The 57,671-nt window shown below is 56.4% G+C and carries 47 protein-coding genes and 1 pseudogene (1 of these 48 cut by a window edge); 33 read left to right on the top strand and 15 right to left on the bottom strand.

All coding sequences use genetic code 11. From position 1 onward, the window contains the following. Nucleotides 1-924: the 3' portion of a GIY-YIG nuclease family protein gene (locus HYPGJ_RS04335; protein WP_046846703.1), read on the top strand. The gene continues 234 nt to the left of window position 1, outside the view; 924 of the gene's 1,158 nt are visible here — the last part of the coding sequence; its start codon lies beyond the left edge, outside the window; it ends in the stop codon at nt 922-924. 185 nt (nt 925-1,109) lie between these two features. Here HYPGJ_RS04335 and HYPGJ_RS18710 read toward each other — a convergent pair whose 3' ends face one another. After that, nucleotides 1,110-1,553, bottom strand: a complete 444-nt coding sequence (locus HYPGJ_RS18710; RefSeq protein WP_083984031.1) for a recombinase family protein — start codon at nt 1,551-1,553, stop codon at nt 1,110-1,112. 242 nt (nt 1,554-1,795) lie between these two features. Between HYPGJ_RS18710 and HYPGJ_RS19060 the strand changes: the two genes are divergently transcribed. Together HYPGJ_RS19060 and HYPGJ_RS19055 are read left to right on the top strand one after the other, a co-directional pair. Continuing rightward, nucleotides 1,796-2,878, top strand: coding sequence for a hypothetical protein (locus tag HYPGJ_RS19060; protein ID WP_143440493.1), 1,083 nt, complete (start codon nt 1,796-1,798; stop codon nt 2,876-2,878). Nucleotides 2,879-3,585: 707 nt separating this feature from the next. Beyond that, entirely contained in the window at nt 3,586-4,149 is a 564-nt protein-coding gene (locus tag HYPGJ_RS19055) for a hypothetical protein (protein ID WP_143440492.1), read from the top strand. Here the strand turns inward: HYPGJ_RS19055 and HYPGJ_RS04315 are convergent. After that, a complete protein-coding gene (locus tag HYPGJ_RS04315) occupies nt 4,054-9,492 on the bottom strand; it encodes a DUF4011 domain-containing protein (RefSeq protein WP_083984030.1) in 5,439 nt (1,812 codons plus the stop codon). The genes HYPGJ_RS19055 and HYPGJ_RS04315 overlap by 96 nt on opposite strands. 780 nt (nt 9,493-10,272) lie before the next feature. On the opposite strand from HYPGJ_RS04315, the gene HYPGJ_RS18380 reads away from it, so the two are divergent. Both HYPGJ_RS18380 and HYPGJ_RS04300 read left to right on the top strand, forming a co-directional pair. Next, on the top strand, nt 10,273-12,207 hold the full coding sequence (locus tag HYPGJ_RS18380; protein ID WP_083984028.1) for an agmatine deiminase family protein: 1,935 nt from the start codon (nt 10,273-10,275) through the stop codon (nt 12,205-12,207). Between the two features lie 410 nt (nt 12,208-12,617). After that, nucleotides 12,618-12,869: a hypothetical protein gene (locus HYPGJ_RS04300; RefSeq protein WP_143440490.1), complete on the top strand. Its 252-nt coding sequence runs from the start codon at nt 12,618-12,620 to the stop codon at nt 12,867-12,869. A gap of 303 nt (nt 12,870-13,172) precedes the next feature. On the opposite strand, the gene HYPGJ_RS04295 is transcribed toward HYPGJ_RS04300, so the two are convergent. The 4 genes and pseudogenes from HYPGJ_RS04295 to HYPGJ_RS04285 form a co-directional block, all read right to left on the bottom strand. After that, the gene (locus HYPGJ_RS04295; protein WP_046846055.1) at nt 13,173-14,690 is read right to left on the bottom strand and encodes an HNH endonuclease domain-containing protein; all 1,518 of its coding nucleotides are present in this window, start codon (nt 14,688-14,690) and stop codon (nt 13,173-13,175) included. Between the two features lie 757 nt (nt 14,691-15,447). Beyond that, nucleotides 15,448-15,675: pseudogene (locus HYPGJ_RS18700) on the bottom strand (hypothetical protein); the annotation flags it as partial. Between the two features lie 16 nt (nt 15,676-15,691). Further along, nucleotides 15,692-16,318 carry a hypothetical protein gene (locus tag HYPGJ_RS04290; protein WP_046846054.1) on the bottom strand — a complete coding sequence of 209 codons (627 nt, stop codon included), beginning with the start codon at nt 16,316-16,318 and terminating at the stop codon, nt 15,692-15,694. Nucleotides 16,319-16,322: 4 nt separating this feature from the next. Continuing rightward, the gene (locus HYPGJ_RS04285; protein ID WP_052750796.1) at nt 16,323-16,796 is read right to left on the bottom strand and encodes a phage major capsid protein; all 474 of its coding nucleotides are present in this window, start codon (nt 16,794-16,796) and stop codon (nt 16,323-16,325) included. A 906-nt stretch (nt 16,797-17,702) separates the two neighbouring features. On the opposite strand from HYPGJ_RS04285, the gene HYPGJ_RS18695 reads away from it, so the two are divergent. The 3 genes from HYPGJ_RS18695 (at nt 17,703) to HYPGJ_RS04265 (ending at nt 20,474) form a co-directional block, all read left to right on the top strand. Continuing rightward, a complete protein-coding gene (locus HYPGJ_RS18695) occupies nt 17,703-18,518 on the top strand; it encodes a hypothetical protein (RefSeq protein WP_052750795.1) in 816 nt (271 codons plus the stop codon). After that, entirely contained in the window at nt 18,496-19,326 is an 831-nt protein-coding gene (locus tag HYPGJ_RS19440) for a M15 family metallopeptidase (protein ID WP_083984027.1), read from the top strand. Before HYPGJ_RS18695 ends, HYPGJ_RS19440 begins: the two co-directional genes overlap by 23 nt. A 740-nt stretch (nt 19,327-20,066) precedes the next feature. Then, nucleotides 20,067-20,474, top strand: a complete 408-nt coding sequence (locus HYPGJ_RS04265; protein WP_210166502.1) for a trypsin-like serine protease — start codon at nt 20,067-20,069, stop codon at nt 20,472-20,474. Nucleotides 20,475-20,503: 29 nt separating this feature from the next. Here the strand turns inward: HYPGJ_RS04265 and HYPGJ_RS04260 are convergent, their stop codons facing one another. Continuing rightward, nucleotides 20,504-21,604, bottom strand: coding sequence for a LuxR C-terminal-related transcriptional regulator (locus HYPGJ_RS04260; protein ID WP_083984026.1), 1,101 nt, complete (start codon nt 21,602-21,604; stop codon nt 20,504-20,506). A gap of 363 nt (nt 21,605-21,967) precedes the next feature. Here HYPGJ_RS04260 and HYPGJ_RS04255 point away from each other — a divergent pair, with 363 nt between their 5' ends. From HYPGJ_RS04255 to hypB, 22 genes are all read left to right on the top strand, one after another. Further along, nucleotides 21,968-23,902, top strand: a complete 1,935-nt coding sequence (locus tag HYPGJ_RS04255; protein WP_046846051.1) for a tetratricopeptide repeat protein — start codon at nt 21,968-21,970, stop codon at nt 23,900-23,902. Between the two features lie 521 nt (nt 23,903-24,423). Further along, nucleotides 24,424-25,878 carry a sigma-54 dependent transcriptional regulator gene (locus HYPGJ_RS04250; RefSeq protein WP_046846050.1) on the top strand — a complete coding sequence of 485 codons (1,455 nt, stop codon included), beginning with the start codon at nt 24,424-24,426 and terminating at the stop codon, nt 25,876-25,878. Then, entirely contained in the window at nt 25,875-26,117 is a 243-nt protein-coding gene (locus HYPGJ_RS04245; RefSeq protein ID WP_046846049.1) for a hypothetical protein, read from the top strand. Before HYPGJ_RS04250 ends, HYPGJ_RS04245 begins: the two co-directional genes overlap by 4 nt. Before the next feature lie 220 nt (nt 26,118-26,337). Continuing rightward, on the top strand, nt 26,338-27,300 hold the full coding sequence (locus HYPGJ_RS04240; RefSeq protein ID WP_046846048.1) for a hydrogenase: 963 nt from the start codon (nt 26,338-26,340) through the stop codon (nt 27,298-27,300). A gap of 61 nt (nt 27,301-27,361) precedes the next feature. Further along, nucleotides 27,362-28,960 carry a nickel-dependent hydrogenase large subunit gene (locus tag HYPGJ_RS04235; RefSeq protein ID WP_046846047.1) on the top strand — a complete coding sequence of 533 codons (1,599 nt, stop codon included), beginning with the start codon at nt 27,362-27,364 and terminating at the stop codon, nt 28,958-28,960. Nucleotides 28,961-29,048: 88 nt separating this feature from the next. After that, nucleotides 29,049-29,366, top strand: a complete 318-nt coding sequence (locus tag HYPGJ_RS04230; protein WP_046846046.1) for a hypothetical protein — start codon at nt 29,049-29,051, stop codon at nt 29,364-29,366. 31 nt (nt 29,367-29,397) lie between these two features. Then, nucleotides 29,398-29,727, top strand: a complete 330-nt coding sequence (locus HYPGJ_RS04225; RefSeq protein ID WP_244466009.1) for a hypothetical protein — start codon at nt 29,398-29,400, stop codon at nt 29,725-29,727. A 19-nt stretch (nt 29,728-29,746) separates the two neighbouring features. Next, the gene (locus HYPGJ_RS04220) at nt 29,747-30,241 is read left to right on the top strand and encodes a hydrogenase maturation protease (RefSeq protein ID WP_046846045.1); all 495 of its coding nucleotides are present in this window, start codon (nt 29,747-29,749) and stop codon (nt 30,239-30,241) included. Between the two features lie 7 nt (nt 30,242-30,248). Further along, on the top strand, nt 30,249-30,560 hold the full coding sequence (locus HYPGJ_RS04215) for a hypothetical protein (protein ID WP_046846044.1): 312 nt from the start codon (nt 30,249-30,251) through the stop codon (nt 30,558-30,560). A 111-nt stretch (nt 30,561-30,671) separates the two neighbouring features. Then, a complete protein-coding gene (locus HYPGJ_RS04210; protein WP_244466008.1) occupies nt 30,672-31,682 on the top strand; it encodes a hypothetical protein in 1,011 nt (336 codons plus the stop codon). A gap of 36 nt (nt 31,683-31,718) precedes the next feature. Beyond that, nucleotides 31,719-31,928 carry a hypothetical protein gene (locus tag HYPGJ_RS04205; protein WP_046846042.1) on the top strand — a complete coding sequence of 70 codons (210 nt, stop codon included), beginning with the start codon at nt 31,719-31,721 and terminating at the stop codon, nt 31,926-31,928. Between the two features lie 8 nt (nt 31,929-31,936). Further along, nucleotides 31,937-32,164 (top strand): hypothetical protein, encoded by a 228-nt coding sequence (locus tag HYPGJ_RS04200; RefSeq protein ID WP_046846041.1) that lies wholly within the window; start codon nt 31,937-31,939, stop codon nt 32,162-32,164. Nucleotides 32,165-32,168: 4 nt separating this feature from the next. Continuing rightward, nucleotides 32,169-33,044 (top strand): NifU family protein, encoded by an 876-nt coding sequence (locus HYPGJ_RS04195; RefSeq protein ID WP_046846040.1) that lies wholly within the window; start codon nt 32,169-32,171, stop codon nt 33,042-33,044. 2 nt (nt 33,045-33,046) lie between these two features. Then, complete coding sequence (locus HYPGJ_RS04190) at nt 33,047-34,240, top strand: NHL repeat-containing protein (RefSeq protein WP_052750793.1); 1,194 nt, start codon at nt 33,047-33,049, stop codon at nt 34,238-34,240. Next, nucleotides 34,237-36,693 (top strand): carbamoyltransferase HypF, encoded by a 2,457-nt coding sequence (gene hypF / locus HYPGJ_RS04185; protein ID WP_052750838.1) that lies wholly within the window; start codon nt 34,237-34,239, stop codon nt 36,691-36,693. Before HYPGJ_RS04190 ends, hypF begins: the two co-directional genes overlap by 4 nt. Next, nucleotides 36,663-36,944 (top strand): HypC/HybG/HupF family hydrogenase formation chaperone, encoded by a 282-nt coding sequence (locus tag HYPGJ_RS04180; RefSeq protein WP_046846039.1) that lies wholly within the window; start codon nt 36,663-36,665, stop codon nt 36,942-36,944. The genes hypF and HYPGJ_RS04180 overlap by 31 nt, the downstream gene beginning before the upstream one ends. 11 nt (nt 36,945-36,955) lie before the next feature. After that, nucleotides 36,956-37,648 carry an SIS domain-containing protein gene (locus HYPGJ_RS04175; RefSeq protein WP_046846038.1) on the top strand — a complete coding sequence of 231 codons (693 nt, stop codon included), beginning with the start codon at nt 36,956-36,958 and terminating at the stop codon, nt 37,646-37,648. Then, nucleotides 37,645-38,775, top strand: a complete 1,131-nt coding sequence (hypD, locus tag HYPGJ_RS04170; RefSeq protein WP_046846037.1) for a hydrogenase formation protein HypD — start codon at nt 37,645-37,647, stop codon at nt 38,773-38,775. Before HYPGJ_RS04175 ends, hypD begins: the two co-directional genes overlap by 4 nt. Beyond that, nucleotides 38,772-39,842 (top strand): hydrogenase expression/formation protein HypE, encoded by a 1,071-nt coding sequence (gene hypE, locus HYPGJ_RS04165; protein WP_046846036.1) that lies wholly within the window; start codon nt 38,772-38,774, stop codon nt 39,840-39,842. Before hypD ends, hypE begins: the two co-directional genes overlap by 4 nt. A 40-nt stretch (nt 39,843-39,882) precedes the next feature. Next, complete coding sequence (locus HYPGJ_RS04160) at nt 39,883-40,488, top strand: HupE/UreJ family protein (protein WP_046846035.1); 606 nt, start codon at nt 39,883-39,885, stop codon at nt 40,486-40,488. A gap of 62 nt (nt 40,489-40,550) precedes the next feature. Then, nucleotides 40,551-40,889, top strand: coding sequence for a hydrogenase maturation nickel metallochaperone HypA (locus HYPGJ_RS04155; protein ID WP_046846693.1), 339 nt, complete (start codon nt 40,551-40,553; stop codon nt 40,887-40,889). Continuing rightward, nucleotides 40,889-41,863, top strand: coding sequence for a hydrogenase nickel incorporation protein HypB (hypB, locus tag HYPGJ_RS04150; RefSeq protein ID WP_046846034.1), 975 nt, complete (start codon nt 40,889-40,891; stop codon nt 41,861-41,863). The genes HYPGJ_RS04155 and hypB overlap by 1 nt, the downstream gene beginning before the upstream one ends. A gap of 75 nt (nt 41,864-41,938) precedes the next feature. On the opposite strand, the gene HYPGJ_RS04145 is transcribed toward hypB, so the two are convergent. After that, nucleotides 41,939-42,439 (bottom strand): CBS domain-containing protein, encoded by a 501-nt coding sequence (locus HYPGJ_RS04145; protein ID WP_244466007.1) that lies wholly within the window; start codon nt 42,437-42,439, stop codon nt 41,939-41,941. 596 nt (nt 42,440-43,035) lie between these two features. Here HYPGJ_RS04145 and HYPGJ_RS04140 point away from each other — a divergent pair. After that, nucleotides 43,036-43,983, top strand: a complete 948-nt coding sequence (locus HYPGJ_RS04140; RefSeq protein WP_046846032.1) for a helix-turn-helix domain-containing protein — start codon at nt 43,036-43,038, stop codon at nt 43,981-43,983. A 334-nt stretch (nt 43,984-44,317) separates the two neighbouring features. Here the strand turns inward: HYPGJ_RS04140 and HYPGJ_RS04135 are convergent, their stop codons facing one another. From HYPGJ_RS04135 to HYPGJ_RS04110, 6 genes are all read right to left on the bottom strand, one after another. Next, entirely contained in the window at nt 44,318-45,001 is a 684-nt protein-coding gene (locus HYPGJ_RS04135; RefSeq protein ID WP_348270893.1) for a DJ-1/PfpI family protein, read from the bottom strand. 26 nt (nt 45,002-45,027) lie between these two features. Next, on the bottom strand, nt 45,028-45,510 hold the full coding sequence (locus HYPGJ_RS04130; protein WP_046846030.1) for an SgcJ/EcaC family oxidoreductase: 483 nt from the start codon (nt 45,508-45,510) through the stop codon (nt 45,028-45,030). Nucleotides 45,511-45,604: 94 nt separating this feature from the next. Further along, nucleotides 45,605-46,381, bottom strand: coding sequence for a DJ-1/PfpI family protein (locus HYPGJ_RS04125; RefSeq protein WP_200185665.1), 777 nt, complete (start codon nt 46,379-46,381; stop codon nt 45,605-45,607). Between the two features lie 168 nt (nt 46,382-46,549). Continuing rightward, the gene (locus HYPGJ_RS04120) at nt 46,550-47,296 is read right to left on the bottom strand and encodes an SDR family oxidoreductase (RefSeq protein ID WP_046846692.1); all 747 of its coding nucleotides are present in this window, start codon (nt 47,294-47,296) and stop codon (nt 46,550-46,552) included. A 421-nt stretch (nt 47,297-47,717) separates the two neighbouring features. Further along, complete coding sequence (locus HYPGJ_RS04115; RefSeq protein ID WP_046846028.1) at nt 47,718-48,350, bottom strand: hydrolase; 633 nt, start codon at nt 48,348-48,350, stop codon at nt 47,718-47,720. Between the two features lie 88 nt (nt 48,351-48,438). Beyond that, a complete protein-coding gene (locus tag HYPGJ_RS04110; RefSeq protein WP_046846027.1) occupies nt 48,439-49,317 on the bottom strand; it encodes a pirin family protein in 879 nt (292 codons plus the stop codon). Between the two features lie 121 nt (nt 49,318-49,438). Between HYPGJ_RS04110 and HYPGJ_RS04105 the strand changes: the two genes are divergently transcribed. Next, complete coding sequence (locus tag HYPGJ_RS04105; protein WP_046846026.1) at nt 49,439-50,359, top strand: LysR substrate-binding domain-containing protein; 921 nt, start codon at nt 49,439-49,441, stop codon at nt 50,357-50,359. A 138-nt stretch (nt 50,360-50,497) separates the two neighbouring features. Here HYPGJ_RS04105 and HYPGJ_RS04100 read toward each other — a convergent pair whose 3' ends face one another. Further along, a complete protein-coding gene (locus tag HYPGJ_RS04100; RefSeq protein WP_083984024.1) occupies nt 50,498-55,216 on the bottom strand; it encodes an IPT/TIG domain-containing protein in 4,719 nt (1,572 codons plus the stop codon). Nucleotides 55,217-55,678: 462 nt separating this feature from the next. Here HYPGJ_RS04100 and HYPGJ_RS04095 point away from each other — a divergent pair, with 462 nt between their 5' ends. Then, on the top strand, nt 55,679-56,518 hold the full coding sequence (locus HYPGJ_RS04095; RefSeq protein WP_143440489.1) for a hypothetical protein: 840 nt from the start codon (nt 55,679-55,681) through the stop codon (nt 56,516-56,518). Nucleotides 56,519-57,671 lie beyond the last annotated feature (1,153 nt).

Here is a 57,671-nt window from a genome sequence, read left to right as displayed (position 1 = left end):
GAGCTGCTCCTGCCCCATGACCGGCACAGCCTGTTTCCGGTAGAAAAGGTCAAGGCCCCTCAGACTCTAGATGAAATTTTCGAGGACGAGCTTCTTGCTACGCCCCAGGACGACATCTTCGATCTCGTCCACGTCAAGCCGGGCGTCGCCAAACCCGACGAGATCGCCGCGCGACAACCTTGTGCCGATTTCGAGACGTTCAAACCGCTCTTCGAGCAGTGCGCTGCGGAGATGGCCGAGGGTAAGCGTAAAGCTATTCCCTTTGCCAATGAGCAAGAGATCAGGGCCGGAGAGTTCTTCATCCTCAACGGCGTGCTGGTCTACGTGGCAGAGGTCGGAGAGACGCATCTCCGCAGCGGCAAAAAGAATGCCCGCTTGCGCGTCATCTTCGACAACGGGACGGAAGGCAACAATCTGCTCCGTTCGCTGGCGAGGGAGCTTTACAAGGATCCGAATGGCCGCCGCGTGACGACAACCGACATGGGGCCGCTCTTCGAATCCGAGCCTCAGCCCGGCGATACCGCGACGGGGATGATCTACGTCGTGAAAAGCCTCTCCAGCGATCCCAAGATTCGCAAACTCGACGGACTGCTGCACAAGATCGGCTTCACATCGGGGAAGATGGAGGTTCGCATCCAGAATGCGAAGGATGATCCGACTTTCCTGATGGCCGCTGTGCACCCGGTTGCTACCTACACTTTATACAATATCGACCGCGTCAAGCTCGAGCACCTGCTGCACGACTTCTTCGCCGGGGCGCGCCTCAACATCGAGATTCCCGACCGTTTCGGCAAAAAGATCAAGCCGCGGGAATGGTTCCTGCTGTCGCCGGACATCATCTCTGAAGCGATTTCCCGCCTAAAGGACGGCTCGATCACCAAATGCCGGTTTGATAACACGCATGGCAGAATAGTCGATATTTAGTGCGCGGAAAAAACATTGGACATCGCTGCCACTATGCGATGTCATTAGCAGGGGGTATCATCGACACTCCATGGAATGGACTATGTCAGCTTGTGGGACGTCTCGGCCATGTGCGGCGCACTCTGCCCTAACTCGTCCTCGGCAGCTTCCTCTGCCTTACAGTCTTTGTCTTCTAATGGTTGATACTAGGCAGTTGCTCTCTTCATCGGGCGCCCAAGGCGAACGCCACGTATACGAGCGGCGGCCATTCCGGCTTTCGTCCGCTCGCTGATAAGGGAACGCTCGAATTCCGCCAGCGCCCCCAACATATGAAACTGCAGGCGGCCACTAGAGGTGCTGGTGTCGATTGTGTCTGATAAGGATTTGAAAGCGATCCCACGTTTCTCGAGATCCCCGACCAGCATGATCAAATGCGACAGACTTCTTCCAAGCCGATCGAGGCGCCAAGTCACCAACGTGTCTCCCGCTTGAACACAAGCAAGGGCATCATCGAGGGCGGGGCGGGATCGTAGGACGCCTGAAAAGCCGCTGTCTGTGAAAATGCGGCTGCACCCTGCACGCTCAAGCGCATCAATTTGCAGAGCAACGCTTTGCTCATCGGTAGATACTCGGGCGTACCCGATCAGCATTCTTCCACACCCCAACCGTCGCCGACGTTGACTTCATGCCGGCATCGCCGCGTCAGAAGGCGTGGAAAACGTATCAAAAAGGGGTCCCTTTCGCTCGCCGGTTCGAGAATCGCGTCGACTGCGACGTCTGCCCTGTAACTCCGAGCTTATTCGACACTAACCATCCTGCAATAACGCTGCACAAAAAAGGACCCTTTTTCTTGCGCCGCTGAAGGGCGGCGCCCCTTCTCATCGGGGATCGCATGAACGATCCGGACAAAGGCGCGACAATAACGATTACCCGTGAGGAGTTGCACAGACGTGCCTGGGAAACCCCGCCGCATGAACTGGCGCAAGAGTTTGGAATAACGCGCCGACGCTTGATCGAAATCTTTATTAAGCTCGCTGTGCCCTATCCAAGACGGCTTTATTGGAGACGCAAAACGGCGGGCAAACCGGTTATCGCACTCAACCTGACAAGTCCACCGCAAGATACGCCTCAGTACATCGTCATCGAGCCAACTCTACCCCGGCGTAGTCCTCACGAGGGTTCTGTCCCCTGGCATCCCCTCATCGCGTCCTGGCATAAAGAACGCGCCCGTCTTCGAGCCCTACCGCCTCCCTATGGCACCGCGCTTGATTGGACACCCCTTCAGCTTCGCCAACATAAAATTCTCGATATGATCTTCAAGGCTGTCCAGAAGGACGGTTTGGTACCCCGGGATGCTCGTCGGGAAAAAGGTTTCATATTTCAGTATCAGTCGATCGAAATTCTCTGCAGCCTCACGGAAAAGAAACGTCGAATCCAAGAGCCAAGAGTTCGGACGAGTGAGTTCGTCTTCGTTCTTAAGCCGACAGGAAATCTTGTTTTCAAGATCGAAAGGTGCTTCGCCAATAACGGTCGGCGCGAATGGTTGGAAGAGGGCGGCCGTCGCCTCGAGGCCATGGTGCCTGAGATTATTTCTTCGATCCGGGAAGCTGCTCTGGCTTCGCTTCGCCTATGGCAAATACAGCAGGAGCAGACCCGAAAGAGCGCTGAGGTAAGGGAGCGCAGAGAAGTTGAAGCCAAACGGCGACAGATTGATCGCAATCGGTGGGAGGCCTTCATCGAATACGGACATCGTTTGACGGTGGCCGATCAGCTTGAAAAATTCATCAGACACCTTGAGTGCACCACAAGCGATTTCTCGGTGATCATAGATGGCCGGCCAATTTCAGATTGGCTGCGATGGGCGAGGTCGCATTTGGAAAAGTTTGATCCACGTTTGCTTAGCACCGAAGCAATTTTCGCCGAGATAGCGGAACGCCGCGATAGTCCAAGGCCAGAGAAGAGCGCTGGCCTTTGACGCCACCGGCGACACGGTACAAGCGCTCTAAGTGACTCGCCCCCTCGAATTCGCCTATCCCCGAGTGCTGACTATCGTCGCTCATTCCTTCGCGAGAGGGAGCGGCAGATCCACATCCGCAAAGTCTCCCTCAAGAGCATCGATCCATCGGGGTCGAAGCAATTGACGACATGCCAACTGCTCGATGTCGCCGGGCCCCACAATATCCCTGGCGTCAGCGAGAAAGATACGACGCGAGCGGGCGTTGTTCGCAGTTTTCAGTCTCAAAAATCCGCGAATTGAATTTTTGCGTTCCAAAAGTGGTTTTTGACTTGGATCCCGGGTAATAAATTGGGATATGAATTTTTTTGAACATCGACAATATTTCTATATATATCAAGTAGTTATTGTGTCGGTCGTTTTGCGGCTGAGTTCCCTACGGGGCGCCAATTTAAGCCAAGCCATTGGTTTTATAGAAGCCATTGAGAAACAAGGGCTTTCTTTACTCGACTGCTACCTTTCGCTGCTACTCTGCGAGGTATGGTCGACGTGGCAAAATACCCTTTGTCTGACCCACCGGTCCGGTTCCGAAAACCTCTACTACAAGCGTTCGGTGCCGACCGAATTGCGCGCGCCTGGACGACCGAAACAAGTCTGGAAATCGCTGGGAACTCCTGACCGTAACAAGGCACAGCGGGCATACGCCGCCAAACACGCTGAGATAGAGCTTGTCTTTAAGGATTGGCGCGCCACGGACAATCGGCCGGTCACACGCGAGCGAGCAGAAGCCTCCTGCGCAACCAGCAGAACTCGCATCTGTACTCGTCGAAAAGTATATCGAAATAACGTCGCTCGAACGAGAATGGCCGCCAAAGACAGAGCTGCGCAAACGTTCTGAGCTGCGCGAATTTCTGGAAATTTGCGGCGACAAACCGATCAATGCCTACGGTCAAGGGGATGGCGTAAAATTCAAAGACATCGAGTCCACGCTTCCCCTCTATCGCCAGCAAGCGTCGTTCAAAGGGCTTTCGCTAATAGACGCTGCAAAGAAAGCGGCGGAACTTCGCAACAAGGGGCAGGATGTTGAGTTTCTGAGCCCACTTACAATCAACGATAAGATTATCCCGATTTTTGTTACTAGAAAAAGCCGGCATCGAGGTCAAGATGACCCACTCATAGACAGCGCTCGACCAATTCTAAGTCGCCTTCCGAAATACTTTCTCGATAATAGCTTTGCGAATGTAGCTACCGACGAGCACTTCAATTTCCTCACCTTCCTGACCACCCAGTAGCGCGCGAGCTAGCGGTTGATCGATGCAAATCAATCCGCGGGCGGGTGATGACTCACTACTTGTAATCGTGACCTCAATCGTGTTCGCCGAACCCGTTAGATATTTTACTCTGACGCGATCGCCTACTTTAATTCCCCTGTCGTATGTCACGGATCTTATCGATTTTGGTGCAGCCACATCATCTGACTTCGCATCGGTGTCGGCAGACTGTTCGACTCCCGTTTGCTCGGCCTCAGGTTCATGGGGCACATCGGATTCGCGTTTGAGTATTTCCAAGCGCCTCAAAATAGCCTGCCGCAGTCTTTCCTTCTCCGCCGCCGGGTCGTTAAACCAGTCGGTCGACCAGATGCGATGGAAGTGCCAGCCCAGCCCCTCTAATACTTGCTGCCGCAACCTATCGCGATCACGTGCCGACTTGGTCGAGTGGTAAGATGCGCCGTCGCATTCCACTGCCAATATATATCCGTGCGGCCAATCTTGATGTCGGACCCCTATATCAATGAAATACCCTGCTGCCCCGACTTGAGGTATCGGAATACAACCCATGGATCTGATCTGATCCATGATAAAAATTTCAAGATCCGAGTCAGGTTCCCGGTGCGTGGTGTGCCCGGCGTGAGTCATCCCGGTAGCTGAGTATTCGAGCCAGCACTTGAGCATGTAAGCACCAGGATTGCCCGTTTCCTGCGCCTGAATGTCCGAAGCCGTCATCGATGAGAACGTGACTATGCGGTGCTTTGCGCGCGAGAATAAAACGTTCAACCGTCGTCTTCCAGCGAGACCATTGATGGGGCCGAACCGCTGCATTACAGGGCCACCAACTTTTTCCGGCCCATAAACCGTTCCGATGAATATTACGTCGCGCTCGTCGCCCTGCACGTTTTCGAGGTTCTTAATAAAAAACTCCTCGAGCCCGTCATTTTTCTCCTTCCACATCTCTATGTATTTGGACGCTGCAGGCTCGCTTTTTAGCGCATGGTCCATTTCTTCCCGTAGCAATTCGCTTTGTTTTTGGTTTAACACAACGACTCCCAACGAGCGGTCGGGACTGTCCTTCATGAACTTGATGATTGCATCAATCATGGTCCGCGCTTCCTCCACATTCGTGCCAGAGGAGTAGCGGCCGGAAACCTGTTTGAGAGATACTGCACGACCTACCCGCGCTTCTTCCGCAGATGGGAAGACGATGAGATCGTTTCGGTAAATGTGATGGTTCGAGAATGCGATCAGCGCAGAGTTGCGAGACCTATAGTGCCACCGCAGGCGCCGAACTGGTCGGAACGCAGAATTCGCGATGTCAAGAATAGACTCTTCCAAAACGGCCTCGTCATAGTCCGCTTCATCGTCGTCGAGCAATTTCTTAAAGAACGTCGTAGGGCCTAATTGGTTTGTATCGCCGACGATCATTGCCTGATGCGCGCGCACCAATGCGCCGAGCGCGTCTTCGGGAGGCATTTGGGATGCCTCATCGATGATGACCAGATCGAAATCCAGTGTGCCTTTCGCAATGTACTGGGCGACCGCAAGCGGCGACATCATCCAACAGGGCTTGAGCTCCTGAAGGGCGCGACCTGCGCGGCGGGTAATGTCACGTACCGGAATAAAACGTTTTGTCTTGCTAACTTCATTCTCCAAAAGCGATGATTCAGTCCAGGTCGATTTTCGTCCGTAACCGTTACCTCGCGGAGGAGAGGCACTCGCAATTATTTTTGCCCTCAGTTGTCGTCGCGAAAGCTGAATGATCTCCTGATCAAGCTTGGCAATTCGGCTTCGGAGTGCATCTAATTTGCCCTGCGGAAACTTTGATAAAGTTGAGCGATGCCGAGTAAAGACCGCTCGAGCCAAATTTCGGATACATACCGCTTCTGCTAAGCGTGGTAGGTCACTTATTGCCGCTGGAATCAACGAAACGGCATCGATTATCCAATTGCCGCCCAGATCCCTAAGTTCTTTAGAAGCTCGGTAGCAGGTGGCATGCAAATGCAGCCCGCGGGAATCGGCGGCGGCCGCTTGCAACATCCTCACTAACTCTTCTCGAGTGCGGGATGAAGTGAACTTGCTTGTCTCTATACCCGTGCGTTCTGACAGCCTTGTCAAAAAGTCGTTGGCCGCAAAATCGAGCTGCAATGCTTTGGCGATGGCCGTGTCGGCATCGGAAAGTTTTCCGGCTTCTATGATGCACAGACCAATTTCGAAGTCTGTACCGAGATTTCGGATTTGGTCAGAAGCCTCGAGCAATCCCTCTAACTCAACGATTGAGATCTTAGAACCGAGCCCCCGCTGGCCGAGAAGGTCTAGAAGCTGATCGTTAGATTGCAGTTCTGCAAATTTTCTTTGATAGGCATCACAACGATTTGCGACCTTCAGCAACTCAGCTACGCGTATCGACTTTGGATTTTTAAGAACGCTCTCCAAGGACTCCAGCAGTGTAACCGCCCTATCAAGCTTTTCCAGTTTATCTTGTAGCTCCGAAACTGCAGCTTCGATCTCGGAAAAAGTGGCTTCCTCATAACCGTTCTGAAGTTGCGGAATTGATTGAAGCAGATCGATTTCAGCGTTCGCAAGAAATTGGCGGATGTCACGATGGGCAATACCTGAAAGTTGCGTCTCGATGTTACGGTAAAATGTCAGCAAACCGCTAAATGCGTGAAAATCTGTATCTATGCCCGCGAACTTATCGCCAAAAAGGTTGGATAGCTGAGCGTCGGTGGCAAATTCCCTTTCTTGCTTCTTCCATTGGGCGAGCCCCTCCAAAACCGTCCATGCGTCTGCTTTATTAAAATTTTTCCGCCCAGTAATTCTGTGATACGTCGCCTTCGCATTTCTATAGTCAGAGGAGAACACCGACATAGCGCCCGCGGACTTCAAGATCCTGGCGGTTGACTGAATTTCTTCCAACTGAATTTCTTCGGCCGATAGTCCTCCTAGCCGATCGCGGCGTTCCTTGAGGTTATTCGCCCTGCTCCGTGCTCGCTCCACAGCTAACGCCGCCGTCGGATCGGCTAAAGCCTGACGGCGACCGGTCAGCAAATTTGCGGACGTCGATTGAACAATATCAAAGGCCCTTTGAAGAGCCGATATTGGCCAATTCGTTGCGATAGGAACCTCGGCCACAAACGGCGCCAGGCGCCTCTTTAGTTCGAGCAACCCTGCACGCGATCGCGCGGCCTCGTCGCGCAGTTGAACAAACGATTTAGTGTCCAAGACCATTGAGGTTTGATCGCAACAGCATTGATGTAATTCACGGAGCTGATCTCCAATGCTGTCATTCTGAGGCTCCGAGATCATCTCGGAGAGTGCGTCGAATTCAACTTGGTGTGCTTTTTTCGCGTTCAAAAATGCGCGAACTTTTTCCCCGATTTGTTGATGACAAATTCGGTTCAGGATCGCTGGATCCAAGAATTGAGAGTCATTGACCAGCGACCGACACAGCCGCCCCAACGCCTCTAAACGGCGGTTGTCTATATCCGATGGCATCCCGTATTGAGTCAGAAGCGATCGTTGCTCAGCGGATGCGCTGTAGGCGTATGAAGCTAGCCTAGCAAGCTCGATAATTTCATCCGCAACAAAGCGATCCATCGTAGAGAGCTTTAGACCAATCCAGTGTTCGCCCGCGGCCGATGCTTCTATCATAGCGCTCCGCCAGTTGGCGGCCGCTTCTTTAAGTTGTCCGATGCGATCTCGGGTACAGGTGCTCACCTCTTGGACACGAAGATCTCTTAATCCGGCCCATTCACCATCGAACATCGCGTCATTCGTAACGCTCTTTCCAAAGATCTCGTAAACCGTGAACCCGGTCTTCTCAAACGGGCCAGAGAGGATTTCGATATACTCTTGTATTGCGGCTCGAACCTCGCGGAACGCCGCGATTTTCTTGTCGTAATCAGAAACCGCCGCTTCACGATTGATTTCCAATCTTGCGCGAACAGATTCTATCACTCGTTCACGCGTCGCTCGGTCAGCCTGCAGCGGAAGAATGAATTCGCCAAGGCCGATCGCCTCCAATCGTGCCTTCACCACATTCAAGGCCGCGGTCTTTTCGGCTACGAAAAGTACCTTTTTTCTCGCCTCCAGCGCGGCAGCGATCGCATTGACAATCGTCTGAGATTTTCCGGTTCCAGGCGGCCCTTCGACTGCTAAATTGATGCCGCTCATAACATCTGCGATCGCACTAAATTGCGATGAGTCCGCATCCATGACGAGGCACGGCACTTTCCGCTCAACTTCAATCGCGTCGTTGTCGTAGACTTCCGCAAACGGTGGAGCATCCGCCATAGGCGCGTGTCCGAGCAATCGATCAATGACCCGATGGCCATCAAATGCCCCTGTGGTAACGTCGAGGTCATTATACATGGCCATACGAGCCGATGGAAAAACGCCGAGAGCTATTTGGCGCCGAACACGCCAGTTCAGCGACTTAGCGGATACGTTCGATAAGTCCTCGAAATAAGTTTCGATCGAGCCACCCTGAAAGGTGGGAAGTTCAACACCGAAATCTAAACGCAGCTTTTCCGCCAAAACAGCGTTGTATTCGGCTTCCTCCCCCGAAGTTGCTATCGAGAATTCTAAACCGTCTCGCGTTTTTCTCTTCTCAATTTCAACAGGCAACAAGACCAGCGGCGCAAACGCGGATTGCGTACCTTCGTGTTCTGTCCACTCGAGAAATCCAAATGCGGCGTGAAGCACATTGATGCCTGTTTCTTGCAACCAAGTTCGGCACTTGGTTGTGAGGGCATTCATCTTGCGCTCAAGATCATCGGGCAAAAGCAGAGTCTGGATATCTGTATCGGAGTGCCTGCCATCCTCATTCTCTTCGTCGGGCTGCGGTAGATCGTAAGAGGGCGAGATCTGATTGTTTTTGGCGTGCTGAACTAAAGATATTTGCTCTATCGTTTGCCTCGGCTTCATTCCGAGCACCATTCTCAGTCGATCGCGTAGAGCTCGTTCTGCTTTTCTACTTAACTCGACCGCTTGCTCGCTCGACTGGTCGATTTGCTGTACTGCTTCGAGATACTGCTCCTCAGTCAGACGCGCATTTGACAACGCATTTTGGAATTCCCGGGTACGCTCGTCACGCGGCTCGTCGTCGAGGGCCGGAAGTCCAACCAGCCGCATCCGCTGCCCTGTAGTGAGCTGTGAAAGGAGGACATCTGGCAATTCATCGACTACGCGCACGTGTGAAGTCGAACGCGTTGAGAACTTCGTCGAGAGGAGTGGGTTTCTTCGGGTAAGATCGAGCAGCTTGGGCCGCAGACTATGAATGCGCGTCCTCACCAACTCAACAAGTGCTGAACGAGGATCTTCTGGCCGCATGGCTGCTGAACGAGGATCTTCTGGCCGCATGGCTCTTGCATCCGTTCAAAATGTGTTGGTTGAAAAATGCTCGCGCAACCGGCGAAGGCGCTTACATGACAACCCGACGACCGCTTGATCGCCAAATTTTAAGGGTTGAGAGAAAACTGATTCGGTCGGCTAGCGGGTTGCGCCACCAAGGTGGAATGAGTATTCCCGCTACCAATCCACAATTTTCGGCTTCTAACGAAGCGACTCATGTCGCAAAGATGCCTCTTGTGACGCTCGAGCATGCATTCGCGATGCAGGCTATGTGGAAGTTGAAGGCTACAGCCTCAAAATTTCCCGAGCGAGATCCGTCAATTCGGTCTGCCGTTTCATGATTGCTTCTGGTGTCCAGTCGCTATAGCGAACGCCGAGGTCGGGCCGATGGACCGACAGCCAAAGTCGCTTCGGACATTGCTCGAACGCTGCAATTTTCGACTTAGAGAGGCCGAAGCGATGCATGTGATCTGTCCCACTCATCCAATCGATCAACCCGCCCCTCAACAATTGCAAGTTGAAGACATAGCGGTCAATCCGAAACCGTCCTGAGCACTTCAGATATCGTCGCCTCATGAAGCCTTCCAGCAGGACTGAGTGCTCCAATAAACCAGCCCATCCAAAACAATCCTGGAATATATTTTTATTATACATGCGTAATAAAATATAATTCCGCATAATTATTATACTGAACCTCGCTTTGCTTTTTTGCGTCTCGCCAGATTTTACCCTTGTTCTCAATTTGGATTGGGCGCATATCCTCAATCATCAATTTGGGAGTATAATTTAATGACCAAAAACAGTAAGATAAATATTAGAATTCCCGCCGAGTGGGAACTTCAGCGTACAATTTTCATGGCGCCTGGGAACCCAAAGGCCGATAATGGAAAACCAAACGAAAACCTTGAATTCCAATACAAGAGAATCTGCAAAGAAATCAGCAGATTTGGCGCCATCACGCTTCTCGATTCGAAAAATAATCTTAAAGAATTTATCCATAATGATGGATATACGTATTTCCCCAACAAGCACTTTGATATCTGGGCACGTGACGCCGTCTTTATTCCCCTCATCTCATCAAAAGGCGTCAGCGCATTAGCGCCTCGCTATACGTTTTACGGCCGCCACCCGCTCGCGTCCACTGATCCTGAAGCCGCCGATGACGAGCGACTCGCCGAAGGAATGGCGAAAAAGCTCGAGCTGCCTGTGTCCATTCCCGCACCCGCCTTTGAGGGTGGTTCCATCGACAGCGACGGTGAAGGGACTTTGCTGACTACAGAAACATGCCTGCTCGATCCAAACCGAAATCCGCCGACGGCTGGTGAAAGCCCAGAGGTGCTTAAGGCCAGGATCGAAGCCGGACTGAAAGCCGCCACGGGGGCGCGGACTGTTATCTGGCTTTACGGCTCGTCCTCCAGTCACGACATTACCCGCGGACATGTGGACGCCATCGCGCGTTTTATCCGGCCCGGTGTTGTGGTGATCCAGAAGCCTGATGAGGCAAACGGACCCATTCGTGAAGACTATGAGAAAAATCTCACGGCTCTGCTGGACGCGACAGATGCAAGTGGGCGCAAGCTCCAGATCGAAATTATACACGGTCCTCAGCGCGCGCCAGAATGGCCTGATGAATTCTGTGACAGCTACGTCAACTTTCTATTCGTCAACGGCGGTCTCATCATGCCTGCCTTCGGCAACGACAATAAGAAGTGCGACGCTGCAGCGGCAAGCAAATTGCAATCCTTATTGCCGGAATACGAGGTCGTCTCTGTCAACGCCAATGCCATTTGCGAGCTTGGCGGAGGAATCCACTGCATCACGTCCAATTTTCCCCATGTTCCGGTCACGTATGATGAAATCCGGGCGATCACCTTTAACGCCTTCGCGCGAAAGATCCGAGAGAAGTACCTGACCGATGACAACACGAGCGTCGGACAACCTCTTGAAGACAAGGTGATCGCCCAATTTACCCGCAACGGACAGGAAGAACGGCCGTGGCTTCCCAAGGCAATTGATAACGACGAGGTACTAATAGCGGCCGTCCTTGCCATTGCCAGCAAGCAGCGCAAGTGGAGCGACGTCGACAGTAAGGGTTTAGTTGAAGCCATCGAAAGTGGTGGCGATGACGAAATCCTGCGCGTCTGCCTAAAAGACTGTATCCCGGGCGGTTTCCCGGAACAGGACGTCGCTGCGATGCTGACATGGCGGCGCGCATTGGAGGCATGCCCGCGCTTCGCCGAGACCGTGCTTGCTCCCATTGTTAGCGAATTTCTGAACTTGCCCGGGTTGGAAGATCACGAACGCGGCCTCTCCGATGTTGAAAAAACCGCGCTGATGGCGGCCCGTTTCGTCGATGCCAAAGACGGGTTGAACAAAAAAATCGCCAGTCACATGGGCTTTACTCTTGCGAGCGAATTTTTTCGCAATCTCGGCAGACCGGGATTCAAGCCAGATATCCACATCAAGGCGTTGCTTGGTTTATGGGCGCCTGAATACCTGAAAGCCATGAAACGAGCTACGCTTCTAGAAAGCCGCTACTTCAAAAGTAAAAACGCGGAGCGCCAACGCCTACTTGCATATTGCATCCTCGCTGACTGGTTCACGGCAAATGAGAAGGACAAAATGCGCGCCGACCAAATCATCTGGCTCTATGGCTCAGTCACCGCTTCTGATACGGTTTTTCGCATTTGCCCACCGGCACTGGATACAAAAGGGGGAGCTTAATGGAGCAAGATTGGATCCGCGATTACGATGGCAACGCGGCATCGGTTTCCTACTTCGGTTCGATTGAGGCGGCAAAGGTGGCCCTTGCGTCTCTTTCGAATTGTTCCAACACGACCAATTGTTTTAATTGCGATGGGTGCAAAGATTGCACTGAATGCTGGCATTGTGAGATGTGCAGCGACAGTGTGATGTGTCTATGTTCGGTAGCTCTTGAGGATTGCGCGCGCTGCATATGGACCCATCGCGCAGTCCATTCCAGCTACCTCGCGGGATGTCGTTACTGCGAACAGTGCCATCAGTGTATCGACTGCACGGACTGCATTCGATGTTCAGGCTGCGCTGATTGCTATAACTGCAAGCAGTGCCACAACCTTATGACTAAAAAGCAGATTGCTGACGAGATTGGCCCAATGTCTGAGATACCTTCGGTTTCGAATGAGGCTGTTGCTTCCTTGCTTTCGACAATCCCCGGGATGCTTGCGTGGTCGCCCTACGAAGAATTTGACGCCCCCTCGCCCGCTGCCATCGTTGCCCTTGCAGGCCGAGCCGGGACTGCATTGGAATCTGTGTTTGGTACAGATCTCGCGGCGATGATGATCGCGCGCCAGAGTGGCTGCGAACTCAACCCAATTCAAATGTATGAGTGTATTGTGACGAATTAAACACGTGGTGATCAATACGGCCGAGGATTTAACTTTCGTTCGCGGCTAGATATGTCTCAGCGACATGCCTGCGAAGAGATAAAAGTTTGATTCAAAATTTGAAAAGGAGGGAACCGCACGTACCGATTTTATTCCAACTCAGTCGAGAGCTCTGTCCTCGATCTTTCCAGCAAGCGCATTCCCGAAGCGCAGAATACCTATCTCGCAACTCCAAGAAGACACTCCTACGAGTGACGGAGCCAATGCTCCGCGCGCCGGGAATTCGGCCTGACGAGGCGCGGCGCCTACACGCGTGCGAACCAATTACTGCCTGTCTACTCCGTATAAGACGAAGTTCTCGGTGAGCCCCTTCCGCCGGAACAACTCATCTTGTCTCCTTGCGGACACCAGAAGGCTGTCTATTTGAGGTTCCGGATCGTCCCACATGGGGTGTGAGAAGAGCCGCTCTAGACAACGCGTAATTACCTTTATTTGTTGCTCCGACGCCGGCGGACGGTAGAGCATCTTCTCCCGCTCATCATTTGTCATGATGTGCAGTGCATAGTAGAGAATGCTCTTGAGGTACGGTGCCCAGGTAAGAACAGACCCCTTGTGCCAAATACGGCGAGCTTTGACCTGTGCATTGGTCAGAGTCTTTCCTTTCACATTGGGCACCCAGTCCTCGACCTTTGTTGCCTCCGCGAGAAGCTTAGCCACTTCGCCAAAATTGGCGGCTTCTGCTGTTCGGTGGTCAGCCTCAGCCGTAAATCGCGCTGTCGATGGCTCTAGAAACAAAGTTGATCTGAAGATCGTTTGGTTTAACAGGTCAACAGTAATTGGAAAATTAGCGTCCTTTGATGCCTTTGCGATGAACGGTGTCAGAGGTGATGCATCAAGCGCAGAACTCTTGATTGCACTGCGAAGCATCTCTTTCGCGTCTGCCGCACTGAGGTTCTTACTTTTCACAAGAAATTGCACGAAGTTCGCTTCCGTATGGTTCTCAGGCGCATACTTGCTAATGAACTCCTCCAAGTGCTCCTTATAAACCACCGACAGACGATCAAGCAGTGTTGATGTGTAGAATGGAATTTGCTTCAGCTTCGAGTGCGCCTCGAGGTTTGTGATCATGAGGTCATCGAAGAGCCTCCGCGCGTCGTCGGTTTTCGCGGGCGAGACATACACCTTAATGTCAACATGCTCATGGTTGTTGAGGACCTGTGCCGCAAGCTTGTGCTGCCCATCGAACAGCTTAAGTTTGCCTTCTACCAATCTCCCAATCGAAGGAGCGAGCTGAGGGTGTGCCCTAAGGTGGTCCCGAATCAAGATCAAGCGCTTGAAGTCAATGACTCTGGGCTGCAGACCTTCTTGGTCGTCATTCTCTAGCCAGCTTACGGGTAATCGACCATAGAAGTAGTCGACCTTCAACACTGTGTCACGATAGAGAACAAACTCGAGCTTTGTCGCACCGTCGTCGATGCTTATAGATGAGCCATTATCAGAAGCCGCGATGTTGCGCCTTTTGATTTCCTTTAGCTCGAGTATATCTTGTAGACGGATATTGTTTTTCTTGGCTTCGAATAGTCTTACCAGGCGGAGATTGTCTCTTACCTCGTACAGCGATTGATCAGATTTGCGGCGATTATGTTGCTTGAGAACAATCCGCATATTCGCGACGCTTGTTTCTCCATCCTTGGAGAATGGAAGAACGTGATCGTACTCGACTTCATCTTCGTCCTTTATGATCTCTCCAGAAATGAAACATCGAAGTGAACCATCAGCTTCGATTTGCTGTCGTCTCACCTCTTGCTTCTCTGTTTCAGTGAGTTGTCGGCGATCCAACATTTTTGCCTCCCCCGTGCGCCCACCTGCACCTGCGGAAATTAGGTTATCACTATCCTGACTCTCAATTAGAATATATAGGTTGAGGCCGGCAACCTATCCCTGACGAGCAATGCTCCGTCTTCTGCTTGCGGTACGACGAAAAGTGCACGTACTCGCCCAAGTCAGGAGCCCTAATGACGAGACCGCAGACGCGAAGTCGTCCCGCCGTCGGAGTTGTCTAGGCGCCCTCGGCGTTACGCCAAGCTCAGGGCAAGCACCTCATACCTGATCATGTTGCCAGCCTCAGCGTTAGCCGACCATGCATCAAGGAAGTTCAAGGTCGCTGCCGCCAGTTTCTTGAAGCTCGACGTTTGAGGGGTGTTGTTATCAAAAATTCTTTCGGCGGAATTTCAATTCTATTCAGCCGAAAGGCGCTTTAGGACACGCGAAATGCGCCAGCGCACCTTCGGGATCTGCTGACGTGTTCCATTCAAGTCTACTTTGAGACTTAGGAAAACGCTCGCTTTCCATCGCCAACACCGAGCGATGCGTCTGCGGATTTTATTGAATGTCTATGAGCGGTCGAGTCCGCATGGGCTCATGTGAAGCGTTCGACCTCCTAGCTGAATCGATCTCGGCTCGGCACCAAAGTTATTGCGGCGAAAGCGAACAGCAAGCTTCAATTCATAGCAGAAGATTTGTTCCCAAAGATCAATGGAAATCGCTGCCAAAAACTGCTACTGAGAAAAGCAGCAGCAGTCGAATATATAATTAAGAATCAACAGCTTATCCCCCGTCTCCTACGGGGCGCCAATCCTAATTCAGAACAATAGCTTAAATCCCGTCGGGACTGTCCCATCGCGAGAGTGGGACAATCGCCGTTCACGTATTGCCCCCCTCCGATAAGAGGGGCGACACTGTTCGCAAGCTTTTTCTGGTCCGCCGCGCGTGTATAAATCTCGGCTTCTTTGATCGACTTCCAACCGAACCAAGCCATCAGCTGATGCGAGCTCGCCCCCGCTTCAGCTAGCGAAGTCGCAGCAAGCTTTCGAAGCCCGTGGGCGGAACATCAATTCTCGGGACGATTTTCCGAACGCTTGCTGCAAAAGCGAAGCCCGTTGGGAATCGTCGCCTAAACCTGCCATCGCATCGGCCAAGACTCGGATCGCCTGCTCCTGAGTCGTAGTTGCTGCAAGGGCAGAGCGAAGCGCCGGCGCTTGATCCTTCAGAAAGTCATTGAACGCGCCAGTGTTGAGACGGACGCCCGACATTGCGACGTTAAATTTATCGAGCCCCTTTGCAAGATCTTCGGAACTCGCACCGGCCGCCTTGGCGGGGAAGGCCAGTTCTTGAAACTTATCAGTCGTGACACCAGCGGCTTGCGCTTGATCTTCCAAATCCGCAACGACGTGAACGGCCTCGATCCCTTTAGCCGCGAGCTCGAGGCCCAAATAGCCGGCCGCCACGCCTTTCAGTTGCCCGGCGAGACTATCGCCCCACTTCTTGAACTTCGATGCGTTCTTTTCAATCGTGCGTTCAATCTTCGCCGACGTCTGAGCAACGCCAGATTCGGCGCGGTGAAGCGCCGAAGCTAGCTGCGACGTGTCCGCTTGGATCTTGATCAGAAGGCGATTTAAGTCGTCGGCCATGAGATCAGTTCGCGATCTTGAGTAGCTTGATCGCGTTGAAATCCAAGACGCCGCCGCCTACACGCTTCGTCGTATAAAACGCAGTATACGGCTTGAAGCTGTAGAGATCGCGCAACAAGCGAATTCCCTGCGGAAGATCGTGGATAAGATAGCCCCGGTTAAAGTCACCGAATGCGATCGGGAACTTGTCGGCGCCGACCGCATCCCACTGCTCGTTGAAGATCACCGGCTTGCCCAGAAGCAACGGCGGCTGGCCTTCCACGATCGAGTCCGTCCAGAGCGGACGCCCCTGAATATCTTTCCAAAGGCGGACGATGCGCGCCGTACCGGATGTCATCATGAACGAAGCGTTGGCGCGATACTCAGCCTTGAAGCTGTAGAAAAGCGCGTGAAGGCAATCGCTCGGCGAAACGGTAGCCGAAGCGTCAACAAAGCCGTCAGACTTGCCAGATTTAACGAAGCCGATCTTTCCCCGCATGTATGATCAAGATTGATCATGACTTGCCGCTTTGCATCTAGCACATTAGCTACATATCCAAACAGGCTAGGCGCAGGTGGCGCTTCCGCGGTAATTCGGCAGCATACTGAAGGTCCAAAGAAATGCCGCACAATCGTTGTCGTCGTCAAAGCCGGCACCTGAAAGGAAATAGCTCGGACCAGATGCCGGCAATTCAAGGGGCTTTCAATGAAGCTCTGATCCTAGCACCAGCGGCCCAGCCAAGTTTTCTTGAGCTTAGGGCCCTCGTAGCCAACCCGAAATGCGCTAACATGCAATCGACGCGAATTCGGACTTTGATATAATTAGTTGTTCGAGTGCTTGAGGGAGGCGCTCTGACAATTGTAATACGACTGATCATTAGGGGGGCGTATGATTATTGAGGCGTCTCGATGTTATCAAAAAACACACTCCCATTTTTCCTGGTGATACCAATTTTCATCGTCACTAGCTTTGCTGCCTTCGCCGATGAATTGGAGCCCCCCCCCCAATATTGACTGTATCCGAACTTGTCACGTCTTTCTCCGCCCAATTTGAGCAGCCGTTGGAGTGGCATTCTTTCGAAGCAATAAGTACTGACAAGCTTAGTAATGCCGAAGTCTTTCCTCGGTTGATTTTTGCTGGACAGGCATCAATCGCTTCCAAGGAATTTCAAGACCCTCTGCCTTGGAACAAGGCGACAATCGCGGGATCTTCAATAAAGTCGTACGATATAATTTCGACGGCAGACTTTGTAGAGTTTTTTGGGGAGCACAAGAACTTTGCTGGTACCGGCGCAAGTTCAGGTACGAGCGGAAGAGCCAATTGACGCGCATGAGCGTAATTAATAGCGGGCGGGAAGCGCCAACAATTACGCGTACTATTTCGAAAGGCAGAAAGCGAAGTTCGATGTCTGATAAAGAACGGAAGCAGGTCTTGCGCGCATATTTGTTTTTGGTTTTCTTTGCAATTATTCATCCGGCATCCGCGCAGCAATTTAACATGGGCACTTTTAATACGGACCCAGCGCCAATTATGCCACCGTCGGCGTCGAATTCAACGAGGGGCACGGCATGTGAACTCCGCGGCCAGTATGTCGCCCGATTAGGCACGGCGGACCACTTTAACAGCTCTGGGAAGCGCCTAACCAACGCGGCTGCTGTTATCAGGCAAGACCGTGCAAATTTCTTTGTCTACGGACAAGCCGACCCGGAAGATCAAAGCGACGACTTCTTCCAGATGAAGCAGAACCGGGAAATTCTTGAGAACTTACTCAACTCCGCAAGCGCTACCCCCGGAACGCTTGCGGAAATTGTCAAGGGCACGCCGTTGGTCCTCGTCAGCGTGTGCGGAAGGAATGGAGCCGACGTCATCCAGGTTTCGATCATCAGCACCACACAGTGTCGACTAAAAGAGTCTTATTTGGCGCGCCTCGGACCAGCGGATCATTTCAACAGCGATGGCGAAAGGTTGAAGGACGCGGCCGCCGTAGTACGTCAGGATCGCGCGAACTATTACGCGTTCGGGAGACGCGACCCAGAAGACCAAGGCGATCTCTATTTTTCCTCGAAAGAAAATCGGCAAGCGCTCGAGAACCTCATCAACGCGGGCCAGTCGACGCCGGATGCGCTCAAACAAGTAGTGAATGGGACGCCCTTGATTCTCGTGAATATCTGCCAACTTGGTGCGAGAGATTTTGTGAATGTCACCATCCTCGGAAATTAAATCGAAATCCGGAATAAATTTCGCGACCGCGTGGTTGCTCGCGCATATTATCTACGGCTTGGCTCCAAACGCGTCGGCCGCCAGCGATGTGGGTGCCGCTCACTTGATGGACATTCTTGTCGGATCATATCCAGATTTCTTGCGCGGTCATACCGCGACCGAGATTTTGTGGAAAGACGGAACCCGGTGGTCCTTCGACGATGGTAAGGGGAACAAGACCTTCGCGGAACGGCTTGAAGCGCCTTCGCTGAAGGACATGTTCTACGATCGTTACGTTTCGGGGCACCTGACGTCGCTTCCTTCACTCAACTCAGATCCCGGTCGTGCCCGTCAAGACGCATTCTTCACGCGCATGTACGGCGATTGCCGCAAGGGCGATGTCAAAGGAAACCTGGTTTCCTTAGTCTGGCTCCCCCGAAAATGGGGAAAAAAGATCGAAGTGACCAGGATTAATGGTATGGCGGCCAAGCTCAAAGAAGTGTCCGCTGAATTGGATACGCTACCTGCCGAATTTGATAAATACCTTTTTCCTCTTGGTGGCACCTATAATTGCCGGACAATAGCTGGCACGACCCGCCGAAGCGCCCACGCGACAGCATCGGCAATCGACCTGAATCCGAAATACTCCAGTTATTGGCTTTGGAGCCCTGCGCGCAAACAACTGAACGACCCCAATGAAGTTCCCCAGGAGATCGTGGATATTTTTGAAAGGCATGGCTTTATTTGGGGCGGAAAATGGTTTCACTTTGATACGATGCATTTCGAATACCGGCCGGAAATTATTGCCGCGGGCAAACAATCACCTTGAATAATGCGTCTTTTTGGAAGCACTCGAAAGCGCGAGTAAAATTTCACGATAGTAGAGGACGGCAAGCTATATAAAAAAACAATCCCCGATTTAAACAGTGGAGCGCCGGATGAAAAGACTCATTTACGCTGGTGCCATCATCTTGATGGCGTTACTGGTCCCGGGAGCCAGCATGGCCGATGAAACGCCATCTTTCGAATCCAGCACAAGCACACAATCCCGGCCGCAGTCCATCTTTCCAAATTTCCGCCGACAGAGGTTGGCGTTCAATGTCTGCCGATCGGATGGTGATTGCCCTCAGGGCCTTTCCTGCAGCTATTGCAGATCTCAAGGCGGCAACATCTGTTGCCGGGGAGGGAGCTGGATCTATTGTTGTCCTGGCGGGTGAACCCGAAAAAAAATGGAAAGTTCGGCCCTTGATAGCGTTCGGTGGGACGAGGGGATCTTCTGGCGCGGGGCAACGCCGGACGTTACTCCGCCCACTCACAGCCACACTGGATGGACGGTGCTCACAGACGCTATCGCGAGCGTGGTCTTCGCTAGAGGGGAACGCCTCAGCGCGTGCCCGGCGGCCAAAAATCTGAGATGATCGAGAGATCAGACATGGTGATGTATTAGTTAAGACCAACTTGGTGCTGTTCTAATTTCAGTCTGACATACTGTGTTCCGATCAATGCCAGACGAAATATTCCGCGGATGCATTTATTGGCGAATATCAGAACCTGTTAAGCACCATTGATTTGTCCATTCCGGAAAAACACGTCTCGCCGATGATCATCCTCAAGCGCCTGCTTTGGCTATTCTGCTGTTCGTGGCCGCTCGCCTATGCATCGGCGATGTATAACGGCGCACCGCTCGATACTATTCCCAAAACCAGTCCTGAAACGTTTTACAAAGCGCTCGCCATCGTGAAGATACGCAAAATTGGCGACAAAATAGGGGAACCCCTATTTGGGTGCATGGGCGCCATAATAGCCTCACGCTTCGTGCTGACAGACGGGCATTGTCTAGACAAGGCTCGTAGCGTTGAGGTGCACCTTTACAACGGAACAAATACCCGGCGCGGTGATCATGACTATCACGACGTCGGTGCAATCCTAATCTCTCCAGCTCCTGAATGGTCGGAGCCCCCCATCAATCGCGCTTGAGCCAGCGCGTTTCTGCTGTTTTCCGAAGATCAGAGAATGGGGATATCATTCGTCAACACCAGCTTGATGAGCTCGCTTTGCTTTGTGGTTCCTGTCTTCTGCAACATGCGCGCAATTTGATTGCGAACGGTCACGAGGCTGACGTCGAAACGATCGGCGATCTTCTTCGCATCCGGTTCATCGACCAAAGCGCGCAGAACCCGCGCTTCCGCCGGTGTCAGCCCAAAAGCGCTCGCGATAAGGTCGGTGCCCCCTCGGGTTGAATTCTGAGGGTCTCGAAAGGCAAGCACGACACGAACCTCCTTCATGTCCTTTAGCTTCTCGCCCCGAAACGGGGTGGCACGGACAAAGAGCGGCGGCTTGTCGCCGGCGCGCGGAATTTTTAACGAGCCGCCGCGAGGCCCGATGCCGCGAGCGGCGCAGTCGACAACATAATTGAGCCGCTCCTGCACAGCCCGATCTGACACCCTGAGCCGGCCACGGACGGCCCGCAGCCCGTCGTTGGCTGAAAAAATGGCTTCCGCCGCCGTGTTGGCGGCGACAATCGTCCCGCCGGTGTCAAGAAACGCCATGCCAAAATCCAGCTGGTTCAGGCCGGAGGTCGCAAGCGCGACGCGATCCTTGAGGCCCGCGAACTGTTTGTTCAAGTCGAGCGCCCGCCGTATGTGCGGGATGAGGCGCTGAAACGCGGCGACTTCATCAGGGCTATGGGGATCAGTGCCGGTCGCAGTGACGACACCGAGACAAGACACGTGCCCGTCGCGATTTTCAAGGACGGCCGTGATCGAGCCGTTCAGCTGGAAGCGCAGGCTATAGTCATTATAAAATTCGCTGCCATGGTAGGCGGCGCGTGGCACGAGCTGGTTGTCTCCGACGGCGGTTCCGGTAGGGACTCGCGTGAGCGGCTCGTTGAGTGGATTGATTGCGAAGTAGTGCTTGGCGTAGGCGTCGCTGGCTTCTGGATTGAGACGATACGTTGCGCCGAAAGCAAAATCGCTGCTGACATCTCCAATGTGCATCGCCGCACACACCCCTCGAAAGGAGGCGGTCAGCAAAGCTAGGACACCGTCCCATTGTTCGGGGTGAGCGCCTGCCTCGTAGATCGCATCGACTAACAGATCGTAGTCCATAACCGTCTCCCCGAACCGCAAATACACACGTAAGAAAGAGCATAAAATAAATTCAGGAGTGAACTTTCAGCACGCTGGCTAATTGATGACTATTCAATTCATAAATGCGCCCCGTGATACATATAAATCATGACGCGCTTCGTGCTTATTGCTTGACTCCGGCACAGCATCCCAAAGGCCAAAAATTTCATTTTCATTCACGCCATACCGAATGCGGTGACACGCACCGCGGGGCGTCATCAACGTGTTGATCGATGCTAACTACAAACCACCGCCGAGTTCTTCACTATACGGATTATGACGTTGACCTTCAGAAAAAAGGTCAGTTCAATCCCCGTATTTGGGACCGGGAGTGAATTACCGATGCGCTCGCTGCTGCTCACCCTGTCTTTCGCCTTCGCACTACCTTTGTCGGCATTGGAAGGCGGCGAGCCGTTAAGTACCATTCCCGGCGTCGCTGCAGAACGCTTTTACAAATCTGTTGCGTTCGTAATTGTGCGAAATGTCAGCGATAAGCCGAACAAACTTTATACATGCATGGGGGTGCTGATAAGCCCATCATTCGTGTTGACGTCAGGACACTGCGTAACTAACGCGCGGTCGATCTCTGTCCGGTTGTTCTCTAACACCTCGCCAAAGCGGTATATTCAGAGGGACGCGACTGACTGGGTAGCGCATAAGTTGCCGAAGAACGGTGATTGGAACACGTCCTCCTCGGATCCCACACTAATGGATGCCGCCCTCATTTTAATTCCGAGGGCACCGGAGTGGAATGAGCCGGTTGAATTGGCTTATGAGTACGACGCCTGGAGAGACCATCCGGCAAGGCCTCTGTATAATGTATCACAAGACACCCACGTGATGGTCAAAGGCATGGTGGACCTGCGCGCTTTAACTCTTAACCACCCCTATCGGTTCGGTGACGGCCGAGTTTACAAAGGAGCTATCGTCGAGCCTGATGAAGAGCATTTTCCGCGTCTGGGCTGTGAAGGCGATTCCGGCTCACCTATTTTCGCTCTCGATGACCGTAAAAAGGTCTTCCTCATTGGTGTCGCGCATGGCGGTTCCTTTACTTTTTTTTCCGTCCCAACGGCGGACGGCGGAGTGGCCCATTGTGGGCCATTCGTAACCTATCAAAACGTCACGTATGACACTAAGAGCTTCGTCGCCAGAGCAGAAGCCTACCTGCTTTCAAAGAACAATCTTCCGCCGCCGGCGAGTGATATCAGCGAGGGTTCCGCGCCAGCAAAATCTAAAGAAGGGCCACCACTCGGTTCCGTCCAAAACACCGACCGAGAAAGCGGGAAAGCATTGCCACGCGGCAACACAACCGGCGCCGCGATGCTCCCGTCACCCGAAACAAATAACTCGCCCACGGATGATTCTACTGGGCCATACGAAGCGTGCACTGGCCGCGATACCAACCGTGACACCGACGAGTGCAAGCTGTCCCTCACCCTTCAAAGGGGGAACTACCTCGATCAAATGATGTCGATGGCGCGGGAGCAGATGGGCGGTCCCTACAGCTTCTACAGTGGTTTCTATGACGCGACCTGCCCAGCAAGCATGGAATCCCCTCAACAGCAGCACGTGAACGAGACATCAGTGGGAGACGGCATAACCCCGACCGAGATATCCGGGATCTACGGGGCAGCGATGTGGTTTTCCGGAAACGAGCTGCACAGGTACAACCTTATTACGCCAACGAAAGCATACTTCGGAAAAGTCTCGCTAATCAAGAAACTCAGGCTGAGGGGCGGACTGTCCCCGGCGTTCCGGACCGAATCTGGCTTGACCATTGTCATGATGCCGTCCGCCTACCTAGAAGAAATCAACATCCGTGACAATCCGCTGAAACCCAAAATGACCCTTAAGAAATGCGGCACCATCGGCGACTATATCGACTTCATGCGGCATTACATGAACATCAAGAAGAGCAATCCGTATCTCCAGCAGGGCCTCCGATATTTAAACGCTCATGACCTGCCGGGAGCCCTGCTCAATTTCAAAAAGGCAGTCGATGTCGGCCCAACCTGGCGCGCCTATTACATGCTCGCAAAAGCCCAGTACGGAAATGATCAGTACGTGGACGCCTTTAAGAGCATCAGCGCGGCGCTACGAGATGCGCCACAATCTGGAGACAATTACGAGCTGCGCGGTTTGATCAACGAAAGAATGGCGGCGCCAGATGCGGCGATCGCGGATTTCCGCAAAGCGATAGAATTAAGTCCGGAAGCTAGCACAATAGCGGGGAGGCACCTTGAGAATCTCATCTCCCAAGCGGGCAATCGCCGATAGGCCAAAACAGCCCGCGCGCTCGGCCGGTAAACGAGTCGACACCGGAGTTCTCCCTGCTCCGCCTGCGGAGGGGTTTCCTTATCGCCGTGGGATGCCCGTATTTCACTTTTTGTGAGCGTTTCCGAGAGGCTCATCGCACTTCGAATCTGGGCGTGCAGCGTCCTCTAGGCGACGCACTCCCAGTTGTTGGCGAAGAGCGTCCGACGAAGTCGCTTTATCCCAGAAGCGGACATCGAGCGAGTTGGCTCAGTGTTATTCGAGTCCATTACGATGTCCGCTTGCAATAGAAAAACAGGCGACATCTAAGTGCGCGCCAAGGCAGCGCTTGGCGCTTTTGACCAAACGCTGACACCCAGCACTTTTTGTTGGAACCCGACCTTCGTTCCATCAAAGGCCGCAAGAGGCGCGGCCGGGGCGATCGTGCGCGCTGTCCCAAGATTCCGACGTGAGTGACCGCATGTTGATGGATTAATCCGTCGAGGCTATTGCTAACTTAGCACTCATACTGGAAACTTGGTTTCATGGATCGCGACAACACCGTTTTGATCGTCGCCCGGAGCGATGCGGCTTGGGGGGCCTTCATCGAACTCATGACCGAGCGTCATGGGTACCGGGTGCTGACGGCCACGACCGAGACCCAGGCCCTGGTCATAGCGCGCGACGTTCACGTCGACCTCGCCATTGCCGATGAAGGCAACCGCGAATTCGATGGCTGCGCCTTCTTGTCGGGCTTACGCATCTCCCATCCCGATGTCGTTCGCGTTCTGGTTCTCGCGATGGGCATCGAGCGCACGGCAAAGGCCATCAAAGAGGCCTCCGTTTATCAATACGTGCGCAAGCCTCTCGACATCGAGCAGATTGCGCTTGTCGTCAAGCGGGGCCTTGAGACGCGAGAGTTGGCTCGGCGTCACCGGTTGATCTCTCGCGAATTCAAGATGAGCGATGAAGGCGCATTCTATCATCCGCCCCACGATTTGCGCCTCGACCAGCAGAGCCAGCAGTTCGAGAAGCTCGTCTACGTAAGCGAAAAGATGGCGGCGCTCTGCGAATTGGCAAAAACGGCAGCCAAGACCGAGCTTCCCATTCTCATTCAAGGGGAGACAGGCACCGGAAAGGAGCTCTTGGCGCGCGCGATCCACTACAATTCGCAGCGGAAGTCGAGCCCGCTCCTCATGCAGAATTGCGGAGGCATGAACGACGAACTTTTGCAGTCGGAATTGTTTGGGCACAAACGCGGAGCCTTCACGGGCGCCATATCGGACCGGCTCGGCCTTTTTCGCGCGGCCGACGGCGGCACCGTCTTTCTCGATGAAATCTCGGAGGTATCGCCTTCGTTCCAGGTATCTCTGTTGCGCTTCCTGCAAGAAGGTGAAGTCAAGCCGCTTGGATCTGACCGAACGACCCATTCCAATGTCCGCATCATCGTTGCCTCAAATCGCCCCCTCGCTCAGCTCGTTGCGACTCGCGAATTCCGGCGAGATCTTTACTACCGATTGAAGGGCATCGAGTTCGAGGTGCCTCCGCTGCGCGACCGCGTCGACGACATATCGGCACTTGCAGAGTTTTTTGCAGCAAAACATAGCGAGGCAACCGGTCGAAAGATTCTCGGTTTGTCCGCGAGTCTCATCGATAAACTTTCGCAATACGAGTTTCCAGGTAACGTGCGGGAACTGGAGAACGAAATACGCCGCCTCGTGGTGCTGACGGGCGACGGCGAATATCTTACGACACATCACCTATCCCCCAACATTCTCAACGCACCCCAGCGCAGCACGGCCAGCCGCCCAAAGGGGTTTGTGCCGGAAGGCGAAACCCTCAAAGATCAGGTCGAGAGCTTGGAACGTCATCTCGTCGAGAGTACGCTAAGACGTTACCGGTGGAACCAAAGCAAGGCAGCTGAGGTTCTGGGTCTCTCGCGCGTCGGACTCGCCAACAAAGTCCGCCGCTACCGCCTCAATGAGGAAAATGCGTCATGACGGGTGACACAACCGACAACGGCAAGAAGGATCCAGCTGCGATCGTTGGTTTTCCGTTCTCGCGTGTTAGCCCGGCCCGGAGGGCAAACCTCGCCGATGCCCCTTACGGCAAACTCGCAAGAGAAATCGGTATTCCAATCGAACAAACGACAGGCCATTGGTGCAGCAACTGCCGCAAGATTTGGTTCGGCTATTTGCTTGAGGTCGCATGCCCCACGTGCGGCGGACGCCACGGCTAGACGACATCTTCACAGCGACGAAAACTGCAAACGCAGTTTCCCCATGCATACAAACTTTACATACGCGTTCACGTTCTCGACCGGCTGCAAAATTGCGCCGCAATGCGGGAACGATTTGAAATAACGCCGCTTTCTGATTTGCATTAGAGGTGGCCCGCTTCTTGCTCCCATTAACTATTCAGAAGGCGATCCGAAGTCGCCGCGATAGGGGAGAAGACGAATGGCCAACCTGCTGTGGCTCCAAGGCGGAGCGTGTTCAGGCAATACGATGTCCTTCCTCAATGCTGAGGAGCCGAGTGCCTGCGATCTCGTTACCGACTTCGGCATCAACGTGCTTTGGCATCCCTCGCTCGGCATGGAACTCGGCGAGAACCTGCAGAAAATGCTGCGCGCCCTCGTTAGTGGGCAATTACCCCTCGATATCTTCGTGTTCGAAGGATCGGTCGTAAACGCGCCCAACGGCACCGGCGAGTGGAACCGTTTTGCGGGACGACCGATGAAGGACTGGGTCCGCGATCTCGCGAACGTCGCAACATTCACGGTTGCTGTCGGCGACTGTGCGACATGGGGCGGGATACCGGCAACCGCTCCGAACCCATCGGAAAGCGTCGGCCTTCAATTCCTGAAGCGCGGTCACGGCGGCTTTCTCGGCAAAGACTACAAGTCGAAGGCGGGGCTGCCCGTCATCAACATTCCGGGCTGCCCAGCGCATCCCGATTGGATCACGCAGATCGTTGTGGCCGTCGCGACCGGCCGCGGAGGCGATCTCACACTCGACGATTTCGGACGCCCGAAGACGTTCTTTCAAAGCTTCACTCAGACGGGTTGCACCCGGAATATGCACTTCGCCTACAAGGTCTCGGCTACCGAATTCGGTCAACGCAAAGGCTGCCTCTTTTACGATCTTGGCTGCCGCGGACCAATGACGCACTCGCCCTGCAATCGCATCCTATGGAACCGGCAATCGTCCAAGACCCGCGCCGGCATGCCCTGCATGGGATGCACGGAGCCTGAGTTCCCATTCTACGATCTTGCTCCGGGTACGGTCTTCAAGACGCAAACGGTCATGGGCGTTCCGAGAGACATGCCGGCCGGCGTCGACAAGACCGGCTACGTAAAGCTCACGGCAGCCGCGAAGGCTGCAAGTCCGAAGTGGGCCGAAGAAGACATTTTCGTGGTCTGAGCTGCAGCAAAAACAATCAAGACGATCCTCAAGGGACGTCATCCAGGGAGTGAAATAATCCATGTCAGCAGCCGTCCAAACGCTCGACATTTCGCCGGTTGGCCGCGTCGAAGGCGACCTCGACGTCCGCGTTGAAATTCAGAATGGTGTCGTCGTCAACGCATGGACGAACGCCGAACTTTTCCGCGGCTTCGAAGTCATCTTGCGCGACAAGGACCCTCAAGCCGGCCTCGTCGTGACGCCGCGTGCCTGTGGCATCTGCGGAGCATCGCATTTGACCTGCGCCGCGTGGGCGCTGGATACGGCTTGGGGCACGACCGTGCCGCGCAACGCGATCCTGGCTCGCAACCTCGGACAGCTCGTCGAATCGTTGCAGAGCCTGCCGCGCCACCACTACGGTCTCTTCATGATCGACTACACCAACAAAAACTACGCCAAGTCGAAGTACTACGAGGAGGCGGTGAAACGGTGGGCACCATTCACGGGCAAGAACTACGAACTCGGCGTCACCATTTCAGGGCGACCCGTCGAGATTTACGCGCTGCTCGGAGGACAATGGCCGCATTCGAGCTACATGGTTCCAGGCGGCGTCATGTGCGCGCCGACACTGACCGACGTGACGCGAGCCTGGACCATCCTTGAGTACTTCCGCCGCAACTGGATGGAGCCGACATGGCTCGGCTGTACGTTCGAGCGTTATGAGCAGATTCAAAGCTACAGCGACTTCCTGGCCTGGCTCGACGAACGTCCGGAGCACGCGAACTCAGACCTCGGCATGTTCTGGCGCATGTCCATGGATATCGGGCTCGATAAATACGGTCGCGGCCACCACAAATACGTCTCCTGGGGCTATCTCCCGCATGAGGATCGCTATCAAAAGCCGACCATCGAAGGTCGCAACGCCGCCCTCATCATGAAAAGCGGCGTCTTCGACGGCGCGGCGGGCACGCACAAGCTGATGGACCAAGCGATGACGCGCGAAGACCTGCGCCATGCCTGGTACGACGAACCGCAAGCGCTCCACCCCTTCGACCGCACAACGAAGCCTGTGCAGAAAAATGCCGTCGACTTCAACGGCAAATACTCCTGGGCCGCGGCCGTGTTGCATTCACAGGACGGCCGGCTCGAAGCAGGCTCGTTGGCTCGTCAGCTGATCGCCGGCGGAAAGCACGGCGAGAGCTGGCAGCATTACGATCCGCTCGTCCTCGACATGTACAAAAACCTCGGCGGTGCCAGCGTGATGCTGCGCCACTTCGCGCGGATGCACGAGGGCGTGAAGCTCTATCGACAAGCAGAACATTGCCTGCGCGAATTCAAGCTCAACGACCCTTGGTACATCAAGCCGACGGAAAAAGACGGCCGCGGATGGGGCGCGACTGAGGCCATACGCGGCGCGCTTTGCCACTGGATCGAAGTCCAGGGCGGCAAGATCAAAAACTATCAGATCATCGCGCCGACCACCTGGAACGTCGGGCCGCGGACGACCGACGGCGCGCGTGGCCCAATCGAGGAGGCGCTGATCGGCACGCCGATCGCCGATCCTCATGATCCGGTGGAAGTCGGCCACGTCTGCCGCTCGTACGACAGTTGTCTTGTATGCACTGTGCACGCCTATGACGCGAAAACCGGTGAGCAGCTCGCTCGCTTCCGCACCGCTTGAGGTCTTGCTTCCTTATACCGTACCACTCGACGAGCTACGCTTGCCTGGTGCGGCTAAGGTGGCGCGCGCCCGATATCAAGGTGGGAGAATGAGCGCGAACGGCAAAGATGTGGCTCTTCTCAAGACGATCGCCGACATGATGGCGGCAGGTCTTGAGACTCAGACCGAGCCCTTTCCTGAAACGGAGAAAGAATTCGGCGGAATTCTTGCCGAGCTGCGCCGGCTTGAGCCGGACGATCTGAAGTCGAAGCTTGTCATTAGCGGCTTCGTAGATCGTCCCTACGGTCCGGATCAGCAGCGGTGCCTCGAGTGCATGTACTATCTCGTCCACCGCAGGTGGTGCGATTTGCCTGAGCTTTCGGTGCCGGTCGAACCGACGTGGTGGTGCAGACTGTGGAGAATTTGAAAGCAGAAAAGCCGATGATCCGAGGTGTGCCGTGCCCATTACCGTAGCAACATCCAACGACGAGCGGCGGCGTGAAGAGATACGTTCGCTCCTCGGAGACGGCCTCAAGGCAGAAATTTTTCCTCGTGCGGACACGCACGAGGAAGTTCAGGCGATCGTCGCGCGCCTCGGCCACGCGGGCAATGATCTCAAGTCCAAGCTCATCATCGGCGGCTTTACAAGCTACCCGGTCGAACACGCTGGCATCGAGCAATCCTGCGAGACCTGCATGTACTATCTTGTGCATAGAAAATATTGCGAGCTTCCCGAGCTCGACTGCCCCGTCGAGCCCGAGTGGTCATGCCGCCTTTGGCGGATCTAGGCGAAGAGGCTCTGTAAAAATGATCACGGTCATCGGATGCGGGAATGCCAATCGAAGTGACGATGCCGTCGGCATCGAGGTTGTACGCTTGTTAAATGGCCGCAACGATCTCCGGTCACGAACCGATGTCCGCCTGCTGGATGCCGGGACCGACGGAATGGCAGTGATGTTTGCGGCCCGCGGATGCAAGACACTCATCGTCGTCGATAGCTGCCAGACCGGCGCCGAGCCCGGAGCCATCTTCAAAATACCGGGCAGCGAAGTCGAAAGCGAAAAGCAGCCGTCGCTCAATCTTCACGATTTTCGCTGGGATCACGCACTTTATGCGGGGCGGAAGATGTACGGCGATGCTTTCCCCACGGATGTGACCGTCTACTTGATCGAGGCCAGGAGTTGCGATTTCGGGATCGGTTTATCTCGCGAAATCGAAACGGCATCCAAGGCGGTGGCCGAGAGCATCGAGGTGAGCATCGCGTCTATGCCAACGTCCTCATCCCGTTCCGCGGAAGGCTAGGTCTGCCGTGACCAAGACTGCGCTCGTAACCCTGCGCCGTGGCTCGTTGCATTTGACGCGCGAAACCTACGAGCGGTTTTTCAACGCGCTCGACAATGTCGTGTTGCTTCGTGACGGCTCCAATCTTGTCGTGCTTCCGGTCCGTCATCAGGCCGCGGGAGGTTACGTCATCAAGGTTCGCACCGGCGCCGGTGACCGGGCGGTGATGGCCGCCGATTTCTTCCGCGAGAATGGAATTGAAGACGCCGTTGAAATGACTCTTCCCGCGACGTGGAGCGAAGAACGGGCGGCACTCATCGTAGAGCGTGCGTTCGAATGACAACTAAGTTTACATTATGAAATGTGAGTAGACGCCGGCGTAAATAGCAAGTTATCTAGGTGCAAAGAGAGTGATCCATCCGCAGAGATGGGGGCTTGGGGAGGTTCAATCGTGGCGATCGGTGCGGAGGAGCAGGTGCGTACTGCCCTCGCTGCGGCGGATGTCGAAACCGCGCGACCTGAAGAACGGGCCGAGATGCTGATGGAGATCGCCGTCGGTCTTCAGATCAAGCCCAAATCCGTTGACGAGATTCGCGCCGCGATCGATCTTTACAATCGAGCGCTTGCCATTTGCCCCTCCTCACATGCGTTGCTCGAAGCACGCATTCGCGCACGCAGGGCGACGGCGCTGCAAGCAATTCCCGAAGAAGGCTCGGCGTCGCTTGAACTGGCCCGCGATGGCTTAGAGGCGGCCATTCCTAACCTTCGCGAGCACGGCTCAGCGGAAGAGCTTGCCGAAGCAGAAATGAATCTCGGTCTCGTTCTGCAAGGTCTCTCCAGTGCCGGCAAGGCGCGGATCGTCGATGCGATATCCGCCTATCAACGCGCCCTCAGGACATTCGATCGCGCAGCGTTCCCGACCGAATACGCAATCCTGCAGAACAATCTCGCGACGGCGTTTCTCTCGATTCCTTTCACGGACGAGCGATCCAAAATGCGCGAAGCGCTTGCGGTGCAGGCTTTCGAGGAAGGATTGAAGGTCGTGAACGTAATCGACCATCCATCCGAGTACGCAATGCTGCAGAACAATCTGGGGAACGCCCTCCAGTATGCGTCTTCAAGTCATTCGGTGGAAAACAACCTCCGAGCCATCGAGGCTTACGACGAGGCGCTCAAGGTTCGCAGCCGGAAATCGGCACCGCTCGAATATGCAAATACGATTTCCAACAAAGCGAACTGCCTTTGGAACCTGCCTGACGACGTCGAGGATCCGGCGTCCGGCAATCGCCTGAACCTGGCGGTGGCGCGGAAGCTCTATGCCGAGGCACGCGAAATCTTCGCGAGCGCTGGCGAAGCCGGCAAGGCGCGGATCGTCGCCGAGGCTCTCGATCAGATCGATCGTGAGACCCTTTCGGTTGCTCCGCTGCGTGAAACCAATGGCCCGATGCACGAAGCGGAATAGGCGCAAAATTTCGAAAGCGGAAAAGGACGACACGGAATGCTTGGGAATCTACCGATTGAAACAGCGGCATTTGCTCTGTTGTTGGCACTCATTGCATCGGTCATCGGGGGCGCTTTCGGCGGCGTGCTCACAGGTGGCAAGGCACTTGGTCCACAGCTCGCAGCCTTTATGGGCTCGTTCTACGGCGTGGTCGCAGGCACCGCAGGCGTGCTCATCGGCATCCTCGTTTCCGCGTTCATTGGCTGAGGTCAAACATGCTCGAAATGGTTCGAAGTGCGATCCTTCTCTTCTTCCGAGGCAAATTGTTTGCCGATCCGGGGCAGGCCTACACGCAACTTGCGATCGGCATCCTGTTTGCGGCGCTCTGCTTTGTTCTCGCCGTGCGCTTTGCCGGTCTTCCATACTGGCTTGCGGCGATAATTGCAGGCTTCCTCGGCGGCGCGCTGCAGCCACGTCTGTTCCGCGACCTCAAATACAGGTGATGCCGTGACAGCCGTCGAAACCATCGCTAGCGAACGCAACGACATCGCTCATCTCGCGGGCGATATCGAACGGCTGGAAATGATTTTCGACGGTTGGGAAGAAACGCCGCGCGGCGCGGCCATGGCTTACGGCAGGGCCATCGAAGCCTTGAACGGTGAGGCACTGAGACGGCTCGTCAGCGCCTTGAAGCGAGATCCTGCAGCACTTCAAGCCATGAAATCCGCGGTAACCGATGAGGTCGTCTACGCCGTTCTGAGACGCCACCGCATCGTCAAAGCCAGTCTTTCGGAAAGAGTTGAAGCGGCACTCGAGAACATCCGCCCGATGCTGGCCTCGCACGGCGGCGATGTAGAACTCGTGAGCGTGTCACCACCAGCCATCGAAGTGCGCTTCACCGGATCGTGCGACGGGTGCCCGGCATCGGCGCTGACATTCCACGCCGGTGTCAAGAAAGCAGTCGAAGACGCGTGCCCGGAAATCACCGAAATCCTGCAAGTCAAAGGCACTGCGGCGAGCGGACCGAATGGTGACAGCGTGCGCTTCGTCAGCCCGTTCGCGAATAGCGCCAGCGGCCCGTGGCATTACGCAACCCGACTTAGCGAAATCCCCGAAGGGGGTATCAAGGCGCAGATCCTCGAGGGCGAAAAAATCCTGCTATCGCGGCGTGGCTCGATCGTCACGTGTTTTCAAAATGCTTGCGCGCATCTCGGCATGGCGCTCGACGACGGCGAAATCGAGAACGGCATCATCACCTGCCCCTACCATCAGTTTCAATACGACCTGATGAGCGGCGAATGCCTGACGGCACCCACAGTCCAGCTGCAGCCGCATGCGGTCCGCGTCGTCGGAACGCGCGTTGAAGTGAGGTTGCAAAAATAGCGATGCGCGTCTCCCTTGCCCCGATCAGGAAGGCATCTCCCGGCAGCAACGCCGGAAAAGCACAGGCATTGCTCGACGAACTCGGTGCCCGCGTAGTACTGGGCGAAGCGACTGACTGCAGCGAGCCCGTCAGTCCCATTTCGCCCACCGCCAAGACACTTTTTGGACCGCGAGGCGCCCTGCTCGCGTCTCCCGAAGGCCCGCTCTTTGTTTGCGATACGGGTCATCATCGGTTGCTGATATGGAACAGCGCGCCTGGGCGGAGTGGAACGCCTGCCGACATCGTCATCGGTCAGCCGGACTTTTCTTCGGAGGGGCGCAACGCTCGGGGCAACGTCGACGCGGCGACACTCAACGTTCCGACTGGCATTGCCGCGAGCAATGGCGTGCTCGCTGTCGCCGATGCTTGGAACCATCGCGTCCTCATCTGGCATAGCTACCCTACGCGATCAAACCAGCCAGCCGACGTCGTTCTCGGCCAAACGGATTTCGCGGGCGCATTGGCAAACCGCGGAAAGGTGCACGCAACAGCCGACACACTCAACTGGTGCTACGGCGTGGCGATTGCTGACGGCGCGCTCTATGTTGCAGACACAGGCAATCGCCGCGTTCTGAAATGGAACCACGTTCCTTTGGACAACGGCACGCCCGCCGACCTAGTGCTCGGGCAAGAGGATTTTGTCACCCGCGACGAGAATGCAGGCTACGCCCCGGCTGCAGCCGGCATGCGGTGGCCACACGCGGTCGCCGTCACGCAAAATCGGCTGTTCGTTGCCGACGCCGGCAATAATCGCGTTATGGCTTGGGACCAGATGCCGGCGGACAATGGTGCGGCGTGCTCGTTTGTTCTGGGCCAGCAGGATTTCGCCGGCGTCGATCACAATATGGCGGCCTACTATCCGACGGCCGCCGCACTCAACATGCCGTATGGGCTTGCTGTCCTCAATGGCGTGCTAGCAATCGCTGATACTGCGAATTCGCGCCTCGTCGCGCATAAGCTCGACGAGCTTGCGATGACCGCTGCCGCAAGCCGTATTGCTGGCCAACGCACGTTCCACGACAAAGGCGACAATCGTTGGCTCGCACCTTCGCGCGATAGTCTGTGCTGGCCATATGGCATCACCGCTTGCGGCTCGACACTTGTCATCGCCGACAGCGGCAACAACCGCGTCCTCCTATGGGAGGCTGCGCAATGAACGTCGCGACGCACATTGATGCCGATGCGATGACGAGCGTCGAGATCCGCGTGCGCGGCCGTGTCCAGGGCGTCGGCTTTCGACCATTCGTGTGGCGATTGGCTCGCGAACTCGGCCTCGGCGGCGTCGTATTGAATGATTCAGAAGGTGTGCTGATCCGGGCGCAAGGACGTTCCTCGGCGATCCGGCTTCTGCTCGACCGCCTCGAACATGATCGGCCGCCGCTGGCGACCATTGAAAGCATCGAAGTCTCCCCTTTCACAGGTAAACTTCGGAGAACTTTCGAGATTGGCGAAAGTGCCGCCGGCCGAAGCGATACCGAAATCGCGCCCGACGCGGCTATTTGCGCCGACTGCGCCAACGAAATCTTCGATCCGTTTTCGCGTCGCTTCCGCTATCCTTTCACGACGTGCACGAACTGCGGTCCGCGCCTCTCCATCGTGGAGCGCGTTCCCTATGATCGCGCCGCGACCAGCATGGCGTCATTCGATCTCTGCCCGATTTGCGCGGCGGAATACGCCGATCCCGCAGATCGGCGCTTTCATGCCGAGACGACGGCCTGCCATGCGTGCGGCCCAAAGGCTCGCCTCATCCGCTTCGACGGCAAAGCCGTAAGTTTCGAGCAAACGTCGATGCTGGACGATGTCGACGGGGCTCTCGGCCTCATCCAAAAGGGTGAGATCGTCGCTATCAAGGGCCTTGGCGGCTATCAGCTTGCCTGCGATGCGACGCGCGCCGATGTGGTGGAGCGGCTCAGGAAACTCAAACATCGCGATCGAAAGCCGTTCGCGCTGATGGCGCGCGATCTCGATGTCATTCGGCGCTATTGCGCTGTTATGGACGATGAAGCTGCACTTCTCGCCAGCACCGCAGCGCCAATCGTGCTCCTCGACGCCAGCGGCCCCGAAAAGCTTCCCGATGCGATCGCGCCCGGGCTGGGGACGCTCGGATTCATGCTGCCGACGACGCCGCTGCATGCACTCCTTCTCCGGCGCATGGGTCGTCCGGTCGTAATGACGTCAGGGAACCTCTCTGATGCGCCGCAGGTGATCGCCGATGCCGATGCGAAGGCCGAGCTTGTCGGCATTGCCTCTTTCGCGCTCGTTCATGAACGCGACATTATCAACCGCGTTGATGACTCTGTTGTTCGCGTTGCGGACGGCAGAGCGCGCGTTCTCCGTCGCGCCCGTGGCTACGCTCCTTCGCCGGTGCAATTGCCCCGTGGCTTCGAGGCTGCACCCGAGATTTTGGCCCTCGGGGGCGATCTCAAGACCACGTTCTGCCTGATGAAAGCGGGCGCGGCGGTTCTTTCTCAGCACATCGGCGATCTCGACGACGCCCGCACCCACACGGACTTTGTGCGCACCATCGACCTTTATCGCGACATGCTGGCGGTAACACCTCAGGTGATCGTCCGCGATCGCCATCCCGGCTACCACAGCAGCTCCTACGCGCAAACGCTTGCCCGCGTTGGCGGCCTGCCCCTCGTCGAGGTCCAACATCACCACGCACATGTCGCAAGCTGCCTTGCGGAAAACGGCTGGCCGCTCGACGGCGCCCCGGTGCTTGGCATTGCGCTTGACGGGCTGGGCTTCGGAGACGACAGCAGCATTTGGGGCGGCGAGTTTTTGCTCGCGGATTATTCCCGTTTCGAGCGGCTCGCGACGTTCAAGCCTGTCGCCATGCTCGGCGGCGATCAGGCGGCGCGCGAACCTTGGCGCAATCTTTACGCACATCTGATGGCGGAGATGGGCTGGCCCGCGCTTGCAATGAACTTTGCCGATCTCGAGGTGTATCGCCAGCTCGATGCGAAGCCGCGCAAGATCCTCGACGCCATGCTGCGCGACGGCGTCAATTCGCCAAACGCGTCATCCTGCGGCCGACTTTTTGATGCCGCGGCGGCAGCAATGGGTCTCTGTTTCGAGCGACAGGGCTATGAAGGCGAGGCGGCCGCGCTTCTCGAAGCCGCTGTCGATCTCGATGCGCTTCATCATGAGGACGACGCACTTGCCTATCCGTTCACGATCCCGATGCTCAAGGGTTCCTCCCTCCCCTACATAGAACCGCTCGGCGTATGGAATGCCATACTCGGCGACGTGATTTTGGGAACACCGGTCGGCGTCATGGCTGCTCGCTTTCATCGCGGCCTCGCGCGCGCCATCACGATGATGGCGGTCAAGCTCGCGAAACGCGACAGCCAATCCGGCCCACGCTTCGACACGATCGCGCTCTCGGGTGGCTGCTTCCACAATCGCATTCTTCTCGAAGAGATTTTGAGACGGCTCGAAGCCGAAGGCTTCAAGGTCCTTACGCATACGCAGGTGCCGGCTGGAGACGGCGGCTTGGCACTTGGCCAAGCCGCCATCGCCGCAGCCCTGCTTATTCAATCAAAAAAGAACACGTCCACCAAAGGAAACGCGCCATGTGCCTCGGCATTCCAGGACGCATCGTAACGATCGACGATGTGGAGAAGAAACTCGCGACGGTCGACGTCAGCGGTGTCAAGCGGCAGGTGAATGTCGCCTGCGTTGTCAACGACGCGCATCCCATTGAGAGCTGCGTTGGTGACTGGGTGCTCATCCACGTGGGCTTCGCGATGAGCCGGATCGATGAAGCCGAAGCCGCAGAAACGCTCAAAATTCTGAACGAACTCGGTGAAGCCCAGGCCGAAATAGAGGCGATGCGGCTTTCGGGCGCCATTTAGGAGGCTCTGCAATGTCGAACGAAGCCGAACTTGCAGCACTCTATCCGTTCCTTCACGGCAAGTCCCAGGACGCTGCAAAGCTCGATGCCGCGCTCCTGCACTCCGTCGCGGAAAAAGCCAGAGAGAGTCGCGAAACAAATGCGGCGTTTTTCGACGCGTCCGCGCCTGTTCTCGTCGCGGCTGCAAAAGCACTCGCCGGCATCTATCGCAGGGGCGGGCAACTGTTCACGATGGGAAACGGCGGCTCATCGTGCGACGCGTCCCACGTTGCCGTCGAGTTCGTGCATCCCATCACTGCCGGACGGCCGGCCCTTGCCGCCACCAATCTTGTCGCCGATCTCGCGATGATCTCTGCCGTCGGCAACGACGTCGGCTTCGAGCATGTGTTCGTCCGCCAGATCATCGCCCACGGCCGCCCCGGCGACGGCCTCATCGGAATTTCGACCAGCGGCAACTCGACAAATCTTGTCTCCGCCTTCGCCAAAGCCAAGGAGATGGGCCTCGTGACCATTGGCCTCGCGGGAGGAGACGGCGGCCGCATGAAGACATCCGGCGTTGTCGACCACTGCCTTGTGGTGCCGACGCACTCGATCCACCGTACTCAGGAGTGCCACGTTACGGCCTACCACATTCTTTGGGACCTCGTTCACACGCTGCTCGCGGACGACCGCGGCTCGGCAGCGGGCAAGGGAGCGGCAGCATGAAATACGTCGATGAATTCCGCGATCGGGAAAAAGCAGCGACCCTTGTGAAGAAAATCCAGGGTCTTGTGTCCGAAATCCCGATCGCGAAGGATCGGCCGATCGCCATCATGGAAGTGTGCGGGGGGCATACGCATTCGATTTTCCGCTATGGCATCGAAGGCATGCTGCCAAAGGAAATCGAGCTCGTGCATGGGCCAGGCTGCCCAGTCTGCGTTTTGCCCATGGGACGGATCGATGATTGTGTCGCCGTAGCCGAACGCCCCGAGGTCATCTGCACGACATTCGGGGATGCGATGCGCGTGCCGGGCTCGCGCAAAAGCCTGCTTCAGGCAAAGGCCGACGGCGCCGACGTGCGCATGGTTTATTCGCCCATGGATTCTCTTGCGCTCGCTCGCAAGAACCCCGATCGCGAAGTCGTGTTCTTCGGCATCGGTTTCGAGACGACGATGCCGTCAACGGCACTGACGATTTTGCAGGCAGAGGCCGAAGGCATCACGAACTTCTCCGTCTTCTGCAATCACATCACGATCGTTCCGACGATCAAGGCAATCCTCGACAGTCCGGATTTGCAGCTCGACGGTTTTCTCGGCCCGGGCCACGTCTCGATGGTCATCGGCACGAAGCCTTATGAATTCGTGTCGCGCTATTACAGGCGACCGATGGTAGTCGCCGGCTTTGAACCGCTCGACGTGCTGCAGTCGATCTGGATGGTTCTGAAGCAAATCAAGGAGGGGCGCGCCGAAATCGAGAACCAGTATGCGCGCATCGTACCTGACGACGGCAACGATCGTGCGCTCGAAGCAGTCGCGAAGGTCTACGAGCTTCGCGAATTCTTCGAATGGCGGGGCCTCGGCTCGATCGACCACTCGGGGGTCCGCATGCGCGACCGCTACGCCGTCTACGACGCGGAGCGAAAATTCACCATGCCGCATATCAAGATCGCCGACCCAAAATCGTGCCAATGCGGCGAAGTTCTAAAGGGAGTTATCAAGCCCTGGCAATGCAAAGTTTTCGGCACGGCATGCACTCCCGAGACACCGCTTGGCGCGCTGATGGTCTCGTCTGAAGGCGCGTGTGCGGCCTATTACCAGTACGGTGGCATCAAAAAGCAACGGGTGGCGTCATGAACGTCATTCCGATCACGCGCACACCCCGCAGGCTCGGCACGGTCTCGGTTCGGACCGTGACGCTGGCACATGGCGGCGGTGGCAAGGCGATGAAAGACCTCATCGACGATGTTTTCGTCAGAACGTTCGACAATGCCCGGCTGGCGCCACTTGAGGATCAGGCGCGCATCGATCTCGCGGCGCTTGCCAGTCTCGGCGACCGGCTCGCATTTACCACCGATAGCTTCGTCGTCGATCCGTTGTTCTTCCCCGGTGGCGATATCGGAAAGCTTGCCGTTTGCGGCACCATCAACGATCTCGCGGTCGGCGGTGCGACGCCGCTTTATCTCTCGTGCGCCGCCATCGTCGAGGAAGGCGTCGAGATCGATATGCTTCGCCGGATCGCAAGCTCGATGGCTGAAACTGCGCACGCCGCCGGTGTCGAGATCGTCACGGGAGATACCAAGGTCGTGCACAAGGGCGCGTGCGACAAGATCTTCCTGACGACGACGGGCATCGGAGTCATACGCGAAGGCATGACGCTTGGCGCACATCTGGCGCGCCCCGGCGATATCGTCATCGTCAACGGACTGCTCGGCGACCATGGCGCCGCCATCCTCGGAGCGCGGGGCGACATGGCGCTCGATAGCCCAATAGAAAGCGACTGCGCGCCGTTGCATGAACTGATCTTCAACCTGTTAACGGCAGCGCCTGGAACGCGCGCTGTCCGCGACGCGACGCGTGGTGGCGTTGCGACCGTATTGAATGAGATCGCGGATTCATCGGGCGTTTCAATAACGATCGAAGAAGAGCGCACACCGCTCCGGCCTGAAGTGAAGGGATTTTGCGAAATCCTCGGGCTCGATCCGCTTTATCTCGCCAATGAAGGGAAGATCGTCGCCATCGTTCCGCCGGACGAAGCCGAGGCGGCGCTCCTCGCCCTTCGCTCGCACGCGTTCGGCCGCGACGCAGCGGCAATCGGCGAGGTCGGCGCCGGAGAGGCCGGCCGCGTCACCATGCGCACCGTTTTCGGCGGCACACGCATCGTCGACATGTTGGTTGGCGAACAGCTGCCGAGGATTTGTTGACTACGTTGGCTCATAACATCCCAAAGGGAGAAGAAATGCCATGTTGAGAAAATTGACACCACTCGCTGCCGCTGCACTCCTGCTGACCGCCGGTCCCGCATTCGCCCACGTTGGCGTCGGTCCCGTCGACACGTTTAGCCGTGGCTTCCTGCATCCACTTGGCGGTATCGATCACATCCTTGCAATGGTCGCCGTCGGTCTTTTTGCCGTCAATCTCGGTGGCGCGGCGCTCTGGCTGGTGCCGTCGGCATTCGTTGGCACCATGATCTTCGGCGGCGCATTGGGATACTATGGATGGCCTCTGCCGATGGTCGAGGCAGGCATCGGTCTCTCCGTCGTCGTGATGGGTCTGGCGATCGCTTTCGGCGTTCGGCTGCCGACGATTGGCGCAATGGCGCTCGTTGGTCTCTTCGCCCTCTTCCACGGCCATGCACATGGAACGGAAGGCATTGGGCTCGGAATTTCGTTCCTGCCCTACGCCGCCGGATTCGTTATCGCAACTGCGTCGCTGCACTCGGCAGGCGTCGCCCTGGGATTTGGACTCGATCGTCTTGGAACGACACGAGCGCTCATGTTGAAAAGAGTATCCGGGTCGATGGGCGCGCTCGCCGGAGTTTCTTTGCTCGCGGGCTGGCTCGTCGCGTAATTCGCGGCGCGGCGCAGGATGACTCGTCTGTGCCGCGTCCGCTGCAAAGGAACCATCTGGCGATGCACGAACTCAGCATCACCCGCAACATCGTCGCGATCGTGTCGGAGGCCGCGCAGGGCCGCCGCGTCAGTCGCGTCACGCTCGAAGTGGGCAAGCTGGCGGGTGTGATGCCGGATGCCATCGCCTTTTGCTTCGATACCGTCGCAAAGGGATCACCTATCGAAGGCGCACACCTCGAAATCCGCGAGGTCGAAGGCCGCTGCCACTGCCGAAGTTGCGGTGCCGAGTTCTCGACGCCGACGCTCTACACACCGTGCCCATGCGGGAGCCGGAACGTGGAGCGTCTCAGCGGCGAGGAGCTGAACATAAAATCAATGCAACTGGAGGAGGTCGCCTGATGTGCGCGACATGCGGATGTAACAGCGGTGCCAAGGCCACGATCGTCAATCTTGCGACGGGCCGCGTGAGCGCCATCGCGCACAACGAGCGCGAACATCATCAGCACGTTCACGAGCACGTCCACGCTGACGGTACACGGCACAGCCACGATCATAGCGACCGCGAGCATGACCATGGGCATCTCAACCTCGAAGAAGCCGGTCATGGTCATCTGCATGAGCATGTTCATGCCGACGGCACGCGCCACAGCTACCCTCACGATCAAGCTAACGTTCATGCTCATGATCACGCCCATGACCATGGCCCTTCGGTCGTCGATCTCGAAGCGCGCCTACTGGCAAAGAACGACACACTCGCCGCTCTCAATCGCGCATGGTTTGCGGGCCGGGAGATTCTCGCGCTCAACCTCGTGAGCTCGCCGGGCTCGGGAAAGACGACCTTGCTCGAGCGTACAATCCGTGATCTGAAATCCGATCTCGGGCTTTTCGTCGTGGAAGGCGACCAGGCAACCACCGCCGACGGTGAGCGAATCCGTGGCGCCGGTGCCCCTTGCGTGCAGGTAAATACTGGCACGGGCTGTCATCTCGAAGCCGACATGATCGCCCGCGGGCTCGACGAGCTTAAACCATCTTTTGGCTCCGTGGTGCTGATCGAGAACGTCGGCAATCTCGTTTGCCCAGCGCTGTTCGATCTCGGCGAGCACGCCAAGGTTGCCATTCTCTCGGTGACCGAAGGCGAGGATAAGCCACTCAAGTATCCGCACATGTTCAGCGCCGCACAGATCGTGCTGCTGAACAAGATCGATCTGTTACCTCACCTCGATTTCGACATCGAGAAAGCGGCTTCAAACATCGCCGTGGTCAATCCAGATGCGATCGTCTTTCGAGTTTCGGCCCGTTCCGGCGAAGGGCTCGACCGCTGGTACGACTGGATCCGAAAGGAAGCGTCTGCAGCGAACGCTCATGCGGTCTGAGCTAATAAACGCTCTCTGAATCAAGGCTGCATGTGGGTAGCACACCCGATCATTGATCTACTAGCGCGGCCTCACTCATTCCGAATCCGATAGCCAATTCATCAAAAGATTTGATTTTCTTTCCACTTCGTCCAAGCGGAATGCGAGCACGTCCCGAATACTGATTATGCCGATTAGCTGGCAATCTCTCTTTACGGGCAGATGCCGGATGCGATGCATCATCATCTGCCCCATGACTTCAGACAAGCCGTCGTCGGGCGAGCACGTGATGACGTGTCTGGTCATCAGCGAAGAGACAGGCAACAGATGCAGCTCTCCGCGCCGATCAGCCAAACTGTAGGCAATATCACGCTCAGATATGATGCCCTCAACTGTATGACCGTCGCTGCTAACGACCATGGCTCCTATCCGGTTCTGCTGCAATTGCCGTGCGAGCCTGCCGACGGTCTCGGTAGGCTTGATCGTTTTAACCGACGGACCTTTGAACTCGAGAATATCGCTGACTTTCATTGGACCGCCCTCACCGAACCCGCCTGGCGCACATTTGGACTGGTGTAAAAATGGATAAATACGCATCAACAAATCCCGCGCGCCAGGGGGTCGCCGCTTACAAAGCTCCACTCGTCAGATAGGCATTTTAAATCTGCCGATTCCAATTGATCATTTGTCGCGCGACAAAATTTGAAAAATAAAATTGAAAATCATCTTTGCAGCAAATTACATTTGCAACACACATAGAAATAGTCGGCCCATTCCCAGGATAACTTGTTTTAAAGCTGCGCAATTAAGTGCCACGCGGCAATATCTTTACACACGATGAGAACTTCCCCGTCATTATCGTGGTTGATTGACGGTTTTGTTTTACTGCGGACCTAGTGTGCTTCCGACGCGATGGCGGCAACATCATCCACTTTAACGACTTGGGCTTTACCTGGCTCACCGTTACTGCATCCGGTTCCTGCACCTCGGGCTGAGACATCAGAGGCATAGGAGGCAGGAGCCCCTAGCGGAGTGAGAGACGGCGCTGTCCTCAAAGCGATAACGCCTGCTATGTGCGATGTTGCGGTCGTGTATTCCGCTCGGCCGAAAAAGGTTGGCTCCGTTCTGCCGAGCGCAACCGGCGTCATTTTGGAAGTGGCGTAAACCGAGGGTTGTCTTTATTAGAAGTCGTTATGCACCATGTCGGATTTTTTGTCTGTTCAGAGTATGAGCCGCTGGATCTCGCCGGGCCGTTCAGCGCCTTCAATCAAGCCGTTCGCGCGGCGGGCAGGCCAACATATAAACTTCACGTCATCTCAGAGAACGGCGGGGCTGTTGTTGGTATCGGCGGCTTATCGATCGAAACGCGATCCTATCGAAAGACCAAGCTGGACACGGTGATCTTTATCGGTGGGGAGATCGCGCCCCTGAAGGCATCGAAGAACGTTGCCGCCGCCAAACGCCTTGCTAAGCGGACACTGCGCATCGCCAGTGTCTGCACAGGAGCTTTCATTCTTGCTGAAGCGGGCCTGCTTAACGGTCTGCGCGCTACCACACATTGGCGATATGCCGCTCACCTTCAGACTAGCTTCCCGCAGACCAAGGTGATTGGCGACCGCATCTTCGTTACGGATGGGAGGGCGTGGACCTCGGCAGGGATTGCCGCTGGCATCGACTTGGCACTGGCGCTGATTGAGAAGGATCACGGCCCGGACCTAGCGCGAGAGGTCGCGCGCCTGCTCGTGGTTCCATACAGGAGGTCGGGCGGTCAGTCCCAATTCTCTGCAATGTCACAGATGGAGCCGGAATCCGATCGTATCCGTATAGCGCTCAATTTCGCTAGGGAACACCTTGCGGAATTCTTGCCGATCGAGCGATTGGCTGATGCGGCACGCCTGAGTGTTCGTCAATTTGGTCGAGCCTTTCGCCGTGAAACTGGCGAAACACCGGCAAAAGCGGTCGAGAGGTTGCGCGTGGAAGCGGCGCGAGCCAGACTTCAAGACGGCGCTGAACCCATCGAACAGATCGCAGCAGCGGTGGGATTTACTGATCCTGAGCGGATGAGGCGAGCCTTTGTCAAAATTCACGGACATCCACCCCAGTCGATCAGGCGAGCTATGAGATTGAACGCCGAAGCGTGATCCGGAGGGCTCGTCGTGGCTTAAGCGAAGCCATGGTGGCTGCTGGCGGATCAACGGCCTCGCAGCGAAGCCTAGCCTCCATTAGCGAAAGCAGCGCACTGTCGAGGCAGGTAGATTGTGCCGGAGCCCGGCTTGTTGTCAGGACGGGCTCCGATGAAATCGACGTCATTGGCGAAGGCTTTGAACGTCAATCCATGCAGGTTGGACACTCGTGTGTCGTGCCCTTGCAGCCTTGGCGCCGAGACCGCGCGATCTAGGTCGCAAACCATTCATCGAAGGTGAGGGCCTCGGGTCCGCTTCCGATTGTGTCGGTCGCAGACCCTGCCTAAGAAGTTTAACTCGTCGCCCTCAGCGCTTCAGCGGCTAGCGCGGCGGCTTGCTCTCGGCGTTGTTGAAACGCAGCCCAAGGCGCGCGCACTTGATTGACCAGATCGATTCCCGCTGTTGCCGGAGAGCCAGCCGAGAAAGGTGCGGCGGGATTATACTCCATGGCGAGCTGGATGCGTTGCGCCTGGTTCTCACCGAATATCTCGGCACCCAGCGTTAGTGCGAAATCGATTCCGGAAGTCACCCCCGCGCCTGTCAGACGATTGCGATCTCGTACTACCCGCTCAGCAATGGGAGTACAGTCGAAGAGGGCAAGTTGCTCCAGCGACATCCAATGGCAGGTTGCGCGATAGCCAGTGAGAAGTCCCGCTGCGGCAAGAACCAGAGAACCCGTGCAAACCGAAGTAATCCAGCGCGCGCCAGCAGCTTGATGGCGGAGGAAGTGAAGAGTCTCCTCGTCCTGCATCAGCATCAACTGGCCCGGCCCGCCTGGAACGAAGAGCACATCCGCCTGCGCACATTCGGCAAAAGTCGTAGTTGGCGCTAAGCGCAGACCGAAAGCATCCTCGATTCGATCGAGCGTCTTCCACACCAATTCGACTTTTACCTCTGGAAAGCCTGCCAACACCTCGTATGGCCCGGTAAGGTCCAGTTGGGTGAGCTTGGGAAAGGTGAGCATAACAACACGCATGAGCATCTCCCGTCGGCCCTGTCTATTCAGCGATCGCCAGGCTTTAGCGCACCATTGTCGTTCCACATATCGCGATGAAGCTTCCAAGCGCCGCCCTGTTTCAGAAAGATGAGGGTCTGCTTTCCGAGATACTCCAACTTTCCATCATGGCGTCGTATCGTGGCGTCTGAGACCTCGGTCACGACTTCATCGTTTCCGTAAAACTCGAAATTGCTGAAGGTGACGGTGGCAGGGGGCTTTCCGGCATAGCCCTTTGTGAAGTAATCCGCGATCGCTGTGCGGCCTTTGACCCGTTCGCCTCCAGGCTGCAAAAGTGTTCCGTCCTCGGTGTAGAGGCTCCCGATCGCCTGATAGTCGCCTCGTTTGAAAGCATCGGACCAGCGATCATTTTCAGCCTTGATGGCGGCCTGCGTAGAGAGTTGCGGACTTGCTGCATAAGCGGGGACCGACACGGCAGTGAGCGTGATGACGGCAGGCAGCAAAGCCAGTCGAGTAAAAATTGGTCGCATCTGGATTTTCCTATCTGATTGTAGTTCTCGTGAATGCTCGGAAGAGGCAGGCGAGCGAGACAAGCTACGTCCGCAAGCCATTTGGACTCAGAGGTCAGTCCAACCCGGGAATCTGCCAGAGCCCCTTGGTGCCACCAGGGAGTTCCTTCTCTGTCATTGCCAGGATCTCCGGCCGCGCGTCGCGCGGATGACCCGACTTGAAGGGCGGGTTGGGATCATATTCGATCAAGAGCTGCACGAGCTGGGCGGCTGCAGGGCCACGCAGCTTTTCAACCACGCGCAGGGCGAAATCGATACCGGAGGTGACGCCACCGCCGCTCATGAAACGGCCATTGTCATCGGACACGAAGCGCTGAGGGTCCGGGATGGCGCCGTATTTCGCAAGCATATTGACGGTGGCCCAATGGGAAGCGCTGCGTTTACCCTTGAGAATTCCGGTCTTCGCCAGCACGAGCGAGCCGGTGCACACCGACGTCACGTGTTTCGCGCCCTGCGCCAAACGAAGGATTTCTTTTTGTGCGGAAGGCTTGTTGGCCGCCGTGAGGTCTGCTGCGCCTGGAACAAGAAGAAGATCGGTACGTTCGATATCGGCCAACCGCTCCGACTTTCCCCAAACGATCCCATATTGCAATTCGACCGGACCACCATCCGGGCTCGCGAAGCGAATGCGAGTGTTGGGCACCAGTGCGAACACCTCATTGGGGCCGGCGAAATCGAGCAGCGTTCCACCCGGATAGATCACAATCAAAATATCGAAGGGTTTGTCCGTCGCCGATCCGATCGCGCCTTTGGTTTGCGCGAAAGACGAGGTCGGCCCGCCTAGAAGCGCACTCCCGCCGACCAAAGCACCAAGCGCCGAGAGACCGCCCAACATCAAGGCGTCGCGTCGAGACCGCCCTTTCCCGAATGGAAAATCGTCCGTCGCGTCGTCGCGATCGTCACTCATGTTTGTCTCCTGAGTATCGCCCCAGATTCGATTGGACCGGAACACGGGACGCTGGTGTCGGGTCGCAGAGTTGCGGCTTCAGAACTTCGCAGTTCAGAGCTGCGAAGCACCGCCATCGACGACAAGTTCGGTGCCGACAACGTAAGAGGATTCATCGCTGGCGAGATAAAGCGCCGCGTAAGCGATATCCTCGGCCTTACCCATGTGACCCACAGGGATGGACTTCGCGAACTCGCTCTTGAAGCTCCGGACTACCTCGTCAGGCATTCCCCATCTGCTGATCAATGGGGTGTCCATCCCTCCGGGCGCGATCGCATTCACGCGGATCTTGCGATCGAGGAACTCGAACGACCAGCTGCGAGCAAGCGACCGTAGCGCGGCTTTCGCAGCCGCCGTCAACGAAATCCCGTGCTTGCCAGTCTGCGCGACGAATGACGTGTTGAGGATCACGGACGCACCCTCCCGCAGTTGTGGCAGGACGGCCTGAACAGTCAGCACCGTACCCTTCACGTTGATGTCCATGATGTCGTCGTAGAGTTTGTCGTCGATGTCGTTGATCGCGGATGGGAAGGCCCATCCCGCATTCGCGAATACGATATCCAATCCGCCGAACTTAGACTTGGTCTCAGCCGCGATCGCACGCATGTCCTCAATCGAACGGACATCGCCCTTGAGGATGAGCGCGGTACTGCCAAGCTCCGCCCTGACAGTATTGAAGGCCGCTTCGTCGCGCCCCGTCACGGCAACACGAGCTCCTTCGGAGATAAATAGCTTGGCCGTAGCCAAGCCGATGCCGCTCGTACCCCCCGTTATCAATGCAGTCTTGTTTGCAAGTCTCATTTCGTAATCGCCCTTCTCAACCAATTGGCAGATGTTGAGCTACCCTATCGCCCCAAAGGCGCGTGTCTTAAAGGACGAATAACCCTCATAAAACGACGCATCGAACTGAGGGCGCGACTGGAGGGCCGGAAGGAGAGGCGGATCCGAACGGTATCAGCTGGTTGACCACTCCCGCCGATGGCGAGGAGAACGTCAAGGATCACCGGTTAGGCAACTGCAATGGTTGAGACGCGGACATTGGGTGAAAACTCGGCGCCGAAGTCGCGTGCTCAAACGCGACGCCCTGCTTGAGGCGGGCGCCCACTATGTCGTCGCGACCGAAGAAAAATTTGCTCCCTTTCACCACGTGGCAGCTGCGGGCAAGCAACCGCCACGCTGAGGCATGACATTGAACTTGATGCGCGCCAAACGGCGTCGATCATCAACCCTTGAAATCTTTCTCTGGATTGGACCCGTCCCAGTTTTGGAAGACGTCCATGAAGCCCGGAACGGTTTCCTGGCGACTCCAGTCGCGTTGAAGCTCGCAATAGAGTTGCGTCTTGGAGATGAGCTTGCCGCCGGCTTGCTCGATGCGGCGGAGCGCGGCCTCGTGCGCGGCGACCGAGGTGCCACCCACTGCGTCGGCGACAACGTAGACCTCAAAACCTTCCGTCAAGGCATCGAGTGCCGGGAAGGCGAGGCATGCTTCCGTCCAAAGCGCCGTCATGATGAGCTTCTTGCGCCCCGTAGCCAGAACCGCCTTCTTGAACTCGACATCTTCCCAGCTGTTGATCGAGGTGCGGTCGTAGGTCGGATATGAGCCCAACACGTCCATCAGCGGTGCAATCGGCGGCTTGTTCCGGCCCGTCGCGATGTTGACCGTCGAATGGATAATCGGAAGCTTGTAGTTCACTGCCGCTTTCGCCGTATGCACGATATTGAAGACGAGCTCCTTCTGGTCCATCGAGCGGATCGAGCTGACCTGAACCGGCTGATAGTCGATGATGATGAAAGCCGAATTCTGCGGTGTCAGAAGTTGATCTGTGTTCGGATCGCGGATGGGTTCGCTTGTCATGGCATATTCCGTTTGCTGTTTGTTGGGTGCACGCGTCTTGCAAAATTAAAGGGCGAGCCCGGTGTGATTGTCCGGGCTCGCCCTTCAGTTAGTTGGCGACGCCATTTTCCAGTGCGCCGAACTTGCCGCTCTGGAAATCGAGCATCGCCTGCTTGATTTCGCCGACGGTGTTCATCACGAAAGGACCGTGAGCCACGACCGGCTCATTGATCGGCTCTCCCGTGAGGACCAAGAGCTTGGCGTCACTATTGGCCTCGAGGTTGATGCCGCCGCCGTCGCGGCCGAGGATTACCGTCTGCGCCTCGCCGACGACCTCACGTCCGTCGATTTCCACGGTACCCGACAGCACGAGGACGGAGAGCGTGTGGCCCTCGGGCACGTCGAGCGTCACCGCCTTGTCGCGGGCGAGCCGCACGTCCCAAATGTTGATGGACGTGAACGTGCGCGCCGGTCCCGTGACGCCGTCGAAGCTGCCCGCGATGACGCGCAGCTTGCCGGCGGCATCCGGCAGATCGACGGTAGGAATGTCACGATCGAGGAGGTTCTGGTATCCGGGCTTCGCCGACTTGTCTTTGGCCGGCAGGTTGACCCACAGCTGAACCATCTCGAAGTTGCCGCCCGACTTTGCAAAGGCGGGCGAGTGATATTCCTGGTGAAGAATCCCGGAAGCGGCCGTCATCCACTGCACATCGCCAGGACCGATCACCCCGCCTGAACCCGTCGAATCGCGATGCTCGACTTCGCCCTCGTAGACAATGGTGACCGTCTCGAAGCCCTTGTGCGGGTGCTCGCCGACGCCGCGCCGAGCCGTGGTCGGCTCGAACTTCGCGGGGCCCGCGTAATCGAGCATGATGAACGGGCTGATATGCGCGCCTTGCGCATTGTGGGAGAGCATGGTCCGGACGGGAAAGCCGTCGCCGACCCAGTGCTGGCGCGGGGCGCTGTAGATGCCGAGAACCTGTCTCATGGGTTGTCTCCTTTTCTGACCAAACCCTGCTGGTCGCGTTCGAAAACAACTTATACACGGGACAATTTCTGGCTAGACGGCAAGGCTTGACCAATCTGTCCTATATTTGGGACAATATCTAATGCAGAACCTCAACGACCTCTACTACTTCGTCCAGGTGGTGGACCACGGCGGCTACGCGAGCGCGGGCCGCGCGCTCGGCATGCCCAAATCAAAGCTCAGCCGGCGCATCATCGAGCTGGAAGAGCGCCTTGGTGTTCGGTTGTTGCAGCGCTCCACGCGCAAGCTCACCGTCACCGAGATCGGCCAGGAATACTACCGGCATTGCATTGCCATGCTGGTCGAGGCGGAGGCCGCGCAGGAAGCCATCGACCGCTCGCGCTCGGGCCCGCAGGGGCTGATCCGTGTCAGCGCCCCGCCCGCTCTCGTCTGCTTCGAGGTTGGGCCAATGATCGCGCGCTACATGGCAGCGAACCCGCGCGTTGCCATAGAACTCGATTCGACCTCGCGGCGTGTCGATGTCATTGGCGAAGCAATCGATGTCGCGCTGCGCGTGCGCTTCCCGCCGCTAGAGACCTCCGATCTCGTCATGCGGATCTTGGGGGAGAGCGCGCAACGCATGGTGGCCAGCCCCGAGTTAGTGAAGGGCCTCTCTCTGCCGCTCGTGCCAGCCGACCTCAGCGCGCTGCCGAGCCTCGACCTCGGGCCGATGGTTCCGAAGCACGCCTGGGAGCTGCACTGTGCCGACGGCTCATCGGTGCGCGTCACCCACAAGCCGCGTCTCGTCACCGACGACATGGCTCAGTTGCTTCATGCCGCTCTCGAAGGCGTCGGCATCGTCAAGCTTCCGACCATGGTGGTTGCCACCCACATCGCATTGGGCACACTCGTCGACGTCACGCCAGGATGGACCCCACGGAGCGGCATCGTGCATGCTGTATTCCCGTCGCGGCGCGGCCTGTTGCCCTCCGTGCGCGGGTTCATCGACTTCCTTGCAGCCGAGTACGAACGTCTCAGGAAGGCTGAACCAAATGGCAGGTAAGGGTCATTGACGCTCATTCGACGGAGTGAGGCGACTTCCGCTTTCCGTCTCGATGCGGACCTACGCGCCTCGAGATTGAGAACACTCTGACTGATGGTCGTCGACTTCTGGAATTGGGACAGCACGGCGACGGCAGTGTCAGTGCATTGGAAGCGTGATCGCGGCGCGGCCTGCGACGTCATTGTAGTCGTCGGATCCGATGCCATCATAACTTGCTGAAATATCGATGCCGAGGCCTGACGGCGTCGACGACCGTAACCCGAGCTCCACGCGGCCACGCACGCCGGTAGGCCCTGCTTGAACCCCATCGATTGTTCCTAACGTGTCCGCAGTCGTCGAGCCTGAAAAATTCCAGATGGCCTGAATTGCGGCTCGCGGTTCTATCACCGCGCCATCGGTGCCAGCAAAGCGATAGCCGATCTCCGGGCCGAACTTCGCCTGCCCCAGTCGACTACGAACTTCAGGGATCACCGCCCCAAAACGATCTTCATAGCGGTTGGAGGTATCCCGCATGTATCCGACAGAAGCCGTCGGACGGAAACTCCAATCGTAGTAATCCCATGTTCCGCTGAGCGTCGTCGAAGCCAGCCACCGCGTCGTATCAAAGTTGTCCGTGTAAGTCTGGTAGGGTGATACGTCATTGCTTGACGTGCCCCACGCTCCGCGGATCTGCCAGAAGACATTCTCGCCGAGCCGCATTGTTGCGTAAGGTCCGGCCATCCAGCCGACGCCGTCAACTTTGGTTTGATCGCCCTTGGAGGTTTGGCTCGTCGTGTCGAACTGTACGAGCACGCCGACGAGCAGCGAAGGATTGACCACATAATCGGCGCCGATCGTATAGAGCCCGAAATGGCCATCTATACCGGAGTTGTGGCGGTCATCATTGAAGCGCGAGAATTGTCCTTCGAACCAAATGTCAAAGGGTGAGAATTGCGGACCGGGATCGCCAGCCCCTTCGCGGCCGATACCAGAGGCTGCCACTCTTCGCTGTCTGGCTTCGGCCGCGACCCGCTGCATGTCACTCAAACTCGTCGCGAACCCGAGGCGCATCGGACCCTCGTCGCTGCCGGTCATTCTGATTGGCAATGATCCGGCTGTCCCCGTTTCTTCAGTGGTCGCCATCGGTGAAACGTCGCGCGTGAAGCCGCCCTCTCCGCGTGCGCCAGGCACCAGTGCGACGCGCGAAGCAGATGTGCTCGAAATGCTGGCGCCCAACCTCGATGCTGGGGCGGGCATCGTCGCCGTCGTGCCCATTGGTGACGCCGATGAGCCTGCGCCTTTCGCGGCGTTGAGCCTGTTGATCTGCCGGCCTGCGTCGGGTTCGTTGGTCAAAATCTGATTTGTACGCTGACTGAGAAACCTGCCGATCGTCTGCACGGTTTTCGTCACCTGATCGGTCACCGCAACCTGCAAAGGAGACGAGTCGGACGCCGCATACTCTCCGGACGCTGAAAAATGAGCGGTTAAGACGTGCGTACCAGCCTTGCCAAATGCTACTTGGCATTCCCCTGCTCCGGCCGAGACAGCAATGCCGGTGCACAGCTCGGAGCTGCCATCGCGGATTGTTATCGTTCCCGTCGCCGTCGCTGGAAGAACTGTCGCCTTGAGCGTTACTGCCTGACCGATGAATGGAGACGATGGCGAGGCCGACAGAGAAACGGTTGTGGCGATCGATTGATATGTGAAAGCCGCCGATAACTGCGCCGTACCGTCGGTGCTCGTCACGACAACGTCGACTGCGCCCGGTGCGTATGGCGGCGTCAGTGCGGTGAGTGTCGCGGCATCGACGAGTTCCAATGCCGTAGCCGCTACTCCACCAAAGCTCACGCTTGTAACGGCAGATAGATTCTGCCCTTTGATTGTCACGCGGGTATTGCCAGTTGCCGGACCGCTATTTGGTATGACGCTTGTGACTTCAGGTGCAGCAGAAAGATAGCTGTACGTAGCGCTAGCCGAACCGCCGTAGCTGACCACCTTGATGGTTGCCGAGCCTGGACTATGCTGCGGCATCGTCAAGATCGTGAGATACGGATTTGCGCCGCTCGTCAGCGAAAATCCGTACGACAGACCATCGACTTGAACATCGATAGCCATTTCTAGGTTGTTTCCATATATCTCGACCTGGTTGCCACCACTCGATGGCCCGCTCGCCGGTGCAATGCTCGAGATCGAAGGTGCTGCAACGAATGAAAAGAAATTGCCTGAAGTGTACGTTTGACCGGGCGTCACTACGGAAATGTTCACGGAGTCGACGGCATGCGCAGGCGCGATCGCGGTGATCGTATGATCGTCGATGACTGTTAGCGACGTCGCATTCACCCCGCCGAACGAAACGGCCGTCGCGCCGGTAAATCCACTGCCGTAAATGGTCACCTCGGACCCGCCCGACACTGGCCCAGCCATTGGGGTGAAGGATGATATTCCGGCATCGGTATAGGTAAATGTGCCGGATACCGAACCGTCCGGAAGCACGACGGAAATTTGCACCGTCCCTTGTGCGTGGCCAGGCATTGAAATGGTCAGCGGCCTGTCGCAGGTTGGTAATTCTCCGGGCGTCGTTGGACAGACTGGGGTAACCAATTCAAACGGCACGCTTGCGCCATCGACTGTTACGGCCGTTGCAAAGTCGAAGTACTTGCCAGTTAGCGTCACTAACGTCCCGCCGGAAGCAGGACCCGACGCTGGCGAAACGCTTGTCAGCGTCGGCAGTACGGCATCGAATGTATATGTTGTTGATGCCGTTCCGCCCGGCGTCGTGATCTCAATTGTCGCGCTGCCCGCCGCGTGCGCCGGTAAGCTCAGGCCGATGCGATTATCGTCCTGCGAAAAAAATGATTGCGCGGCACCGTCGACAGTTACGCTTGTTGTTCTGGAGAGATTTTCGCCGGATATTTCGGCATAAAAGCCTGGAATGCCCGGGCCATGCGCTGGCGTCATCGAGTGAATGACAGGTGGAGGCACGATCTCATAGCTGTACCATGCGCTCGACAAGCCGTTGGGCGTGGTTACGACGATGTCGACACCCCCGACGGCATGCGGAGGCATCGTGATTGAGAGAGTTTCGGTGCAGGATCCGCCGGGATAGGGATAGCAGACGAGCGGTCCATGCGCGAACGGAACTGCTAAGCCATCGACGGTGACCGACGTGGCATCCGCCAAGTACTCGCCTTGGATGGAAACGGCGTTGCCGCCTGCAGGCAGTCCACTTGATGGGTTAAGGCTGAAGACAACGGGCGGCGCGGGGTCGTAAGTAAATGTCGTTGTGGCAGAGCCGTCAGCAGTCGAGATAACGATCTGCACGGTCCCGGCAGCATGAGGCGGTGTCGTCAAACCGACTTGCTGTGGTGGAACCGGACATGACCCATTGCATGGCGTGGAGGGATCGATCGGCGCAGAATGTCGGCGTTCGACAGGCACATCAACGCCATCGACCGTTATCGATGTCACGGCGTTGAGGCTTTCACCCTCGAGCGTTAGAGATGTTCCCCCTCGCGCCGGTCCATGCGAGGGCGAGACGCTGGTGATGGTCGGTGGGGGCAGGCCCTCATAAGCGTACCGCTGCGAGGCAAATCCATAAGGCGTCGTAACGCCAATTTGGGTAAAGCCCGGACTTCCAGCAGGCATCGTAATCAACCAGTGCGGCGACTCCAGCCCCGGTCCGCTGCCTGAAAACGGAAGTTGCGAAAAGCTGACGGGCGCTCCACCAACCGTGATGCTCTCCACATCGAACAGATAGTTGCCGGAGATCTCGACCGCATTTCCACCGGCGGCGGAACCTTGAGAGGGCGATAACGCCGCGATCGAAGGCGGACGGTCGCCGTCGTAAATGTAGCTTGCCGACGCCGAACCGCCCGGACCCGTCACCGTGATGACGGCCGGTCCTGTCGCGTGCGGAGGCATCGTTATCCGCAGCGTTTCATAGCAGGGATTATCATTGCACGGCGTTGCCGGGCCGGAGCGTGTTACTGGACTACCATCTACCGTGATCGACGTGGCCGTATAGAGATTCACCCCCTGAATCGCAACGCTGTTACCTCCAGCTTCAGGCCCCTTTGATGGCGAGAGACGCACAATTGATGTTACGGGCGGAGGATCATACGTGTACGTCGCCGTCGCCCTGCCATATCCGTTCGTGACCGCAATCGTGGCGGCACCTGCAGCATGGGCAGGCATTAAGACGATCCAGCGGGGTGAAGGGGGAACCGCGCCGCGAGCTGAAACTACAACGGGATCTTGAAAAAAGTCGGCGGGAGCGCCGTCAACCGTGACGTCCCAAATATTGTTCAAATATTCTCCTGAAATACGAACCTGATCGCCGCCCTGGGTCGGCCCATGTGAGGGAGATACGGACGTGATACGAGGTTGCGCTATGAATGTTGCGGTGGCGGTAAGCATCTGGTCTACACCGTCGCCATTGTTCACCTCGATGAGTGCTGTCTCAGTAATGTCCTGTCCAATGTCAGCTGCGCCGATAATGTAGGTGCTGGAGCAGCTCGTAACGCCCGTAGGAAGTGGGGCGTCACCAATGTTGCACGCGGTGAACCGGCTTGTTCCTGAAATGCGATACGTTGCTGGCGGACCGTGGTTAATGATCGTGAAAGTGTAGCCGATCGTATCGCCGACGTTCGAGAAAGTCGTATCCATCAGTAGAAGGTCGGCTCTCCAGTCGACCGCGTATGCCGGCTCGGGTGCTAAGAGACTGATGGCTAAGGCAATAAATTGAAGCCAGCAGAAAAATCTACGCTTCAACGCTATCGATGACATAAAAGGCCCCCCAAGATGAGGGCGACGGTATTGAGCATAATCTCCTTGTGATAGAATCTTAAAGGGAAGGTGCCGCCCCGCCGAACGGTCCATGTTGCAGGGAAACAACGATCCAAAGGGCCCGCTTGCAGGGCGATTGAGGCTCGCGGTCGAGCTGACGTGCGTCGATGACCTATTTCCAGTCGGCTATGTTAAAATTAAAATTCGTGGGTCGCGAAAGTGACGTGTCAAGTCTTTGGCTGAATATCCACCCGCCATTCGTCTGCCCGCAAAGCAACTAACGGAAAAACGCGAGCATCCGTTTTTGGTCTTGCGCGGCACCTCCAACACGTTCAGTGCAGCAACGGATATTGGTTCGGGCTGCGCGATTTATGATTGTCGCGCGCTCATTCCGAGTGCGCCGCAGCGAATGTTTGAGACATATTTATGAGCCACGCGATTTTAAGCTCCCGCGTCCTGAACGTCGAAAATTGCGGCGAAGCCTGTCAGTGGCTCATCGAAGATCTTCCGATGCCCCCGCTCTTGTCGGCCTCGATTGTCCCAACCGTCGCGGGCTTGATCGCAAAAGAGGGGATCAAGGGAATTCTGATTGACGAAACGGATCGGCAGACGGGGAAAAGGCGTCTGGCTGGGCTTGGTCTGTCAATCTTCGTTGTCGATCCATTGATGGACCACTATCGCTCAGAACCCGTTCCTTTTGCGCTGATCGACGCTCTGGCGCGAAACACGTCGAAGGCTGGAAATATCTTGTTGCGAAATGAAATCGCCGCCGCGAATGCCAACGGCGGTCTCAATCTGATTGTCCATTATATGCAGCGCGGATGGGATCTTTCACATCCCCATTGGCGGGCAGTCGGAGCGATCGGGCATCAAACCTATATCGAGCATCATGTCGGCTATTTCCTAAAACGCATCTACCAGGAGGATTGGGCAACCAACGAAGAAATCTATCTGATGGCCGGATACACACCTCTGCACCAGTATCGTGTCGCGAAAGCTTCTATGCCTCCCACTTCACCACCCCTCGGAGACTCTCGCATCGCATTCTTCGCCGAACGTAACGAGGTTTGTGCCCGGGCTCCGGGATCGACAATGTCATACGTCTTCGAACGCCACCTGCCGCATTGCCAGTTCTCAGCGGCAGAGCAGCGCATTCTCTCATTGGCGCTTGAAGACCTGACGGATCTGGAGATTGCACAGCGCATTGGCCTGTCGCCGACCAGGATCAAGCAGACCTGGAGGAGTATCTATCAGAAAATCGCCGATGAACTCCCGTTCCTTGTGAGTGAAGAAGATTTCGGCGACGACCAGCGACGCGGACGGGAAAAGCGCCGTCGCGTTCTCTCGTATGTCAGCGAGCACCGTGAAGAGATACGCCCTTTCAAGGGCGCTTAGAGATCATGAGATAGAGAGCACCGTGAGGCATCTCACCGGAGAGATCGCGCTCCCATTCAGATGAGCGAGCACCCACCCTTCATTCCGCAGAGAATGCGTCAATACTCGTCGAAAGATACATCGAGACGACCGCTCGTGAGCGTGAGTGGCCCACCAAAACCGAGATACGCGAACACGCCGAGCTACGTGAATTTCTTGAGGTCCGTGGCGAACGGCCGATTGATGCTTACCGACAGGAAGACGGTGTCAAACGACGACTTGCGTCTCATCCCTAAGATTATCTGAAGCGAAGTGTAGGAGCGCACGAACCGAGATCCAGCAGCAAACTAGATCTCGGCTAAGAAGGCCGTCGGGTGATGACAAGCCTATCTCAATAACAGACCCAAACGTAGAATCCGTCAGGTGTGAGCCGCCAACATGAGCCAACACCGTATGCCCACCATCTGCCACGCCAGAAGCGTCGAACGTGACCATAGTAGATCCCGCCGTAGTAGCGACGGCCAACTACCCAGTTCCTTCGGACATTCCTACGTACGACGTTCCTTCGCACATTCCTATGAACGACATTCCTGCGGACGTTCCGCCGGACAGCTGAATTGCGATAGACTCCGCCACGATTGAACGACCCACGGTGCATGCGGGCGAAGCCGCCGCCGCCGAACCCGCCGCCGCGAAAGCCTCCACCCCGCCTGGCGTCTGCATGGGAGAGAAGGGCAGTAAAGCCTATCAAAATGGAGAAAAGAAATACCAAGCTCAGCTTGAGACTAGGCTTCATGACGCACAACTCCTGAACTCATCAACAATGACTTGCTGCCAAGAAGTGCAATTAAACGTCGGCCGAATGATTGGCCGAGGGTGAGTAAACCAAAACAGAGTATGCCTTTTTCGACCGGCAGTCATCGTCTTAAAGACCCTTAAAATGGAAACGGGTGCCCAGGTGATTTTAAAAACTACAATCCTACTTGGGCGACGACGGCCGGAAAAATCGGCAACGGCTACCCGCCAATATACAAAATTATATTCCGAGCTCTCGCCATAATGCGTTACGTTACTCTTGATCGCGATTTAATTTACCAACACGAGGAAGTGCTTTGACGCGACGACGTATTCGTTTGACTGGCTGATGCTGGCGGCAAAGAGTGCCAGCGGCAGG

It is taken from the genome of Hyphomicrobium sp. GJ21 (assembly GCF_001006785.1).
Lineage (GTDB): Bacteria > Pseudomonadota > Alphaproteobacteria > Rhizobiales > Hyphomicrobiaceae > Hyphomicrobium_B.
Note: the sequence above shows the minus strand (reverse complement) of the source record. Positions and strands in the feature narration are given on the sequence as shown.

Excerpts from the sequence above, each read along its gene's own strand:
- HYPGJ_RS04155 (WP_046846693.1), top strand. The coding sequence starts at position 40,551 with ATGCACGAACTCAGCATCACCCGCAACATCGTCGCGATCGTGTCGGAG.
- hypE (WP_046846036.1), top strand. The coding sequence starts at position 38,772 with ATGAACGTCATTCCGATCACGCGCACACCCCGCAGGCTCGGCACGGTC.
- HYPGJ_RS18380 (WP_083984028.1), top strand. The coding sequence starts at position 10,273 with ATGACCAAAAACAGTAAGATAAATATTAGAATTCCCGCCGAGTGGGAA.
- HYPGJ_RS04175 (WP_046846038.1), top strand. The coding sequence starts at position 36,956 with ATGTCGAACGAAGCCGAACTTGCAGCACTCTATCCGTTCCTTCACGGC.
- HYPGJ_RS04130 (WP_046846030.1), bottom strand. The coding sequence starts at position 45,510 with ATGCGACCAATTTTTACTCGACTGGCTTTGCTGCCTGCCGTCATCACG.
- HYPGJ_RS04140 (WP_046846032.1), top strand. The coding sequence starts at position 43,036 with ATGCACCATGTCGGATTTTTTGTCTGTTCAGAGTATGAGCCGCTGGAT.
- HYPGJ_RS19440 (WP_083984027.1), top strand. The coding sequence starts at position 18,496 with ATGTCACCATCCTCGGAAATTAAATCGAAATCCGGAATAAATTTCGCG.
- HYPGJ_RS19060 (WP_143440493.1), top strand. The coding sequence starts at position 1,796 with ATGAACGATCCGGACAAAGGCGCGACAATAACGATTACCCGTGAGGAG.
- HYPGJ_RS04260 (WP_083984026.1), bottom strand. The coding sequence starts at position 21,604 with ATGGACTACGATCTGTTAGTCGATGCGATCTACGAGGCAGGCGCTCAC.
- hypF (WP_052750838.1), top strand. The coding sequence starts at position 34,237 with ATGAACGTCGCGACGCACATTGATGCCGATGCGATGACGAGCGTCGAG.
- HYPGJ_RS04315 (WP_083984030.1), bottom strand. The coding sequence starts at position 9,492 with ATGCGGCCAGAAGATCCTCGTTCAGCAGCCATGCGGCCAGAAGATCCT.
- HYPGJ_RS04245 (WP_046846049.1), top strand. The coding sequence starts at position 25,875 with ATGACGGGTGACACAACCGACAACGGCAAGAAGGATCCAGCTGCGATC.
- HYPGJ_RS04145 (WP_244466007.1), bottom strand. The coding sequence starts at position 42,439 with ATGCGTATTTATCCATTTTTACACCAGTCCAAATGTGCGCCAGGCGGG.
- HYPGJ_RS04110 (WP_046846027.1), bottom strand. The coding sequence starts at position 49,317 with ATGAGACAGGTTCTCGGCATCTACAGCGCCCCGCGCCAGCACTGGGTC.
- HYPGJ_RS04100 (WP_083984024.1), bottom strand. The coding sequence starts at position 55,216 with ATGGACCGTTCGGCGGGGCGGCACCTTCCCTTTAAGATTCTATCACAA.
- HYPGJ_RS04135 (WP_348270893.1), bottom strand. The coding sequence starts at position 45,001 with ATGCGTGTTGTTATGCTCACCTTTCCCAAGCTCACCCAACTGGACCTT.
- HYPGJ_RS04250 (WP_046846050.1), top strand. The coding sequence starts at position 24,424 with ATGGATCGCGACAACACCGTTTTGATCGTCGCCCGGAGCGATGCGGCT.
- HYPGJ_RS04205 (WP_046846042.1), top strand. The coding sequence starts at position 31,719 with ATGCTTGGGAATCTACCGATTGAAACAGCGGCATTTGCTCTGTTGTTG.
- HYPGJ_RS04235 (WP_046846047.1), top strand. The coding sequence starts at position 27,362 with ATGTCAGCAGCCGTCCAAACGCTCGACATTTCGCCGGTTGGCCGCGTC.
- HYPGJ_RS04295 (WP_046846055.1), bottom strand. The coding sequence starts at position 14,690 with ATGTTGGATCGCCGACAACTCACTGAAACAGAGAAGCAAGAGGTGAGA.
- HYPGJ_RS04120 (WP_046846692.1), bottom strand. The coding sequence starts at position 47,296 with ATGAGACTTGCAAACAAGACTGCATTGATAACGGGGGGTACGAGCGGC.
- HYPGJ_RS04200 (WP_046846041.1), top strand. The coding sequence starts at position 31,937 with ATGCTCGAAATGGTTCGAAGTGCGATCCTTCTCTTCTTCCGAGGCAAA.
- HYPGJ_RS04300 (WP_143440490.1), top strand. The coding sequence starts at position 12,618 with ATGTCTGAGATACCTTCGGTTTCGAATGAGGCTGTTGCTTCCTTGCTT.
- HYPGJ_RS04255 (WP_046846051.1), top strand. The coding sequence starts at position 21,968 with ATGCGCTCGCTGCTGCTCACCCTGTCTTTCGCCTTCGCACTACCTTTG.
- HYPGJ_RS04105 (WP_046846026.1), top strand. The coding sequence starts at position 49,439 with ATGCAGAACCTCAACGACCTCTACTACTTCGTCCAGGTGGTGGACCAC.
- HYPGJ_RS04230 (WP_046846046.1), top strand. The coding sequence starts at position 29,049 with ATGAGCGCGAACGGCAAAGATGTGGCTCTTCTCAAGACGATCGCCGAC.
- HYPGJ_RS04180 (WP_046846039.1), top strand. The coding sequence starts at position 36,663 with ATGTGCCTCGGCATTCCAGGACGCATCGTAACGATCGACGATGTGGAG.
- hypB (WP_046846034.1), top strand. The coding sequence starts at position 40,889 with ATGTGCGCGACATGCGGATGTAACAGCGGTGCCAAGGCCACGATCGTC.
- HYPGJ_RS04160 (WP_046846035.1), top strand. The coding sequence starts at position 39,883 with ATGTTGAGAAAATTGACACCACTCGCTGCCGCTGCACTCCTGCTGACC.
- HYPGJ_RS04290 (WP_046846054.1), bottom strand. The coding sequence starts at position 16,318 with ATGGCCGACGACTTAAATCGCCTTCTGATCAAGATCCAAGCGGACACG.
- HYPGJ_RS18710 (WP_083984031.1), bottom strand. The coding sequence starts at position 1,553 with ATGCTGATCGGGTACGCCCGAGTATCTACCGATGAGCAAAGCGTTGCT.
- HYPGJ_RS04240 (WP_046846048.1), top strand. The coding sequence starts at position 26,338 with ATGGCCAACCTGCTGTGGCTCCAAGGCGGAGCGTGTTCAGGCAATACG.
- HYPGJ_RS04190 (WP_052750793.1), top strand. The coding sequence starts at position 33,047 with ATGCGCGTCTCCCTTGCCCCGATCAGGAAGGCATCTCCCGGCAGCAAC.
- HYPGJ_RS04285 (WP_052750796.1), bottom strand. The coding sequence starts at position 16,796 with ATGCGGGGAAAGATCGGCTTCGTTAAATCTGGCAAGTCTGACGGCTTT.
- HYPGJ_RS04220 (WP_046846045.1), top strand. The coding sequence starts at position 29,747 with ATGATCACGGTCATCGGATGCGGGAATGCCAATCGAAGTGACGATGCC.
- hypD (WP_046846037.1), top strand. The coding sequence starts at position 37,645 with ATGAAATACGTCGATGAATTCCGCGATCGGGAAAAAGCAGCGACCCTT.
- HYPGJ_RS04115 (WP_046846028.1), bottom strand. The coding sequence starts at position 48,350 with ATGACAAGCGAACCCATCCGCGATCCGAACACAGATCAACTTCTGACA.
- HYPGJ_RS18695 (WP_052750795.1), top strand. The coding sequence starts at position 17,703 with ATGTCTGATAAAGAACGGAAGCAGGTCTTGCGCGCATATTTGTTTTTG.